Annotated in this window: 44 protein-coding genes, 1 tRNA gene and 7 pseudogenes (1 of these 52 running past the window's edge); 29 read left to right on the top strand and 23 right to left on the bottom strand. The window is 45.6% G+C overall.

The genetic code is table 11. The features are described 5' to 3' along the window. Positions 1 to 1350 (bottom strand): IS66-like element ISSbe3 family transposase gene (locus KT99_RS03170; protein ID WP_086017578.1). Its coding sequence is split into 2 segments (ribosomal slippage): positions 1 to 1158 and positions 1158 to 1350, totalling 1437 coding nucleotides; it reaches 86 nt to the left of the window's first position; the frame shifts between segments, so codons are not numbered across the junction. A gap of 541 nt (positions 1351 to 1891) precedes the next feature. Between KT99_RS03170 and KT99_RS03160 the strand changes: the two genes are divergently transcribed. Together KT99_RS03160 and KT99_RS03155 are read left to right on the top strand one after the other, a co-directional pair. Continuing rightward, positions 1892 to 2125 carry a ribbon-helix-helix domain-containing protein gene (locus KT99_RS03160; RefSeq protein WP_005496957.1) on the top strand — a complete coding sequence of 78 codons (234 nt, stop codon included), beginning with the start codon at positions 1892 to 1894 and terminating at the stop codon, positions 2123 to 2125. Beyond that, the gene (locus KT99_RS03155) at positions 2112 to 2375 is read left to right on the top strand and encodes a type II toxin-antitoxin system RelE family toxin (RefSeq protein WP_005496955.1); all 264 of its coding nucleotides are present in this window, start codon (positions 2112 to 2114) and stop codon (positions 2373 to 2375) included. Before KT99_RS03160 ends, KT99_RS03155 begins: the two co-directional genes overlap by 14 nt. An 801-nt stretch (positions 2376 to 3176) precedes the next feature. Here KT99_RS03155 and KT99_RS03150 read toward each other — a convergent pair. Together KT99_RS03150 and KT99_RS03145 are read right to left on the bottom strand one after the other, a co-directional pair. Next, positions 3177 to 5333: a S46 family peptidase gene (locus KT99_RS03150; RefSeq protein WP_005496954.1), complete on the bottom strand. Its 2157-nt coding sequence runs from the start codon at positions 5331 to 5333 to the stop codon at positions 3177 to 3179. A gap of 267 nt (positions 5334 to 5600) precedes the next feature. After that, entirely contained in the window at positions 5601 to 6800 is a 1200-nt protein-coding gene (locus KT99_RS03145; RefSeq protein ID WP_040571549.1) for an aromatic amino acid transport family protein, read from the bottom strand. Positions 6801 to 7309: 509 nt separating this feature from the next. Between KT99_RS03145 and KT99_RS03140 the strand changes: the two genes are divergently transcribed. Beyond that, positions 7310 to 7876 (top strand): TMEM165/GDT1 family protein, encoded by a 567-nt coding sequence (locus tag KT99_RS03140; protein ID WP_005496950.1) that lies wholly within the window; start codon positions 7310 to 7312, stop codon positions 7874 to 7876. Between the two features lie 68 nt (positions 7877 to 7944). On the opposite strand, the gene katB is transcribed toward KT99_RS03140, so the two are convergent. The 5 genes from katB to KT99_RS03115 form a co-directional block, all read right to left on the bottom strand. Continuing rightward, on the bottom strand, positions 7945 to 9411 hold the full coding sequence (gene katB, locus KT99_RS03135) for a catalase KatB (protein ID WP_005496948.1): 1467 nt from the start codon (positions 9409 to 9411) through the stop codon (positions 7945 to 7947). A 647-nt stretch (positions 9412 to 10058) separates the two neighbouring features. Further along, positions 10059 to 10307: a YgjV family protein gene (locus KT99_RS03130; protein ID WP_005496945.1), complete on the bottom strand. Its 249-nt coding sequence runs from the start codon at positions 10305 to 10307 to the stop codon at positions 10059 to 10061. Between the two features lie 72 nt (positions 10308 to 10379). Beyond that, entirely contained in the window at positions 10380 to 10817 is a 438-nt protein-coding gene (locus KT99_RS03125) for a PaaI family thioesterase (protein WP_040571548.1), read from the bottom strand. A gap of 313 nt (positions 10818 to 11130) precedes the next feature. Further along, the gene (gene exeM, locus KT99_RS03120) at positions 11131 to 13791 is read right to left on the bottom strand and encodes an extracellular exonuclease ExeM (RefSeq protein WP_005496940.1); all 2661 of its coding nucleotides are present in this window, start codon (positions 13789 to 13791) and stop codon (positions 11131 to 11133) included. 471 nt (positions 13792 to 14262) lie between these two features. Continuing rightward, positions 14263 to 14928: a helix-turn-helix transcriptional regulator gene (locus KT99_RS03115; RefSeq protein WP_005496938.1), complete on the bottom strand. Its 666-nt coding sequence runs from the start codon at positions 14926 to 14928 to the stop codon at positions 14263 to 14265. Between the two features lie 547 nt (positions 14929 to 15475). On the opposite strand from KT99_RS03115, the gene serA reads away from it, so the two are divergent. From serA to KT99_RS03085, 5 genes and pseudogenes are all read left to right on the top strand, one after another. Continuing rightward, positions 15476 to 16705 carry a phosphoglycerate dehydrogenase gene (serA, locus tag KT99_RS03110; RefSeq protein WP_005496933.1) on the top strand — a complete coding sequence of 410 codons (1230 nt, stop codon included), beginning with the start codon at positions 15476 to 15478 and terminating at the stop codon, positions 16703 to 16705. Between the two features lie 66 nt (positions 16706 to 16771). Continuing rightward, positions 16772 to 16936 (top strand): annotated as a pseudogene (locus KT99_RS03105) (phosphoglycerate dehydrogenase); the annotation flags it as partial. A 131-nt stretch (positions 16937 to 17067) separates the two neighbouring features. Beyond that, a complete protein-coding gene (gene ygfZ, locus KT99_RS03100) occupies positions 17068 to 18048 on the top strand; it encodes a tRNA-modifying protein YgfZ (protein WP_040571547.1) in 981 nt (326 codons plus the stop codon). Between the two features lie 312 nt (positions 18049 to 18360). Then, a complete protein-coding gene (locus KT99_RS03095; protein WP_005496928.1) occupies positions 18361 to 18720 on the top strand; it encodes a TraR/DksA C4-type zinc finger protein in 360 nt (119 codons plus the stop codon). Positions 18721 to 19136: 416 nt separating this feature from the next. Next, complete coding sequence (locus KT99_RS03085; protein WP_040571564.1) at positions 19137 to 19550, top strand: group II truncated hemoglobin; 414 nt, start codon at positions 19137 to 19139, stop codon at positions 19548 to 19550. Between the two features lie 68 nt (positions 19551 to 19618). On the opposite strand, the gene KT99_RS23185 is transcribed toward KT99_RS03085, so the two are convergent. Then, positions 19619 to 19753 carry a hypothetical protein gene (locus KT99_RS23185; protein WP_005496925.1) on the bottom strand — a complete coding sequence of 45 codons (135 nt, stop codon included), beginning with the start codon at positions 19751 to 19753 and terminating at the stop codon, positions 19619 to 19621. 243 nt (positions 19754 to 19996) lie between these two features. Here KT99_RS23185 and KT99_RS03080 point away from each other — a divergent pair, with 243 nt between their 5' ends. From KT99_RS03080 to KT99_RS03060, 5 genes and pseudogenes are all read left to right on the top strand, one after another. Further along, complete coding sequence (locus KT99_RS03080; protein WP_040571545.1) at positions 19997 to 20665, top strand: ABC transporter ATP-binding protein; 669 nt, start codon at positions 19997 to 19999, stop codon at positions 20663 to 20665. Continuing rightward, positions 20658 to 23168, top strand: a complete 2511-nt coding sequence (locus tag KT99_RS03075) for an FtsX-like permease family protein (protein WP_005496917.1) — start codon at positions 20658 to 20660, stop codon at positions 23166 to 23168. The genes KT99_RS03080 and KT99_RS03075 overlap by 8 nt, the downstream gene beginning before the upstream one ends. Further along, a complete protein-coding gene (locus tag KT99_RS03070; protein WP_005496915.1) occupies positions 23165 to 24313 on the top strand; it encodes a lipocalin-like domain-containing protein in 1149 nt (382 codons plus the stop codon). The genes KT99_RS03075 and KT99_RS03070 overlap by 4 nt, the downstream gene beginning before the upstream one ends. A 242-nt stretch (positions 24314 to 24555) precedes the next feature. Further along, positions 24556 to 24741, top strand: a pseudogene (locus KT99_RS03065) (chaperone NapD); the annotation flags it as partial. Positions 24742 to 24895: 154 nt separating this feature from the next. After that, positions 24896 to 25321 (top strand): nitrate reductase cytochrome c-type subunit, encoded by a 426-nt coding sequence (locus KT99_RS03060; RefSeq protein ID WP_005496911.1) that lies wholly within the window; start codon positions 24896 to 24898, stop codon positions 25319 to 25321. A gap of 107 nt (positions 25322 to 25428) precedes the next feature. Here KT99_RS03060 and KT99_RS03055 read toward each other — a convergent pair whose 3' ends face one another. Continuing rightward, positions 25429 to 26085 carry a Qnr family pentapeptide repeat protein gene (locus KT99_RS03055; protein WP_040571543.1) on the bottom strand — a complete coding sequence of 219 codons (657 nt, stop codon included), beginning with the start codon at positions 26083 to 26085 and terminating at the stop codon, positions 25429 to 25431. Positions 26086 to 26457: 372 nt separating this feature from the next. Here KT99_RS03055 and KT99_RS03050 point away from each other — a divergent pair, with 372 nt between their 5' ends. Next, complete coding sequence (locus KT99_RS03050; RefSeq protein ID WP_005496907.1) at positions 26458 to 26721, top strand: DUF5062 family protein; 264 nt, start codon at positions 26458 to 26460, stop codon at positions 26719 to 26721. A 477-nt stretch (positions 26722 to 27198) separates the two neighbouring features. Here KT99_RS03050 and KT99_RS03045 read toward each other — a convergent pair whose 3' ends face one another. Further along, the gene (locus KT99_RS03045; protein ID WP_040571542.1) at positions 27199 to 31755 is read right to left on the bottom strand and encodes an ATP-binding protein; all 4557 of its coding nucleotides are present in this window, start codon (positions 31753 to 31755) and stop codon (positions 27199 to 27201) included. Between the two features lie 119 nt (positions 31756 to 31874). Between KT99_RS03045 and KT99_RS03040 the strand changes: the two genes are divergently transcribed. The 7 genes and pseudogenes from KT99_RS03040 (at position 31875) to KT99_RS03015 (ending at position 38921) form a co-directional block, all read left to right on the top strand. Next, positions 31875 to 32786, top strand: a complete 912-nt coding sequence (locus KT99_RS03040; protein ID WP_005496903.1) for a LysR family transcriptional regulator — start codon at positions 31875 to 31877, stop codon at positions 32784 to 32786. A 418-nt stretch (positions 32787 to 33204) separates the two neighbouring features. Next, the gene (locus KT99_RS03035) at positions 33205 to 34371 is read left to right on the top strand and encodes a hypothetical protein (RefSeq protein ID WP_040571541.1); all 1167 of its coding nucleotides are present in this window, start codon (positions 33205 to 33207) and stop codon (positions 34369 to 34371) included. A 120-nt stretch (positions 34372 to 34491) separates the two neighbouring features. Continuing rightward, positions 34492 to 35040: a SprT family zinc-dependent metalloprotease gene (locus tag KT99_RS03030; RefSeq protein ID WP_005496899.1), complete on the top strand. Its 549-nt coding sequence runs from the start codon at positions 34492 to 34494 to the stop codon at positions 35038 to 35040. A 92-nt stretch (positions 35041 to 35132) separates the two neighbouring features. Further along, positions 35133 to 35213, top strand: a pseudogene (locus KT99_RS22550) (deoxyribonuclease); the annotation flags it as partial. A 421-nt stretch (positions 35214 to 35634) separates the two neighbouring features. Continuing rightward, a complete protein-coding gene (gene rsmE / locus KT99_RS03025; protein ID WP_005496897.1) occupies positions 35635 to 36363 on the top strand; it encodes a 16S rRNA (uracil(1498)-N(3))-methyltransferase in 729 nt (242 codons plus the stop codon). 108 nt (positions 36364 to 36471) lie between these two features. Next, positions 36472 to 37425 (top strand): glutathione synthase, encoded by a 954-nt coding sequence (gshB, locus tag KT99_RS03020; RefSeq protein ID WP_005496895.1) that lies wholly within the window; start codon positions 36472 to 36474, stop codon positions 37423 to 37425. 173 nt (positions 37426 to 37598) lie between these two features. Next, entirely contained in the window at positions 37599 to 38921 is a 1323-nt protein-coding gene (locus tag KT99_RS03015) for an alkaline phosphatase (RefSeq protein ID WP_040571562.1), read from the top strand. A 13-nt stretch (positions 38922 to 38934) separates the two neighbouring features. Here the strand turns inward: KT99_RS03015 and KT99_RS22545 are convergent. The 5 genes and pseudogenes from KT99_RS22545 to KT99_RS02990 form a co-directional block, all read right to left on the bottom strand. Next, positions 38935 to 40233, bottom strand: a pseudogene (locus tag KT99_RS22545) (putative bifunctional diguanylate cyclase/phosphodiesterase). A gap of 235 nt (positions 40234 to 40468) precedes the next feature. Further along, the gene (locus tag KT99_RS22540; RefSeq protein WP_232504234.1) at positions 40469 to 40819 is read right to left on the bottom strand and encodes a hypothetical protein; all 351 of its coding nucleotides are present in this window, start codon (positions 40817 to 40819) and stop codon (positions 40469 to 40471) included. 25 nt (positions 40820 to 40844) lie between these two features. Beyond that, entirely contained in the window at positions 40845 to 41405 is a 561-nt protein-coding gene (locus KT99_RS22535; RefSeq protein ID WP_040571540.1) for a hypothetical protein, read from the bottom strand. Positions 41406 to 41409: 4 nt separating this feature from the next. Beyond that, positions 41410 to 42579: a hypothetical protein gene (locus tag KT99_RS02995; RefSeq protein ID WP_005496883.1), complete on the bottom strand. Its 1170-nt coding sequence runs from the start codon at positions 42577 to 42579 to the stop codon at positions 41410 to 41412. After that, positions 42563 to 42991 (bottom strand): hypothetical protein, encoded by a 429-nt coding sequence (locus KT99_RS02990; protein WP_005496881.1) that lies wholly within the window; start codon positions 42989 to 42991, stop codon positions 42563 to 42565. Before KT99_RS02990 ends, KT99_RS02995 begins: the two co-directional genes overlap by 17 nt. A gap of 271 nt (positions 42992 to 43262) precedes the next feature. On the opposite strand from KT99_RS02990, the gene KT99_RS02985 reads away from it, so the two are divergent. The 3 genes from KT99_RS02985 (at position 43263) to KT99_RS02975 (ending at position 47543) form a co-directional block, all read left to right on the top strand. Beyond that, a complete protein-coding gene (locus KT99_RS02985) occupies positions 43263 to 44303 on the top strand; it encodes a methyltransferase (RefSeq protein WP_040571561.1) in 1041 nt (346 codons plus the stop codon). A gap of 217 nt (positions 44304 to 44520) precedes the next feature. Next, on the top strand, positions 44521 to 46191 hold the full coding sequence (locus KT99_RS02980) for a DUF342 domain-containing protein (protein WP_005496877.1): 1671 nt from the start codon (positions 44521 to 44523) through the stop codon (positions 46189 to 46191). 191 nt (positions 46192 to 46382) lie between these two features. Then, the gene (locus tag KT99_RS02975) at positions 46383 to 47543 is read left to right on the top strand and encodes a site-2 protease family protein (protein WP_005496873.1); all 1161 of its coding nucleotides are present in this window, start codon (positions 46383 to 46385) and stop codon (positions 47541 to 47543) included. Between the two features lie 309 nt (positions 47544 to 47852). Here KT99_RS02975 and KT99_RS20400 read toward each other — a convergent pair. Next, positions 47853 to 48640, bottom strand: a pseudogene (locus KT99_RS20400) (IS1595 family transposase). Positions 48641 to 49155: 515 nt separating this feature from the next. Here KT99_RS20400 and KT99_RS02955 point away from each other — a divergent pair. The 4 genes from KT99_RS02955 to KT99_RS02940 all read left to right on the top strand — a co-directional run bounded on the left by KT99_RS02955 (position 49156) and on the right by KT99_RS02940 (position 52575). Next, positions 49156 to 51177, top strand: coding sequence for an AAA family ATPase (locus KT99_RS02955; protein WP_005496865.1), 2022 nt, complete (start codon positions 49156 to 49158; stop codon positions 51175 to 51177). 34 nt (positions 51178 to 51211) lie between these two features. Continuing rightward, positions 51212 to 51652, top strand: coding sequence for a DUF6641 family protein (locus tag KT99_RS02950; RefSeq protein WP_005496863.1), 441 nt, complete (start codon positions 51212 to 51214; stop codon positions 51650 to 51652). A 62-nt stretch (positions 51653 to 51714) separates the two neighbouring features. Then, positions 51715 to 52131 (top strand): DUF2787 family protein, encoded by a 417-nt coding sequence (locus KT99_RS02945; protein WP_005496861.1) that lies wholly within the window; start codon positions 51715 to 51717, stop codon positions 52129 to 52131. A gap of 108 nt (positions 52132 to 52239) precedes the next feature. Then, positions 52240 to 52575 carry a hypothetical protein gene (locus tag KT99_RS02940; protein WP_005496859.1) on the top strand — a complete coding sequence of 112 codons (336 nt, stop codon included), beginning with the start codon at positions 52240 to 52242 and terminating at the stop codon, positions 52573 to 52575. Positions 52576 to 52592: 17 nt separating this feature from the next. Here KT99_RS02940 and KT99_RS02935 read toward each other — a convergent pair whose 3' ends face one another. Together KT99_RS02935 and KT99_RS02930 are read right to left on the bottom strand one after the other, a co-directional pair. After that, a complete protein-coding gene (locus KT99_RS02935) occupies positions 52593 to 53570 on the bottom strand; it encodes a restriction endonuclease (protein ID WP_005496857.1) in 978 nt (325 codons plus the stop codon). A 204-nt stretch (positions 53571 to 53774) separates the two neighbouring features. Then, positions 53775 to 53859: transfer RNA gene (locus tag KT99_RS02930), tRNA-Leu, on the bottom strand. 407 nt (positions 53860 to 54266) lie between these two features. On the opposite strand from KT99_RS02930, the gene KT99_RS20395 reads away from it, so the two are divergent. After that, entirely contained in the window at positions 54267 to 54395 is a 129-nt protein-coding gene (locus KT99_RS20395) for a DUF3149 domain-containing protein (RefSeq protein WP_005496855.1), read from the top strand. 125 nt (positions 54396 to 54520) lie between these two features. Here KT99_RS20395 and KT99_RS02925 read toward each other — a convergent pair whose 3' ends face one another. The 4 genes and pseudogenes from KT99_RS02925 to KT99_RS02915 all read right to left on the bottom strand — a co-directional run. After that, on the bottom strand, positions 54521 to 55132 hold the full coding sequence (locus KT99_RS02925) for a superinfection exclusion B family protein (protein ID WP_005496853.1): 612 nt from the start codon (positions 55130 to 55132) through the stop codon (positions 54521 to 54523). A 155-nt stretch (positions 55133 to 55287) separates the two neighbouring features. Next, positions 55288 to 56127, bottom strand: a complete 840-nt coding sequence (gene tcdA, locus KT99_RS02920; protein ID WP_005496852.1) for a tRNA cyclic N6-threonylcarbamoyladenosine(37) synthase TcdA — start codon at positions 56125 to 56127, stop codon at positions 55288 to 55290. A 205-nt stretch (positions 56128 to 56332) separates the two neighbouring features. Next, positions 56333 to 56610 (bottom strand): annotated as a pseudogene (locus tag KT99_RS20390) (IS1595 family transposase); the annotation flags it as partial. 401 nt (positions 56611 to 57011) lie between these two features. After that, positions 57012 to 57671, bottom strand: a pseudogene (locus KT99_RS02915) (IS1595 family transposase); the annotation flags it as partial.

The raw sequence follows: 57671 nt of genomic DNA, 5'->3' as shown, positions 1-57671 counted from the left end.
ATAACTTGCGCTTCTTGCACGTTTCAACGACTGAGAGGATCCGAGATCGAAACTTCTCACCCCTATCTGAACTGGTGCCATAGCAGATCTTGCGCATGATCACGCTGCCACGCAAACAACGCTCGGCTTCGTTATTGGTCAAAGGTGTCCCTGGGTGATTGAGAAAAACCCATAAACCTTGCTCATATTTGAGAATATGCCGGCATCGGCCTGAGTAGCGTGAAGCGGGCACATTTTCCCCGCACTCAAGCCAGCGCTTAATATTGCGCCTTAGTCGTTGCATTCGCCGACGCCACATTATTTCGTCAACGTCACCGGCTTCATATCTATGTTGAGTGCGAAATACGGACTTGAATAGCAATACCAGTCGATTGCCGATACTCGCGGTAAGCCCCTTACCTGAATAATCGGCCATTTGTTGTAAATTACGCTGCACATGGGCAAGGCAAAATTGATGCCGTTCGGGCTCAATCCAGTTGTAGCTGGGACATTGGTCACTCACGACAATCGCTTGGGTATGCTCGCCTAATATCGATTTGGCTGCATCCTTATTACGAAAATATTTCACCTGTTGGAATACGGCATCCTCACTCGATAACAACCAGACCCAGCGGGTATGCTCTTCACCATTACGATTGTGCGTCGTCTCGTCAACATGCACTAATGACGCTTTTTTTATGTGTTGATGCAGAGCTTGGTGTGTCGGCGTCAGCATACTACTGACTCGCCCTTGCGCTTCAGAAATCAGACCGATAGAGAAATGAGTCCCGTATTGGTCTTGCAGTAAACGTTGAATTTTACGTACGCTCAGGTGATACAAGCCACTGAGCACAGCCACGTAACTGAGCAATCGTGGCCCCATCTGACCATCGGGAGCCTCTTCAGGCAAGGCTCCTTTGCTCACGGTGTTGCACTGCTGACAACGCCCGTGAAATAACTGGTATTCAGTTATATCAAGTGCAGGTTTAGGTAATTCAAATACCTGATGACGATAGCTTGGAGTCGGGTTGGCAATGACCTCGCCACCACAATCAGAACAACATGAATCGGGTAAGCAAGCGACTTGCTCATCGGTTGCGCTGAGTTCCGCTAATGGTCTTTTATGCCCCGTATGTCCAGGTTGAGCGCCAACCTTATTTCCACTACGAGGCGTTTGAGCTTTTTTCGCTCAGCCTTATCCGCAGGGGAGTCAGAGGATGGTGATTTGGATGAGTTTCTAGAGCTCAATGCTAGGCGGTCTTCATATTCACGTAACTTTTCCCACAGTTCTTGAATGAGTAAGTTTGCTTTTTTTTCACCGAGTTCAGCAACCGTAGGCGGCTCTGTTGCGAATTGTTTTTTCTTTTTCATGAAGCTATTTTGACACGGCAAAGAGATCGTTCAATAGCGATATGACCAAACCTTATTGATCATCAATTGATCGTGTCAATAAGGGGCTGGTGAACGGTTACGATCCAATGGTCTAAGTCGACACATCCTTGGTAAGCGTTGGCTATGCCAACTCACCTTTAACGCCTCATATGATGTTCTTGTTCATCAGATCGCACTCTCAATGAGTAGGAAGGCTAGCGGCTTCCTTCAGACCAACCCTCACGGATAAGCCCTTGCCATTCGCTAGTAGTTAACGTTTAATAACAGCATGTTATTGAACGGTGACCTTCTTACAGAGGACTCTCACCTCATTAGTTCATGCCCATGCCGGGCGCACGCAAGGCGTTTAAACTAAACTAAACTAAACTAAAACAGTAGGTTAGGTTTAACTTCGCTTCGCTGCACATATAACCCACTATTTTAGTCCGCTTAATGCGGCGTTAGTTTGCTCCTCGGTGCTCTGTGACATCATAACGTTATAGTGCTATAATGTTGTTATTGAATCAATGGGGCTATTACCATGAGTAACTTATCTAAACGTTCGACTGTATATTTTGAACCTGACATACATCAAGCTTTAAAAATGCGCGCAGCGTCTGCGCACCTATCAGTTTCTGAGCTAATCGATGAAGCTGTTCGATTATTAATGCGTGAAGACCAAGAAGATTTGGCTGCGGTATCAGAAAGAGCCAACGAGCCAGAGATATCTTATGAAGATTTGCTAAACGATTTGAAGTCACATGGCAAAATATAAAATCACTTTTAAAAAGTCTGTAGCTAATGATTTACGAGTTATACCGAAAAGCGATATACAAAAGATTTTAAGTAAAATTGATTCTTTATCTGAGAATCCGCGCGGTGAAGGCTGTATAAAGTTATCAGCCAAAGAAAGCTATAGAGTTCGACAAGGTTTATATCGCATAATATATGAGATAAAAGATGGTCTTCTTGTTGTGAATGTCGTTAAAGTAGCCCACAGATCACATGTTTATAAGAGCAACTAATCGGGTAGCTGGAGGTATCTAGCCTCCAGCCCCACACCTCCCTGCATGCGGCTCCGCACACGACTGAATGGACTCAGGAACTTGTTGCCGAGGGCGGTTAATTTAGAACGCCTGGATAAAGGGGTTGAAGCGAATTAGGGATTGCGAATATACTAAGATACTTTTTCTAATCAATGTCAGGCTTATTCGACTCAATGATCTAAAACGTTTTTGTTCAAAGTGAGTTATTAGCCAAAAAACTAAAATCGAAGAGATAAACACTCAGGTGTAAACGCGGCTGTGACCTTCGACATCAGGGCGAGGTTTCACAGCGTGAAACTATCCGAGCGAGAGATAGGGATGTCGAACTGGCTCTTAAACATGGAAGTTGTTTGATGTCGTAGAGCCCACAGGGCCAATTTTGTTCCATACAAAATTTAGCATTGCCTCCATCCTTGGAGGTCAGATGTGCTTGAATGATATCCTATCTAAAGGCCAGTTCGGCATCCATGCCTCTCGTTCATAAGCACATGCCTATGCCATATTCACCATGTCACAGAACCTTCTCAAAGTAAGAGCGCACATTCCTCGCCGGACAGGCGTTAGATAACAATGCAATATTGGTATGCAGAATACTACCAAGTACTAAAACAGCCCAATGAACCCAACTCATAAAGATATTTTCAATTTGTTATCTGACAAATAAAAAAGCGGTCATCTAAGTGACCGCTTAACTTCAACATTTAACTCTCGATTCGAAGTGAGCACCTAGGTTCAAATTCCTAGGACCTAGGACCTAGGAACTCGTAGCTATTCACTAATTTAGTAAACGATCTCCATCTCGGCTAACAAGTTATCTGCATTATCCAGATACTTCATCACCCAGAGCATGTAACGACTATCGACCTGGATAGAACGGTTAGTCTCAGGATCGTAACCCCAATCACCGATAATACTCTCGTAAACACCATCGAATAACAGGCCCACAAGCTCGGCACGACCGTTTAAGGTCGGTGAACCTGAGTTACCACCAGTGGTATCTAGCGTCGACAGGAAGTTAACCGGCACAGAGTCGATAGACTTCATGTAGAAATCACCGTACTGCTTCTGCTTGATGAGTTCCAGCTGCTTAGATGGCGCACCGAATGGATTCGCGCCAGTGTCTTTCGCTAAAATACCTTCCAGACGCGTAAACGGCACAGCCTTCAAACCATCTTGAGGTGAGTAACCTTTCACATGGCCCACGGTCACGCGCAGGCTTGAGTTTGCATCGGCGTAAACCGGCTTACCCAGCTCGGTGTTGTAAGCGATAATGGCGTCCATATACTGAGGGCGCACCTTCATCAGCTTACCCGCCAGCTCCTTATCCTTCTTCTCGGTTTTCATGTCTGTGTCATACATGGCCACGGCAAACTGAATGAAAGGATCGTTCGAGGCGTTAAAGTCGGCAACCGACTTGTCTAACCAAGCCAGGCGCGTATCCATGTCGCCTAGTGTCGTCTTGGCATACATCTTATCCAGAGTCTTAGACAGCTTCTTCTCATCGAGCTTCTTGCCGATGCCAAATACCTTGTCCAGAGCCGCGATACGCTCACTACTCGGTAGTACGGCGTAGCGCTTAAGCATGTCAAACAACATTGCCTTATCGACACTGGCTGCATAACGACGATCGATACGCTCCATGCTCGACTTGAAACGGATCATGTCACGTTGCTGATAGCCAGGCTCACGCGCCATGTCATCCAGCTGTTTCTCATTTGCTAAGCGATACAACTTACGCGCCGTTGGCACCATAGTGGTGTAGCGAATATAGCCTAAGATAATATCTCTAGCTTGATTCTCTTGACCTTCGGCGATCAGCTTATCTAGCTCAGCCAGCGTCTTACCGTATTTTGCCTTACGCTTGCTATCTTTATTGATCCAGCTAGCCAGTTCAGACTCACGACCCTTACGATCATCGAGCATGGGAGACTTGCCATAAAATTCGATCATAGAGGTGAAATTCTTAGCATAGTTTGCCAGACCGGCGATCAGGCTTTCATACTTGATACGCTCATCACTGCCCTCGAGTGCTGTCTCCTTGATGATCTCGATGAAACGCTCACGCAACATCTTACCTTCAGGGTAGGCCCACTCGAACTGATTCTCGACTTCATTGGCCGTGCGGTAACGGTTAGTGCGGCCAGGGTAACCTGCCACCATAACGAAATCGCCATCACTCACGCCTTTAGCCGAAACCTTCAGGAAACTTTTTGGCTCATAAGGGACATTGTCTTTGCTGAAATCCGCAGGCTTACCGTCTTTAGACACATAGCCACGGTAGAAAGAGAAATCCCCCGTATGACGTGGCCACATCCAGTTATCGATATCGCCGCCATACTTGCCTACACTGGCTGCTGGGTTATACACCAGACGCACATCGCGGATCTCTAGTTGCTTAACCAGATAATATTCCAAACCACCATGGAAACTGTATACCTGGCAACGATAGCCATCCTCGGCCTCACAGTCGGCAACTAATGACTTTTCTCTCTGCTCAATGCCCTGATAGTAGGCGTTGCCAAGCTTGTTCTCTAAGCCTTTCTTAACCTTATCGGTCACATCTGTCACGGCTTCGGTCACATAGATACGTGAACCCGGTGTAGCCTCTAGCTCTTCTCCATAAGACTTGGCCAGGAAGCCATCTTTAAGCAGGTTCTTCTCCGGCGTCGAGTTATATTGAATCGAACCATAGGCACAATGATGGTTAGTGACCACCAGCCCCTTTGGTGAGACGAATGATGCCGTACAACCGCCTAGGCTAATGACGGCATTCATTGGAAATTCGGTTAATTTAGAGATAGATTCCACATCAATCTCTAATCCCTTAGCCTTTAATTCATCAGCCATTGCGGGCAGTTGGTATGGTTGCCACATACCTTCGTCGGCCTGTGCGCCAAAAGTGGCGGCGACAGCGACGGTGAGAAGCCATGTCTTCATTTTGTTAAGTCCATTTTTTAATTATTAGTGATAATTCTTATTCTGTTTTACTTGTGCTTGTTTATGTAGCATATAGCCATCTTGCTAAAACTCAGGCAATAAAAAAGCCGAGCCAAATATTACTATTCGGACCCGACTTTATCATATGCCACCGCCATTAAGACAGGCTTTGACTTATCCCCTTACTATTTCAAGTAAAACTCAACGCTATTTAAAAGGAAAAACTTAACTTAGCTTGCCATCAGCTTGGGCTTATAGCCCAACAACTTATAGTGCAACCAGTAACTGAGCGGTAATAATTACAGCGCCTAATACACCTGCAACACCCAGAGCCGCACTACCACCAGCGACCTGATAGCCTCCCAGATTCTGTTTACGCTGCTTCAGTGCCATGGCAATCGGCAGGAAGATGATCATGATCACCAAAGGAATAGCAGCAAAACCCAGCACCTGTATGAAACCCTCTGGATAATAAAGCGCACACAGCAGTGGCGGAATAAAGGTGATAAGCCAGGTCTTAGCCCGGCCCGCAATATCATCTCTAGCTCGTGTCAACTCAGCCACATAGTCAAACAGACTCATGGTCACACCCAGGAAGGAAGTGATCAGCGCCAAGTTAGCGAAGATATCGATACATTGCTTCAAAATCTCTGAATTTGCCAGACCTTGTAAAGCCATCACCAACACGGGTAATGATCCCTCGAAGCCATATACCCTGTCGCCGCCTAAGGTACCTAAAGTCACCATCAGCCAGAGCATATAGCTGACGAGCGGTATGGTGGAACCAATAATCAAAATTTTACGTAACGATACGGCATCGCCATCTAAGTAGCGCACTATGGTCGCGATACACACATGGAAACCAAACGAGGTGAATACGATAGGAATAGCTGCCAACCATAAGTTGTTCAATTCGCTGCCAGAAACAAGCTCACTACCTGTGCTGGTTAGCAGCGCAGACATATCCACGTCAGGGAGTAAGAAGGCCACCACGATCACTAAGAGTACCACCATGGATGTAAAGAGGACGCGGGAAACCTTATCGATCCATTTGACCCCAACGGCTATCAAGCCGCCGAAGATGACAGTGAATAACAACACAGCCACCTGATTATTCATGGTGATACCCAGAGGCTCGAAGCGAGTCTCGAGCAGAGACGAGCCGCCCATCAGATATACCATAGTCAAGGCAAACAGTAGGCTCATAAATGAGGCCCCCTGAATTAACTGACCGACTTTGCCTAAAATCTTGCCGGTAATGGCATGGACGTTATCACCGACTCTAGTGCGTAAGTTGATCTCTAACATCAGCAGAGATGTATAGATGGAGATCCCCCAGATCACAACGAGCAAGAGAAACGCAGGTAATGTACCCAAAGAAGCAGTCGCTAAAGGTAGGGCTAACATACCACCACCGATTGCAGTTCCCGCAACGATAGCGATGGAGCCGAGCATTTTTAAATTCACAAAATTGTCCTGTTAGATATATTTTTATTCTACATTTTTGGTAGTTCAGATTTAGAACAACTTTGAAGGAGAGCTCTTTCTCTAAAATGACTGCTAGGGACATTAACAGCTACAAACCTAGTGAGCAAGCCATCTATAACAGCTGTAAACAAGTTTGAACACTGGCTCAGTAAGTTTCCAACAAGGGGGAAACACTTACGTTACCTGAGATTTTTTCACTCAATATAATCATCAATTCTAGCACTCAGAGATTGCCACTCGACCCTCAAAATGTATAATGCTCGCCTCTACTTCAGGGGAGTAGCGAGCAATCTTTGTTGTCTGAATCGATTTACTTCGAGGCAAAGATTGAGTGAGTGTCAACATACTTGGCCACAACGCCATGGTGCTCACAACAATATGACGTGATGACTCATATTGTTTTGCAAGACCTGAGTGCAGTGACCGCCCATAAAAAAGGGGGGCCGGTTTTCTGTACTCAGATTGTTGCCCCCCTATAAGGAAGTCTCTTGGAAGCACTACTCGCCTCAACCTTCACGGTTGCTATCGCCGAAATCGGTGACAAAACTCAGCTGTTAGCCCTCATACTCGCCGCCAGATTTAGCCACATAAAGGGCAGTAAAACGGCAATTATTCTCGGTATTTTTCTGTCGACTCTGCTCAACCACTTTGGCGCCGCCTGGCTAGGTAATTGGGCCGTTGGCTTGATTAGCCCGGAACTGGCCCGCTACTTAGTCGCCGCTTCATTTTTTTCTATCGCTCTGTGGGTATTGATCCCCGACAAGGTCGATTGTGAAGAGAGTCGTTTCTACAAGATGGGGCCTTTCATTGCCACTTTCATTCTGTTTTTTATCGCCGAGATGGGCGACAAGACTCAAATTGCCACTGTGGTATTAGCGGCGAAATATGATGCTCTAGCTATAGTCGTCATGGGCACCACCTTAGGCATGCTTATCGCTAACGTCCCTGTGGTCATAGCCGGCAACTTCAGCGCAGAAAAATTACCCCTGACCCTGATCCATCGAGGATGCGCCGTATTGTTTGCACTACTCGGTGTAGCGACACTATTGTTTTAACAAGAAAAGTAAAAAGGCTCTAGTTCCTAGGAACTAGAGCCTTACCTTTTATCTATTAGCTTTTTTTATTACAAGCCCAACGTCTGCTTGATACGCTTACCGTAATCTGCATCCGCCTTGGTAAAATGCTCGACCATGGTCTGCTGCACATCCAGCGTCGTCTGACTCAAGCTACCACAGATAGTGGTGATCAACCTGGCCTTCTCATCTTCAGGGAAAATACGGTACAGGTTGCCAGCCTGAGCAAAGTCATCCTGATTATAACGGCTGTATCTATCGGCTTCACCATCGAGACGCAGTGCTGGCTCGGCAAAAGTACTCGGCTCGACTAACGCAGACTCTGTGCTGTTCGGCCCGTAGTTTGGACTCGCATCTCCACCGGTTTGGCTGCCGTTATAGGGACATTGAGTTCCCGCCATGGCACCGGCGCGTTGGTGGTGATTTGCCTTAGTAGCGTGCGGGCAATTCACCGGCAGCTGATTATAGTTAGTGCCTATTCTGTATCTTTGTGCATCAGCATAAGCAAACAAGCGAGCCTGCAACATCTTATCCGGTGATGCACCCACACCCGGTACTAAGTTACTCGGGGCTAATGCGACCTGCTCTACTTCGGCGAAGTAGTTCTCAGGCATGCGATTAAGCTCAAGTTCACCAATCTCAATCAGTGGATAATCGGCGTGTGGCCATACCTTAGTCAGATCGAATGGATTGATATGATAGGTGTTGGCATCGGCTTCTGGCATAATTTGCACCTTAACCGCCCAACGAGGGAAGTTACCGTCAGCAATTGCCGCGACCATGTCGCGTTGAGATGAGTCAGGATCAATCCCTTTAAGAATATCGGCCTGCTCTGGGGTCAAATTCGCTATGCCTTGCTTAGTCTTGAAATGGAACTTAACCCAGAAACGCTCGCCTTTATCATTCCACAGCGAATAGGTATGTGAACCATAGCCATTCATCTGACGATAGTTAGCCGGAATGCCGCGATCCGACATCAAGATTGTCACCTGATGCAGGGCTTCGGGATTCAATGCCCAAAAATCCCACATGGCTTGTGGATCTTTCAAATTAGTCTGCGGATTACGCTTCTGAGTATGAATAAAGTCCGGAAACTTGATGCCATCACGCAAGAAAAAAGTCGGGGTATTATTGCCCACTATGTCGTGATTACCACGGGCCGTATAGAAACGTAAACCGAAACCACGAGGATCGCGCTCAGCATCGGCCGATCCCATCTCGCCGCCCACGGTCGAGAAACGAATAAAGGTTTCAGTTTGTTTGCCGACACCATTGAAGTGATCGGCAATAGTATAATCGCTCATGTCTTTGGTCAGGGTAAAAGTACCGTAAACACCCGTGCCTTTGGCATGCACTATACGCTCAGGAATACGCTCTCGGTTAAAATGAGCAAGTTTTTCTAACAGATGAAAGTCTTGTAATAGTACCGGGCCGCGCTCACCTGCCGTCATTGAATTTTGATCGTCCGCAACAGGCGCGCCATTTTGGCTGGTTAAGTAGTTAGCTTCTTTAGTCATATTATTCTCCAATGCTTGTTATTCATTAATTTTCTAATTCAGTCGTACTGGTCGATTAGTTCAACCAGTCTTCGATAACATCAAATATTGTGGCCATAGTTATTGATCCATTTCGCTTTCGTTAAGCCGCTTAGCTCTAGAAACCTTCACATAAACCCTGTCGATGAATAAATATTAGTTCAAAAATGAAATGAATAAAAACGATTAAAATAGATTAACCTAATTCACTTTAAAGATTAGAGATATGAGAGATAACTCACAGATACCGACAAAGAAAGACATTATCACTATTGGAGGTTACGCCTTTTATTGGTATTAATGCTGATGTAAATCAACAAAATACACATAAATAGTTAAGCTCTAGTGAAAGGTGGTCTCGTAGAGAGATATGTTGAACAAGGTGATAAAACCAGAGGGTAAACGCTGGAGGGTGAACACTATTGCCATTAAAAACAGCAGGTTGAAATCAGCCATTTGGAAACAGATAGTTAAAACCAGAAAACGATAGATTTCATTAGAGATAATGAACATCTGTAATAAAACAAGAGCCAGCTAACGTCTGCAGTTAACTGGCTCCAATTATTCAGCGCAAGGCTTCTAATTAGCTCAGAGCTGTCTATTCAACTCAGCGAAGGCTAGAGGCTAGCTCAAGGCTGTTGGTTAATCGACTTTTCGGCTTTATAAATTTTGACTATATAATAAGCATCGATCAATACAATAAAGAAGTTGACCAAAGCCACAGGTATGGCATCGATGGCCAAACCATAAGCGACAAAAAGGCCAGCACCGATCAGGTTCCACCAGCGTAACTTTTTAATATTCGACATCATCAGCGAAATGGCTACCACCACTGAGGCTAAGTAGCCGACCCACTCCCAAATTGTTGCACTATCCATTTTACCTATTCCCCACAGCTAACAATCGATTCAAACCTAGATAACAAGTTTAGTGCATTAAAGCCTGTATCACTAACGCTTAACCACGGCTGCTGTCATGCGTGAGATGCAGCAAAGATCACCGCCGCTGTTATGGATAAGTATCTCCCATACTGAGCTTCGCTTACCTAAATGCACCGGCTTTGCCGTCGCAGTCAAGGTGCCATTTCTAGATGCTTTAAGATGATTGGCATTGATCTCTTGGCCGACACAGTAGTAATTCTCAAAATCTACGGCGAAGTTTGCCGCATAACTGGCAACCGTTTCCGCCAATGCCACATTGGCTCCGCCGTGGACGATTCCCAGTGGATTATGAACCTCAGGAGAGGCAGGCATAGTCGCCACCATATAATCATCCCCAATTTCGGTGATCTTGATGCCCATAGTTTGCATCAAGGTGCCCTTGCCATGCATGCCCGCATCCATTTTAGCGCAATCTTCCAGGCTCACCGGTCTAAACCAAATACTCATCACTACATCCATTCTTCTGATAATTAAGCCACAGTCTACTGGCTAGCGCTGTAAGTTTAAACAGATAAGAGGAGTAAAAAGCTAAGGCTGGCCTAGCTGTCATACCATTTCTATAGGTTAGATAGTGTAAAACCCTACAACTGAACGCAATGAAAATAGAGAAAAGAGACTCCCCCCATATAAAACCGACAAATACTGATAAATTGCTGGTATAGCACCAAATAGAACAAGAATGACTAGGATATGGCCAAGAAAAAAACCGCCTTTAATGAATTAAAGGCGGTTTATGATTAACAATGAGTCATCTCAATAATTAGTGTTTACGACGACGTAAACCAAGTAATGAAAGCATTGCCAAGCCTAAATATCCTAAAGAACCACCATCATCTTTCTTAGGTTCAGGAGTTGGTTCAGGTGTTGGAACTGGAGTCGGCGCTGGATAGCTTAACGCGACAATTACAGGGTCGTGATCTGAAGAGCTAAAGACATTCTCAGACTTAACCAAGTCACCCGTGTACTTGTTCGGATATTCAAACAAGCTGGATTCAACCGAGTTGATATGCCAGTCCTGAATATCGACCAGTCTAGCTGCAACGCTTGCGTTGCCTAAGGCATGGTCAAGGTTACCCAACTCACCGCCATAGCTATAACTGTAGGTTTCCGCCCCATGAGCCTGAGTATTGAGGTTGATAAGGCCGAAACCTTTCTCAATCACACTCCCCTCTTGCTCATAGACTTCGCCATTAATCGTAGTCCATGATGCGGTAACAACGTCGCGTGTCGACGTCGCGGCATCATAATCGGTTAACACGCGAACCGGATCTTCCATACCGTAGGCATTTAAATCACCAATAACCAGGATATCACCCTCGATATCTTTGATAGCTTCACCGATAACCTTGGCCGCAGATACACGGAACTCATTACACTTGCCTTGCAGATCGGCTGGATCTTTACTCTCAGAGAATTCCAACCAATCTTCCAGACAACCAGAACCTTTAGACTTAAGATGGTTAACGACAATAGTTAACTTCTCGTCATGGATCTGGAATGTCTGCGCCAGACTGTGTCGCTGATACTTGTCATAACCAGGGCTAATTTCAACATCGTCACCTTCTCCGCGGGTCGCGACCCCTTCGGCGGCGTGCTGCTCAGGTGTAGCAATAATGAATGCATCACCTGTTGGCTTCACCTTGTTAGGGCGGTAAAGAATACCGACGGCGATTGCATCACTACCGATAAACTGACCCTTGTACTTATCGGCATCGGCTGCTTCGATAAATTGATATGCATCGATGGCTGGCAGTTCTGCGTTAATCGAATTCAACAGATACTGAATTGAACTGGACTCGCTAAAGCCATTATTTTCAATTTCCATCAAACCAACGATATCCGCATTCATCTCTATGAGTGCATTAACAATTTTAGTACGCTGCAGCAGGTATTCATCAAGGGTGTGAGCACCACGGCCACAACCTCGGCTCGCATCGGCATCGGCCTGATCTGCACAGGTTGGGTTCAGTGGGCCACCAATTTCGCTGTCACTGGTAAACAGATTCAACACGTTAAAGCTGGCAACACGAATATCACCTTTAGTCGCTATCTCAGCCGTACCGACTCTGTCATTTTCGCGGATGAAGTCACCGGCGACAATCTCATTGGTCGCATATAAGCGATAGGCGTTATAGCTGTAGTTAACCATGCCTTCTATATTGTTGAGCTGATCGCCAATACGCATATAGCCGGTTTCAGCATTGAAGGTAGGGAAATAAGCAATATGCCCATTAGGTGCAGAGAGACCAGTTTCAATAACCAACTTATTCTTAGAGTTAGCCAGCGCTAATGCCGCCGCCTCTTCAGAACCTGCAGGGTGAACCTGAGTAGCCTTAAACAGAGGTGCCTTGTGAGACAGTGACATGGTATTTCCATGTCCATCATACCCATATGGGCTGGTGACTTTCATATCACTGCCGGAGTCGAGTTTAATCTTCATCCCTTCATGACGCTCTAATGCATCGGCTAAGGTTTCGCCATCATTGATAACAAGAGCTATCACAGCTGGAAGCTCTGCATCTCCGGTAATAACCAGTTTTTCAGGGTTACCGACGATTTCAGTCTGCTTATAGTTTTCTTTAACTTTACCTTCTAAACAAACTAGCTTACCCGGTACGATTTCTGCTGGTGCTACTGCGCCTAATGAAACAAAGATACCATCGGAAGTTGCAGTCGAACCATCACCGACTACCTCTTGAATAAAGAAGCCTTTCTTTTTATCCAAGCGAGCCGTCACCACACCTTTAACCAGTACGGCATCGGCAGAAAGAAAAGGATATGAAGACGATGTCAGAGGACTATATTGGCCATCACCCTGAATATCATAAATCGCGGTAATATCACCAATACAGGCATATGGCTCAACGGGCTCAACTTCACCACCGACAAAAATGCCGCTACGAGTACCTAAACCATTAAAAGTATCCTTGGCAAGTTCGCTCCACTGCGCCGCATCAAACACGGTTTTAGCCGCAGTCACATCGTCATTACGTTGAAATGTCTTATCGTATCCCCAGCCATTTGGCGTAGGAATAGTACCGATAACATCGACAATAGCACCGTCTTTCAAGAGGGCAACTGCGTCACCACCATTGAATTGAAGATTACCAGTCATCGAATCGACATTCGCGCCCAAAGTGATAGTGGCACTTGGGTGAGTAATGACCTTAACAGATTTGGAAGCGATCGACTGACCATCTAAGGCCACCAGGTCTAATGATGTTTCCGCACCATCTTTGAAGCGTACTAGCTTATAACCGTCCAGATCGACGGATATATCACCCGTATTGTACAGCTCGATAGCCTTATTATAACTGCCGCCTTCGACGTATTCACTAATAATTATATCGGCGCTCGCCATCATAGGCAGAGCCGCGGCGATCGCCAGTGCAAGCATTGACAGTTTTTTAACATTATCCATTCATTCAACCCCATTTTTATAATATTGCCGTTAACTTCTATTAACGTACCTAGGGATTCTTACAGAATTGGATGATAAAAAAAAGATATCTAAATCACATTAACGACTTATAAACACTTGTAAAACAAAGAAAAAATAAAGTGGATTTAACGAAAATAAGAACAAATGGCTCAAGATGGGTGTTAAGCATGTCAAAATCAAATGCTTAATCAAGAACAGGCATTAAAACCAAGGCCGAACACCAACTTATCAAGCTGTGACAATTTTTTACAAAATCTGCATAAAAGCCTCTAGGATAGAATGAAATTTATACAAGCCTAGTTAATTACTCTTAACATCTGGGTTTTGCAGGCATAAAAAAACGGCCATTGAGACCGTTTTAGCTTTTCCGTTAGTGACTATCTCTCAAAATATCTCTCAGCAATCAGCCATCTTTAGCTGAGCCTCAATAAATAATAGCTTATTAACTTACTAAGAACATAACTCGAAGTGACTCTGGTAGGTTTGCGCCCATCTTAATAACTCCACACGATTACGTGATTGTGTCTTCCTGAAAATAGAGGAGATATGTGCCTTCACCGTGTGTTCACTGATACAGAGTCGATGAGCGATCTCTTTATTTCTAGCACCACTGGATACGATCTGAATGATGGTGCGCTCTCTTTTCGTCAACATCTGCAGCATGGCTGCGTTATCTTGCGAATAATCCTTGGTGCGGTCTAAACGACTTACCAATTGACGGAACATCTTACTGATCAGAGCCCTGTCATACCAAAGCTCATCGGCCACCATCTTTCTTAAACCGGTCAACAAAAGATCCATACGCTGATCGGCATAGAGCAAACCACGAATCCCCAATAACAAGGCAGATTCTGGCTCAAGTTTCTCACGATTAACCTGATAGAGTGCGACGGGTACATGGGACACTAGGCGAGATGCCAATAACGGTATTCCTTTACTATCTAAGGCGGCTCCCTCCTGTTCTATCAAATAGAAGCAGTTATTGTCTCTCTCAGGCTCTAGCTCAGATACCTGCTTCACAATACGTGTCTTTAGCCCTATAGACTCGGCCAAAATAGCCAGGTGGCATGGTGCCGCGACTTGATGCAAGAACACCAACTCATAAATCTTACTCATTCACTTCTCTCCCTGAAAAGTTTACTTGCTCTCTGTAAGGGTATGGTCAATCTTCCCTATCAACCAGAATGATTACTATTTTGAATAGTGTTAGTAGATTCGAATAAATTCAACTGTAACACCATAGTAAAAAAGTATTAACTAAATGTAAACATGATGAAAAGTCTGTTTTTATCAACTTTAGTTATTAAAATCTTATATAGTTAGACTTTTAAAGCATAAAAAACCAGTAGACTTCATATAAGATAAAATAATTCACTAGTTAGCCGTTAAATTTAGCCAGCTGTGAATCATGAAACCTAGCAAGTGTAATTAGGCACATTATCGCCCCCACCAACGCCATGCCCATATCCGACTGGGTATCCCAAATAAGCTGTTTATTCAAAATAAAAACCTCATATACGGATAAACTCTATTGTTTTGATATAAAAATAATAACTTTAGCCATCCAGCCCTCCACTGTGCATAAAAAAATGCTACTTTGGTCGGACAATTGACTGTTTACACAAATAACATAATACCCATAACCGAAGAAGGTACTCAAATCATGGCGAAACATTCGCTGGACAAGGATAAGATCAAGATCCTGCTGTTGGAAGGCGTCCACCAATCTGCGGTTGATGTATTTAAGCGTGCAGGCTACAACAATATCGAATACCACAAAGCATCTCTCGGGGAAGAGGCCTTAGCCACAGCGATTAAAGATGCTCATTTTGTTGGCCTTCGCTCCCGCACCCAGATCACCGCAGCAGTGTTAAGCCAAGCCGAGAAACTTGTCGGTATCGGGTGTTTCTGTATTGGGACTAACCAAGTTAACTTAAATGTTGCTGAAAAACTGGGTGTCCCGGTTTTCAATGCGCCATTTTCAAATACTCGAAGTGTTGCCGAGTTAGTGCTTGGCGAAATTATTATGTTATTTCGTGGTATTCCACAGCGTAATGCCATGGCGCACAGAGGCCGATGGCTTAAGAGTGCCGTAGGCAGTTTCGAAGCCCGCGGTAAGACCTTAGGTGTGATTGGCTATGGTCATATTGGTACTCAACTCGGTATCTTGGCCGAGACGCTCGGTATGCGCGTGATTTTCTTCGATATTGAAGATAAGTTACCACTGGGTAATGCCCAGCAAATTCACTCGATGCAAGAATTAATGTCTGTCGCTGATGTAGTCAGCCTGCACGTACCTGAGACACCGCAGACCAAAGAGATGATAGGTGAAGCCGAGATTGCTTATATGAAGCAAGGTAGCATTTTAATCAACGCCTCTCGCGGCACCGTTGTCGACATTGACGCTCTCGCATCGGCCATCCGCAGTGAAAAACTCGCGGGCGCTGCTATCGATGTGTTCCCGGTTGAGCCTAAGTCTAACAATGACGAGTTCTTCAGCCCGTTACGCGGCATGGATAACGTCATCCTGACACCGCATGTGGGTGGCAGCACTCAGGAAGCCCAGGAAAATATCGGCATCGAAGTGGCAGGCAAGCTAGCGAAGTACTCAGATAATGGCTCAACCATGACTGCGGTCAACTTCCCGGAAGTGTCTCTGGCTCAGCATAAAGACACTTCTCGCTTACTGCATATCCACCACAACCGTCCCGGTATACTGATCAAGATTAACCAAGCGTTTGCAGAGAAAGGCATCAACATCGCCGCCCAGTACCTACAGACCACGGCTGAAATTGGTTATGTGGTGATGGAGGTCGATTCGAATCAAGCCGAAGAGGCACTAGAGCAGCTGAAGGCCATCGAAGGCACAATCAGAACTCGCTTACTGCACTAAGCACCAGTCTGAGACTAAAAATGAATAGCCCGCATAACGTTATCAATTATGTGGGCTATTTCATTTCAAGCTTTTCTAAAAAGTATCAACATCGCCTGTCAACATCAGTGCCTACAGACCACGGCTGAAATTGGTTATGTGGTGATGGAGGTCGATTCGAATCAAGCCGAAGAGGCACTAGAGCAGCTGAAGGCCATCGAAGGCACAATCAGAACTCGCTTACTGCACTAAACACCAGTCTGAGACTAAAAATGAATAGCCCGTATGATTTTACTCATTATGCGGGCTATTTCATTTCAAGCATTGGCAAATTAGAGTTACAATCAGCTCTTTCCAGCCCGTTTATTTCCTAGGATCATGATATGACTCTTTCAGTTTCTCAGCCCAGTTGGAACTTGAATGACCCAATTCCATCGCTATTCTTCTCTAACTTATCCCACTTGGGACTAATGAGCGTGACGGGTGAACAAGGCCGCAGCTTTATCCATGGACAAGTCACCACAGACATCAGCTCTCTAGAAAATGACCAATGGCGCTGGGGAGCCCACTGCGATCCCAAGGGCAAGATGCTGGCAAGCTTCAGAACCTTCGCCCTCGAAGATGCCCTGATCATGATGATGCCGTCAGATACCTTGGCCCTGGATCTAACACAACTCGCTAAATATGCGGTATTCAGCAAGGCCGATCTGGTCGATGTTACCGACAAATTCTTACTCTTAGGCGTCGCCGGTGAACAGGCACAAGCTTGGGTCAATGAGCGGTTTGGCCCAGCCGACAATACTAGCATAGACAAAGAAGTCACCGTGATTGCTGGTGGCCTGCTGCTTAAAGACAATGACCGTTTCATCATAGTGATGGACAAGGAAGCCGCTGCGCCCTTACTTACCTCTATTAATCAAGAAATAGTCGATGCCACCGCCTGGCAGGCTCTGGAGATCCAATCCGGTTATCCCAACCTGGCCGCCTCACATCAGAGCAAGTTTGTGCCTCAGATGTGCAACTTGCAGGGCATTAATGGCATCAGCTTCCAGAAAGGCTGTTACATGGGCCAGGAAACCATAGCCCGCATGAAGTATCGCGGTGGCAATAAACGCGCCCTGTATATCCTAAGCGGCACCAGTAGCGAAACTGTCAGTCTGGAAACCAGACTAGAGCTCGCCTTAGACGATGGTTTCAAGAAAACGGGTACCATCATCGAACTGGTTCAATCAGGCGATCAAGTCTTACTGACGGCCGTGCTACCTAATGACACGGCAGACAGCGCCAAGCTTAGAATCGCAGGAGATGAAACTTCATCGCTGACGATTAAGCCACTGCCGTATTCGCTTGAAGATGAAAGTTAAGACGAGGAAACTAGGAAACTAGGAAACTAGGAAACTAGGAAACTAGGAAACTAGGAAACTAGGAAACTAGGAAACGAGGAAACTAGGAAACTAGGAAACTAGGAAACTAGGAAACTAGGAAACTAGGAAACTAGGAAACTAGGAAACTAGGAAGAATATGCTGTAAGGCGCACTATAAAAATATGAGTGCGCCTTTTTTATTGTTCTTGTTTAGTCCTTGTTTACCCCTTGTCATCCCCTGCTATACCCACTTGTTTTACGAGAAGAAGTCAGATAATTTAGTCGGTTCTATCCCAAATCGGAGACTGACTCTTGAAACAAGCAGATCTCACCTCAACCGAGAAACAAGAGCTACTCACTAAGCTTAAACATGAACTTAGTGACCTAGAGCAGCAAATAGAATCAATCCACCAACGCAGCGCCCCGGTGCGACTCGACCAGCAAGCGGTTGGCCGAGTATCCCGCATAGACGCGATTCAGCAACAACAGATGGCACAAGCCGGTGAAGTGCTGATGCAACAGCACCTCCTGCGTATCAAGCAGATCTTGCTCGAACCCGAGGAGTATGGCTTCTGTCTCGAATGTGGTGAGAGTATTGGACTCGGTCGGCTCACGATACATGCTATCGCAGAGTTATGTATTCAATGTCAGTCGGAACTTGAGAACCTTTAGGTGGTAAAGGTTTATGGGGTAACTTTGAACGTTACTGGTGCCCATCAGCTTCGCTGTACTGGTCCAAACTTCGTTTGGAATCCCTTCTCCGTCGTAAGGCGCATACTCAAAATCAAGTTAGAAGGTACAGATAAAGTGATGGATTCCGGCCCAAAAGCATTGCCGGAAAGACAATATAAAAAATAAGACTTCAGCCAGCTGGTAGCCAAGGATTCAAGTTTGATATCCACGACTTTCATCCAATATTCCTCGGCTACAAGGCCACACACCTCCAAACAAAGTTTGAAAAAACTTCATACCTACTGGCGATGGCTTCTGCAACAAAGTACGATATTGCACTAAATAAAAAATCAGTGGAATTAGCTCTATAGCAAAAGGCAGTGGAGTTAACCCTACAGCAGATTTCGGCAGAAGTTATGAATTCAAGAAGTTGTGAATATGGGGTTGGTGACAACTCCTACCAAATGGCGGGTGGCTTAGCAGGTTTGACTCGCTTGGTTGATCAGTTTTACCAAAATATGGATGAGTTCTCCTCATCAAAGAAGATCCGGGATATGCACCCTAGTGACCTTACTGATCTCCGTCAGAAACTCGCGTACTTCCTTTCCGGCTGGCTTGGCGGCCCTAAGCTGTATTCTGAGCATTATGGCTCCATCGATATCCCGGCCGCTCATAAACATCTGTCGGTGGGCCATAGAGAAAGTGAAGCCTGGTTGTACTGCATGCAACAAGCCATAGAGAATCAGCCTTACCAAGCCGATTTCAAAGTTTATCTGATGCAGCAGCTAAGGGTTCCGGCAGAGAGAATAAGACAGGGATCAGGCAGCTGATAGTTATACCAATAGGTATTAAAGTTAAAAGTTCTTCGCCAAGGCTTCAGGGTACTGGCGCGGCCTCGCTAACAGCTCGCCACTAAGCCGTTATTAAACGGGGTGATATCTTGAGTCATGCCGTGTAATTGAAAATAACCATCTGGGTAAGGCGTCAATTGTGCCATGCCCTGAGGTGTGCCACGCTCCCCATAAAAATTCATCTCAGGCCATATTCCTGCACTAACACTACCGGGAATTTTAAATTATCCAACTCGACATGCTGAGCAAATTATAGCTTGTACCCCAAGATGTTACCTCTAAGCTAGGCTGATGATTAGTGCAGCTCTTGGCTCTGTAAAGGTCAGCGGATCCAGGTTGAAAATGATGTATGATTCGGTATGATCACTGACTATTGACTCATAGTTTTGACCCATAATGGAATTAGCCTTGGCGATTGGAGCCTTATGACAGAACAGATAGTGCAACTGCAAGGGATCAGCAAACAGTTTATCGATGGAGGAGTCAGTCACAAGGTCCTCGACCGACTCGACCTGCTGCTCACCCAAGGTGATACGATTGCGCTCACAGGTGCCAGCGGGAGTGGCAAGAGCACCTTGCTTAATCTGATCGCCGGATTTGAACGCCCCGATGCTGGCTCCCTTAGCCTGCTGAGCGAAAACACCACACCATGGAACGACAGTCACTGGAGTCATTTCAGGCAGGTTTATTTAGGCGTGGTCTTTCAACAATTTAATCTGCTGACCCCGCTTAATGTCGAAGATAACATTGCCTTCCCACTCAGGCTCAATGGCTTAGATTGGAACACTTGGTGCGATCATCTGGTCGATAGCTTAGGTCTGAGGCCATTACTCAAGCGTCATGTCGAAGCCTTATCCGGTGGTCAACAGCAGCGAGTCGCCATCGCCCGGGCTCTGGCCCATAAACCCAGACTCCTGTTAGCCGATGAGCCCACAGGCAACTTAGATCAGCTCGCCAGCTTAGAGGTGATGAAGCTCTTGTGTGAACTGGCAAGAGAGCAAGACACCGGCATAATTATGGTCACCCACAGCATGGAATGCGCCGAGTTTATGCGGCGGCGTTGGCATCTGGATAATGGCCAGATCCATGAGTAATACCAAACTCATTCGCATGACCCGGCTCTGCCTTGAGGTCTTCTTCGGCCATTATCGCCAAGCCCCTCTGCAGGCTGGCGCCATCAGTATCGGTATTATACTGGCTGTCACCTTGTTGATCGGGGTTCGCACCACCAATGAAAACGCCATTCAGAGCTACAGCTCTGCCACCGAGCTACTGAGCCAGCAAGCCAAATGGTCTGTCATTCCGCCACTTGGCAGTCAGCGTCTGGATGAAAACCTATACTTCGATATGCGCGCCGACGGTTTCAGCAATAGCCTGCCAGTCTTGCAAGGCGTGGCCAGCGACTCGAAAGGCAAACGTTGGCGCATTCAGGGCAGCGACCTTATGGCCGCCCTCACCTCTTTCCCTGGCTCCGCTTCTCAAGTAAATAGTCAAGCCAGAGCTAAAGCTGGCGGCGGGCTGTTCTCGTTAAATATTCCCATAGGAGATATCTTATCCGGCGCGCCCCTAGTACTGACCAGTAAATCATTGGCAGAACAGATCTCCCAAGACGGTGACTTAGTACTCGGGGGGGTGAAGATAACTGTCATAGCCTTAGATGATGCCAGCAATTTGGGATCGGATATCTTAATGGATATCTCTCTGGCTCAGCGCATACTCAAGCGGCCCAATGAACTCAGCTATATCGCCCTCTTCTCTGACGTAAGCAGTAATAAGAGTCATTTAGAGCGGCTTATTGGCAATCGAGGCATGTTAATTGAGAGTGATAATGGCGAGGGCCTCACCGCCCTCACCGAGAGCTTTCATCTTAACCTGACCGCCATGAGCCTGCTGGCCTTCGTGGTCGGCCTGTTTATCGCCTATAACGGGGTTCGCTATAGCTTACTCAAGAGACAGAGGTTACTGACACAACTTCAACAACAAGGCATAGCCAAGGCCCCCTTGATGTTGGCTCTGTGCATCGAGCTTCTGCTCTTGGTCATAGTCGGTTCTATCATAGGGTTTATGCTGGGATTGCAGCTCAGTCACTGGCTGCAACCTATGGTATCGGTCACATTGGAGCAGCTTTATGGCGCGAAGATATTTCCGGGTCACTGGCAATGGAGCTGGTTGTTTCAGGCCATAGGCCTGACTTTTCTCGCCGCTCTAGCAGCCTCAGCGTCATTATTCATTCAGCTAATCCGTCAGCCTCTGGCCGGGAATTCGGGTCACTTCACTCAGCAAAAAAGTGCCGATAAGATCTATCGATATCAATTATTCATTGCCATCACACTCGGATTAGTGGCATCAATATTACTGCCTTTTAGCCAAGACTATCGCTACACCATGATCCTGCTTGGCCTTGTAGTCATCGCCATTCCCTTAGCCCTGCCTTGGTCTCTGGCATTTATGGTCAACCAGCTGCTAAAGGTGACACCTAAGGGTTTATTACATTATCAGGTCGCCGAGACCAAGGAGCTAATCGCCCCCCTATCGCTGGCCATGATGGCCATGTTACTGGCGCTGACAGCCAATATATCCATGAACACCTTAGTGGGCAGCTTCGAGAGCACCTTGAAAAACTGGCTCGATGCCAGACTCCACGCCGAGCTCTATATCAGGCCTGCATCGAGTCAGATGGCCGAGGTTGAATCCTTTTTGAAAAAGCACAAAGATGTGGATGCCCTCTATAAACACTGGTACCTAAGCAGTAAACAAGACCAGCTGCCGATCAATATTGTCACTCGAGATAAACAGTCCTTAGCCGAGACTACCGTTTTTAAAGAGACGGTCGAAAATATGTGGCCAGCATTTTTTGCTAATAAACTCGTGCTGATCAGCGAGCCACTCGCCATCAAGTTAAATCTCGAACTAGGGGACGGCATTGACTTACAGGCTCTGCCAAATGATCACTTTACCGTGGGCGGTGTGTTCTACGATTACGGCAATCCCTACGGCGAGGTCATCATCTCCCCGGAGACTTGGCAAGCCAATGGATTTCCACAGGCACCCCTGAGCCTGGCCATAAACGTTGCCGGAGACACAGACAAATTCAAACAAGAGCTACAGCAGGCATTCTCTATACCCGATGCCATGATATTCAGCCAGGAAAAGATTAAACAGCAGGCGATCATCATGTTTAAGCGCACCTTCTCTATCACTCAGGTATTAAATAGCTTGACCCTACTCGTGGCGGCCATCGGCTTATTTAGCGCCTGCTTCATGCTGACCCAAGCGAGAATGGCCCCCATGGCCAGGCTCTACACCCTGGGGGTCAATCGCCGTCAGCTGACCACTCTCGTCTTCGGTCAGATGTTGATTATCGTGTTGTTTACCTGCCTGGTAGCCCTGCCAATGGGCGCTATTTTAGGTTATCTGCTGATCAATAAGATCACCCTACAAGCCTTCGGCTGGAGTATCGCCATGGAATGGGACTGGCTCGCCTATGGCCAAGTGGTCTTACTGGCACTGGTCTCCAGCTTGTTGGCCGTGGCTTTCCCTCTATATAGGCAAACCAAACGCCCGCTAATATCCAGCCTGCAGAGGGAAGTGATATGATGCCGAAACAAATACTGCTCGTGCTAACACTCTGCGCGCTGACGATCACCACGCTTACTGCCTGCTCTAAGCCATCGACGCTTACATCTACACCTAGCTCTATGGCAAGCCTGTTAGGCGATAATGCTGCTGGCTATACGGTCGTTGATAAACAGAGGAGAATAAGCTTTCCCGAAGATCATCTGTCTCACGATGATTTTCGTCAGGAGTGGTGGTACCTCACGGCGAATTTAGAGACTGATGAGGGTGAACAATTGGGGCTGCAATGGACTCAGTTTCGTGTCGCCCTGTCTCCAAAAAAATCGCCTGAGAAATCCTCTGAAAAATCAGCGTCACACACTAAGCTCACCGATTCAGGCTGGGCCAGCAAGCAAATTTTTATGACCCATGCGGCCATCACCACTGAAACTTCACACCTTGCCGAAGAGAGATGGTCGAGGCGCCATCCAAGACTGGCCGATGTCTCAACCGATCCCCTCACCATAAAGATAGATGACTGGCAGTGGACCGGTACAGGAGCAGACCTGTTTCCCGCCACACTTAAGGTCAATGCCGAAAAATTTAGCTATCAGTTAACGCTGGAAACGAGTGCGCCCTATCAGCTCCAGGGTGAGAATGGTTACAGCATTAAAAGCGCCGACGGTTCTGTGGCCTCCCATTATTACAGCCAACCTTTTATCCAGGTTTCAGGCACTGTGGCTATCGATGGAGTAGATCATAAGGTCAGCGGCGATGCCTGGCTAGACCGAGAGTGGAGCTCGCAGTTTCTCAACAAGACACAGGCTGGCTGGGACTGGTTCGCCCTTAGATTAGCAGGAGGGTCAACTTTGATGCTGTTCCAGCTGAGAGGACAGGACAAACCTAGCTTCTATAGCGGCCGCAGAATGTTTGCCGATGGCAGCGGCCGTAATATAGCCTCCAAAGATATCCAGCTACAAGTAGCAAATTGGCATGAAATAGACTCAGTTTCCTACCCTGTTGCGTGGAATATTTCGATACCCTCTGAAAATATTGATATTCGCACCGAGGCACTCAATCCAGATGCAAGAGTGCCCTTAAGTATCAGCTATTGGGAAGGGCCGGTCATTGTCTCGGGGAGCCATAGAGGTGAAGGCTATATGGAACTGACAGGATATGAGCATTGACTAAATTATCTCGGTTCGTCCAGCTTTGATAATTAAGGGCTTGCTCATGAATATGGCTACTTATTAAACTGGGAGTTAGATCACATCGAAAAAGATGATCTTGATCTATAAATAGATCCAATATCTCTTGTTAGGTATACCCACAATTATTTTATGGTCTAAACTCGCTGCATACTTTGACAGTTAGCTCTCCAAAACCCGTCCTCGCAGCTATCTGTCTCTAATTGAAGGTAAACGAGCCGATGAGTCAGGAGTACCATATTACCAGCCTAGTCGTGCATGCTGCACCTAAGGCCATTTCTCAGGTTGAATCTCAAATCTATGCACTCACTGGCACGGATATCCATGCCGTTACCGAGCAAGGTAAGTTTGTGATCACCTTAGAGGGTGAAACCCAGACATCTATTCTAGATAACGTCGAAACCATATAAGGCGTGCTTAATAGCAACCGGATCTACCACCAGATCGATAACGTAAAATCGAATAAGCATTAAGTTTAATTAAAAATTACCGTCAAATTCAACAATAGAGATTCATCGACCTACACAGAGGACGGGCGCTTGCTCGTCCCTAGGAGATAAAATGAAAAAATTACTTACTGCCGTCGCCATGTTATTTATGCTCAATGCATGCTCGGGACAACAAGCAAACACTCAAGCCGATCCGGTTAATATCACCTCTCTCGGGCAATCAGAGATCACTGAAGTGCGCGCCGCCGATGTAATACCAACTTACCCCAAGCGCGGTAAGTCCATCGAACGTACGTTTGTGCATCAGCCCCCCTTGATCCCCCATAAGGCGCAATACCCGATCAACCTCAAGAAAAACAGCTGTATGAACTGCCACAGCCCAGCGAAAGCTAAGCGCATGAAAGCGACTGAGATAGATGTATCTCACCTGCTTGCCGATAGTAAACTGAACAAGCACTACTACAACTGTACCCAGTGCCATGTTCCTCAAGCTGATAACAAGCAGCCGCTAGTCGATAATGATTTCTCGGCTAAATAGGCTAGAAGTTGCGAGTTGCGAGTTGCGAGTCATAAACTGTAAAGCATGAAGCTTAAAAGCAAAAACCATCTTTCGAGGTGGTTTTTTATTAACGTATTTCTAGCTGGCTAGTCAGGTCCAACAATCAATCCAAGAGGCTCGAGTAACTGTTCCTGCTGCCACATGCAGATTTTAACGCCGCTCAGATCCACCTTTCTCGGATCTAAACCATATAGTTCTGTATGAGAAAGATCGCACTCCCTTAGATTAAACTGACCCCAAGCGTCACTGGAAAACTCACCTCGACTCAAATCAGAGCCCTTAAACGAAGCTCCATACAGATTTGCGCCTGTCCATTTGTTTTCAAATAGATCGCACTTCTCAATACATTGCCGCTCAAAATTAGCGTAAGACAAGTTGCACCCCGTCATATATACAGAGCAAAAATACACTTGCCTGCTTATCTGATTAGCAAAACGTGTCTTGAGAAAGTTAGCCCCTTTCAAGTCGCAATTCCTAAATTCGGCGCCGAAGCAATTAGCACCTTTGAAATTAACCATAGATAACTGACAATCTTTAAAGCTCGCATCTTGTAAATTAGCGTACTCAAAACCACAACCACTCTCAGCACCTTGCTCTATAAAAGAACAATCGACAAAATGACTTTCACCGAGATCAGTATGGTTAAAATTACAGCTATAAAATTTACACTGCTCAAAATGTGAATCACTCATATCCTGATGACTAAAGTTGACCCCTTCGAACACCACATTTTTTCTATTCAATTAACGCCTCTGCTACATCAGACCAGTTACCAAAACCCAAGGCTAACACTCACAAGCCAAGAAACCAATAAAAATAAACACAGCAAAAACAATTAGTTACAAGCTGCCAGATTGAAGGCTTTAAGGCGTCAAACAGCTCTGTAGACCTTATTGAAATTTATCGAGTGTCAGCTGAGGCCAAGAAAAAAGTTTAACTCAACCTAAGAGCTTACAGGGAGTCGAGCATAGGAGATTGAAGACAAGATGATATACAGATTTAACCAGATAGAAGTTCCTAGGATCTATGAGTTGAAACGTGAAACCTCTCCTTGCTATATCATTCAATTCAGGTAATTTGATTAAAAGACCAATACACCTTTTGAGAGACCTCATATGAAGCAAGGTAAACATGACCCACAACTGCTAAAACTCGCCATGGAAATAGGCGTAGGCTATGCTAAGAAGCGTGGATTTGACGATTTCGGCAAAGGAATTTCACCAAAAGATAAAGTCGAATGCATCTATCGCTTGCTCGTTACCGATAAGCTCATTCAACCCCTAGCAGTCGATAAAGAAGACGGGCCAAATATGAAACACAAATTGGTTTTATGGATTAGTAGACAACTTCCCGAAGATCATGAACTGTTAAACGAGTAAGCACACTATCTCAACTCGTTTATCGATAGCATCTTAATCCCTAGCTAAGATATAGTCTCCGCGTCGCTCCTAGGACAAGAATCCGGCCTGTAGCATCTTCGATGGAACCTAGGCAGCAAAATATGACAGTCCTGACTAGGTCTTATCTCTTCAAACTTATTGGTGATGCTATTTAACGGAGAATTTAACGTCTTATAAACAATAAAAGACACAAGAACCGCTGTCACCACAGTTAATAATGCCAACATCCAGGCCTTACGGCGGCATCCTTGGCGTTATGATGAATAAATACCTCATTAGGCAATATCTTAAGCTGACCTAGAAACCGGCTCATTTCTCTCAACTTCTTCAAAATTCAAACTGCTGCGGATGATCATGGGCGCGGGCGTGAGCATAAAAAAATCCCCATCACATGTGACGGGGATCAATATTTTTAATTGCGATTAAAGCGCATGCATTGCAATGCGCGATAAAGCATTAGCTCTCGACAGGCGATACCACAAACAACAGGTCACCTTGAGACACTTGCTGACCATTGCTGTTAAGCACACGCTCGATACGATACTTCTTATCTTCAGGATACAGAACCGCATCAGGACGATTATAACCAGCCAAACTAAGCTGTGAAAACATCTTCATCGCTTCTGTAAGCGCTAAAGTCTGACCCACAGTAACTATGTCACCTTCTTTAACGAAATCAGCCTCACCAGGCGCTGGAGAGGTGTAGAAGATACCCGCGCCTTGTGCCATCACTTTCAGCTCGTTACTCTCACCGACGCGCAGTGAAGCTGTGTCGACGCCGACAGTTTCCGCAGCGGCTTCCATCTCGGCAATCAACTCAGGTACGTCTAGCTCGGCCATCAGGCGAGGCAAGTAGTTAGTGTCATATACGCCTTCGTTGAAGGTGCTATCTTTCAAGATGCGAGTCAGTAGTGGAATGTTAGTCGCAATCCCTTTAATGACTACATGGTCGGCGAGATAATCGTGCAGCTTGTTAATCACATCTTCACGACTCTCACCACGGCAGATGATCTGGGCGATCAAGCTATCATAGTAAGGTGAAACCTCTTTACCCGCCTCTGCGATAGAGATGATCTCTATGTCATCACGTTCAGGCATCACGTATTCGGTGATCATACCAGGATGAGGTAACAGCTGAAGCACACCATGGTTGTCCAATGCAGCCTTCTCGGCAGTGACACGAACTTCGATGGCGTAACCCTTGTCTTGTGGCTCCAGAGATTCGATCGAGCGACCCGCGGCAATATCGAAACCTGCACTCACAATATCGATGCCTGATGTTGCCTCGGTAACCGGATGCTCAACCTGAAGACGAGTGTTCATCTCCATAAAGTAGACTTCGTTAGTGTCTAAGTTATAGATGAATTCAACCGTGCCTGCGCCCATGTAATCTGTTGCATTACCAAGATCGAGAGTATATTGAAGTACCTTATCTTTCAGCTCAGGCGGCAACATGGTCGAACCCGACTCTTCGACAACCTTCTGGTTGTTACGCTGAACGGAACAGTCGCGGATACCCAATACCTTAGTATTGCCAAACTTATCACGCAGAAGCTGTACTTCGATATGACGCAGTGAAGTGACATACTTCTCTAGATAAAGGTCGCCATTACCAAATGCCGCAGCCGCTTCGGTAGCAGTCTGTTGGAACAGGCTGATCATGTCTCCTTGACGCTCAACGACCTGAATACCTTTACCGCCACCACCTTGTACCGCCTTAAGCAGAACCGGATAGCCGATTTCATTTGCTACGTTTACCGCTTGCTCTGCATTGCTCAAGATACCGTGACTACCTGGAACGACGGGAACACCATTGTCCTGGGACGTCTTAATCGCATTAGACTTGTTACCCATGGTCGTCATGCTGTGAACACTCGGTCCGACGAAGTTAACGCCGTTATTGACACAAAGCGCGGCAAATTGAGGGCTTTCAGATAGGAAACCTATACCCGGATGCAGGGCATCGACATTTTCATATTCGGCCACTTTAAGCACAGAATATGCGTTGAGGTAACTCTCATCTGAGGTGTTACCACCGATACAAACAAGTTTGTCGTTGCCTGTAAGCATATCGGCAGGCACAGAGGTCATGTCCGGATCCGATGCCACTAAAACAACATCGATGCCGTTATCATGGGCCTTACGAATTAGCTTAACCGCAGTACAACCACGAGCATGAATCAATAGCTTCTTGATAGGCTTCATGAGTTCACGAGGGTCGTCCTGAACTATCTCTTCATCGGCAGCCATCATCTCAGGCACTAAAGTTGAAAGCGCATTAGCAATCACATCTTCAATCTGAGCCGTTGGCTTAGGCATCAGAGGGTCGATACTGCTCAGCTGGTCGTCGATGGTGTCGCTGAATGGGTTAGTCACCAAGGCATTCATCGCACCCGGCACTTTCGACAAGTAGTTCGACAGAGTCGCTGTAGACGGCAAGTACGCCGGCACGACCATCTGACCCGCGAACGGCATGTTAGTACCCGATAGGTAATAGGTTTGCACTAACGGATGAGTCACAAAACTCGCCTGTGCTCCACCGGTACAGTCACCAAAACCAAACATAAGTACAGGTAGCTCGTTATCACGAATGAAGCGAGTAATACGGTCGTTGACCACCGCCATAGAGAAGAGTGCAGCCGCGCCTTCTTTGGTCTGCATACCACTTGAACTGATGAAACAGATGACAGGAAGCTTACGTTTAGCACACTCAATCAATAGTGCACTGAACTTCTCGGCGCTGGCCATATCAAAAGCCCCCGCCTGGAAGGCAATGTTTGAAACGGCAACACCGACACGCATCTGTTGACCGTTACGCTCGAAATCCGCCATGCCGGTGATGAGACCACAAGGACGAATGCCTTTATCCAGCGCATCTTCGATGGAAAGACGGAACCCTGGGAAGTTAAGTGAGTTGGCCGACATCTTATCGCCATTGATCTCATCGAAACCGGTGAAGAACTTAGCGATAACGCTCTCCCAACCCATCTTACCGGCACGCTTATCATCACGTAGTACCTTCTGGATCAAGAGGTCCTGATAGCCCATGGTGAGACGGTTCCAGAAATCTTTGCGGCGACCGATACGCACAGGGTTGATTGCACCTGTGTATTCACCACTTTCTTCTTCACTATCGAAATACTCAGGTAATAGGCGTTCGAAGAAGTAAGTCAAGATAACGAACAGGCTGTCGTTTAGCTGAGGGAAACCAACACTCTTCCACTGTTCAGTCTTAGTCAGTAGCTCTGCTCGATTCGACTGACTCATAAAATACTTGAGCCACTTGTAAAATTTACTCTTATCCTTGGCCGTATCTTGAGTCGACAATGCACGGTCAATTGAGCTGTGTAGCAGGTTATCAACCGATGCACGTGACAAACTTTTAGACATCATGGCTTCTTTAGCGATAGAGGCTAAGTTGCCAACGACATTGTCATAAAGCGCGTTGAAGATAAGGATGTTGTGACACTGCCAGATAAAGTCTTCGCGGAGTTCGTCGTGAACAACTACATCCAGCACAGTGAGCTTATTAACCTCAGGCCAATCTGCCTGAGTCACTTCAGATGGCAGAGTCTCCAAATACTGAATCAAGCCTTTGAAGTTATTCTCGGCATTGCCTTTCCAACGGTGAAACAGAGACCAACTGATATTGAAGATAAGCGCCTTACGGGCTTTCTTATAGTTCTCTTTCGGCTCACCTAAGATCAAACGAGTCAGCATATTACGTTCGGTAGAAACCTCATCACGTTTAGCGGTGAAGTTAACCCAGAGCTTGTTTAGCTCTTCATCATAAACCAGCTTATCCGGGTTAGATAGCCAAGACTGGAACACGCGGTCCTGCTCTTGCTGAATACGCGCGAGTAGGTCACCTTCAGGCACACTCACCTTAGACAGGCGACCATATTGCTCCTGAGAGATCGAATGGATACGATTACGTAGCGTCAGGTAACGCAGGTAACGGTATGCGCAACCGAACAGGTTCAGGTGCATAGTTGGGTTGTTTGCTACCGCAAGCTCGGCGTGATGCTCTAATGCCTGGAGGCTCTTGGACGGATTCAGGAAACGCGCCAAACTGCGATCATAATGCTCACGCAAGTCTTTCGATTCTCTCACAAACTGCACGGCGGCATTTTCAACGGCTTCGATACTGCTGATGATAGCGCGGCGAAGGTTATGTTGACGCTCATCTTTATCCGTCGGAGAAAAATCGATGATGCCGTCGATACAACCTGAGGTATATAGCTCTTCAGGTGCAACACCCACAGATTTAGCACATTCTTGCCAAGACAAATTGTACTTACGGGCGATGCTCTGCAGACCCTGAGGTTGAATGGTGTTGAAGATACCATCACGCAGTGACAATAAGATGTTAGCCGAAGCGAGGGGGATAGCACCACCGGAATAACCGGCACCGATCACGATACCTATGGTAGGCACATCGACGTTAACACTCTCGGCAATCGCCTTAGAGATACTGTGAGCCTGATTCTGACTGTTAGCCACCTCCCCCGCATCGGCACCTGGAGTATCGATTAGATAGATGATAGGCATAGACAGTTCTGCAAACTTGCGAATGGCCTTACATGCAGCCAAGTGATGCTCTGGCATCCAGGCGCCGTTATTAGTGGTTCGTTCCTGCGCAATAAAACCGATACGACGAGTGCGAATGCCGAAGTTCAATTCGATCTCGGCACTATAAAAAGGCCCCTGATGGGTTTCGGCAATAAGTTTGCCTTTAAGATCGGCAATCACACGCTTAGCACCGGCGCGATTTTTATCTAATGTGGGTTGAATCACCTTAGTGACGTAACCGTCTACATCGAGTTGCTCTAACTCTTTTAAATTAGCTTGAATAGTATCTTCACCCAAGAGACCCTTGATCTCTTCGGCTAGGCTCTGTTTACTGTGTTCAGGAAACAGTGAAAAGTCTTGTGCCAGATGTTCTGCTTTCAGAAAAAGCGGGTCGGCAGATTGAGCCTGAGTCTTGTTTGTGGGCTGATTATTGCTGGTCATCATTGATCCTCTGCTTAGCCTCTAAAATTTTTAGCGAGTAAATATAACTTTGTTAAGGTGTCAAATGCCATTAAACTAGGATAGACACTTTGTTCCATATTTGAGACAGTGATAAAAACATGCCCGATCTTAACGGTATGATGCTGTTTGCGGCGGTAGTGAGAGCCAAAGGCTTCTCTCAAGCGGCCCGCGAAACAGGCATACCAAAATCAACCATAAGTCGTAAGGTTGCTCGATTAGAAGAGCAGTTAGGCGTACGTTTACTGCAGCGAGATACTCGAAACTTGAGTCTCACTCAGGTAGGTGCGCTCTTTTATCAGCATTGCATCAGCATTCGTGACGAAATAGAGGCAGCCAAGGCCACCATAGAAAACACCAATAACCATGTTTCCGGATCCCTGCGCATCGCGATTCCCGTCTCATTCAGTCAAGAACTTATCGCCAACCTATGTAGCAGCTTTATGCGTCTCTACCCGAATGTAGAGCTGGATGTCCAGTTTACCGACAGCGAAGTGAGTCTGGTAGGCGAAGGCTATGATATTGCAATCAAGTATGGCCCACTGCAATCTTCCGACTTGGTCGCCCGCCTTTTGTTCGAACGTAAGCCTATTTTAGTCGCCAGCCCAGGTTACCTGAAGGCCAATGGCACTCCGGCCACACCACAAGAATTAGCCAATCATCATGGTATCTTACTGGGTACCTCACGCTCTGCGCCCATCTGGCCCCTGGGAAAAGGCAACAGAAAAACCATGGTCAGCTTCAAACGTAAAGTCCGGGTCAACAGCGCCGTGATGGTAAAAAAACTGGTTCAGGATGATTTTGGCATCGCCATGTTATCTAACTCGGTATGCAAAAATGAGCTGGCCAGCGGCTCCCTGGTGCCAATCCTGCAAGAATGGCCCATCGAGGCATTTAAAATCTATGGTGTTTACTCTAGCCGACGACAACTCGCCACCAACATCAGTGTATTCTTAGACTTCTTCACCAAACGCTTCAGCAATCAGGAATCACTGCAATCCTTGATGATGTAAGTTTAAAAGCAGCTATAAGCTCAAGATAGAGCATAGCAAGCGGTAAGTTATAAGCCAGAGACAGAGCAGAGAAAGCGGTAAGTAAAAGCTAAGTGTTCACCAAGATTCAGGTCAGCAGCTAGCTGCTTATACAGGTTTAGAACGGCGAGTGAAACTTGAAGAAATCTATTTTACTTAAAACTTACAACTTAAAACTTATCGCTTATGACTTATGCCTTTAAAGTGACAAGTCCACATCATAAAACCCAACAAATGAGATACTTTATTTGCTCTCGCTTGTCGTGCATACTCATACCCACAGATATCAAGCCTTGACTATAGTAAATTCAAATTGATAACCCGCTAAAATTGATAAATAATCATCAAAAATAAAATCAATTCTACATTACTCTTTATTTCACAGAAGAAGGAGCAAGCCATGACGAAATCCTGTTTAGCAGTTGCAGGACTCCTCACTGGTGCAATGTTCAGCACAATAGCTATCGCTAGCCTGGATATAGAAGAGGCTCGCGTCTCCACCGCGACCCAAGCCATGCCTGAAGTCGTCGAACGCTATCAAGCCTTAGTCGATGGCTTAGATAAGCAGTACCGTCAGCAAACCGATGAGTTGCTGATGACGCAGATGGTTGCCCGGCAGGGAGAGCGCCTATGGCAGCAAGCAGTCAGAGATGTGCAATCGGGAGGGCAAGATGACCGCCCTCTGTACTGGGGGCGCCTGGCCATGAAGACCTTGCTCAAACAACAAGCCCCTTCGTTCCGGATCGCTCCCTGGCAGCGCAATATCAATCTGAGTGCAGTAGAAAAGTCTTCCAGAGGCTTCAGTAACATTAGCTTTGCAGCCGATACTCAGGTCAAAATTTTGCTGACCGGATTCGATCCCTTCTTCCTCGACCGAAATATCGATCAGAGCAATCCTTCAGGCTTAGCGGCACTGGCACTCGATGGCTATCAATTTTCGGTGAATGGCAAGCAAGCACAAATACAGACGGTGATGATCCCGGTACGCTTCGCCGACTTCGATCAAGGTATGATCGAATCTCTGCTCACGCCTTATTACCGCGAAAATAGCCTGGATATGATTATTACTCTCAGCATGGGCAGAGACGATTTCGATCTCGAGCGCTTCCCTGGGCGTAATCGCAGCGCGGCGGCAACGGATAACTTAAATGTATTAACCGGCGGCAACAATGAAAAGCCGATAGCGCCTATGTTTAATGGTAAGACGCTTAACGGTCCCGAGTTTGTCGAGTTTTCTCTCCCGGTTGCAGCCATGCAATCGGTTCAGGGAGATGCGGCGAAATGGAAGGTAAACGATAACCACAGTGTCACCACACTGGCTAGAGGCAAGTTTAACGCTACCTCCTTATCCGAGTTGCAAGCTGCTACCTCAGTTGAAGGTTCAGGTGGTGGTTATCTATCGAATGAGATCTCATACCGCACCGTCTTATTGCAGCAGAAATTTAACAGCAAAATTCCTGTCGGTCATATCCATACCCCGAGAGTGAAGGGCTATGATGCTAAGACTGAAACCGACATAGTAGAGCAGATAAGAGCCATGGTAATTGCCGGAGCAAAAAGCTTATAATCATTAAGCGATATTGATTGGGAGCTAAGTAAATCTTATCACTCTCATAGGAAACTAAAGGTGCTCAATGATAACTTGAGTGCCTTTTTTAATGGCGAGCGTTAGGTACTTTTCAATACTATGTTTAAACTGTTCAAGACAAAAAACAGCACCAAATCTTATAAAACGGACGATGCAAATTATGAATTTGATGACGAACGCCACCAGCAGATTGCTGAGCAGGTAGTAGACTGTTACCGACAAGCAGAGGCCTATCTGCAACGGACTTTTCCATGTCCTGAAATCCAGTTTACACTCAAGGGTAAGAGTGCGGGCACGGCGCATCTGCAACTCAACCTACTCAGATTCAACTCTAGTTTACTCGCTGAAAACCATCAGGCCTTTATCGATCAGGTTGTGCCACATGAGATCTGCCATCTGCTAGCTTATCAGTTATATGGCAAGGTCAAGCCCCATGGCAAGGAATGGCAAGCCCTGATGATTGAGGTTTATCAACTAGAGCCAGCCACGACTCATACTCTAAATACAGAATCAGTATCAGGAAAAACATTCGATTATTTATGCGATTGCGGTAGTATCCCGCTGAGTATTCGACGTCATAATAAGGTGCTCCGCGGTGAGACTCAGTATCGTTGCAGATGCTGTAAACAGCAGCTTAAAAGAGCCTAATACCTTATAAATTTCTTATAGCTAGGGTATTACTCCTACCAAGCTCTTGCTTCTATTCCCATTCATCCCGTAAAATTCCGCAAAAGAGCAGACATGGCTTAAAGATCGCCACAAGCCAATTAAAACTGTTCAAAGCATGGGATAAAACTCATCCAGTTGATGCTATCGAGTGTAATATCATTCCGAGTAAGTATCTGAGCATTCAGCGGGAGTTCAAAGCACTGTAGGCAAGGCGAATCTTTGAAGCTAATAGTTATTCTCGGCAACCAGCTCCTGCGTTGCTCTACCTCCTGCATCCATGCAGTCGTATATCGAGAACATTCAACCTAGCATAAAGGGCTTTGAAACCCGCACTGCGTGAGGCTCTCAGTGTTTCCACTTTTGTGTTACATTGACTCAAAAGGGAATAACCATTTCCTCATCAATGCGCCTTGAATTGAAAAAACTGAGAGTCTCTGAACTGACCAGATACTTATATGGAATGGTATAAAAGAGACGAAGCGATCGCCCGGACACAGGGAAACCATAACCCTTTTGTCAAACAAAGATGCGACTCACCTGCTATAAACACCCAGATTGCGGAGCAAGAAATAGATGAGAATCCCAAGAATATATCAAGACTCACCGTTGGTAATCGGTGACAGCTTGGCGCTCCATGATGAGGCAGCTTCGCACATAGGTAGAGTGCTGCGAATGACCCCAGGCGAACAAATCAGCCTATTTAATGGTAGCGACCATGACTATTTGGCTGAGATCATCTCTGCCAGTAAGAAAAATATCTCCGTTAAGGTCTTATCTTCGAACACTAACGCCAGTGAGTCACCGCTGCATATTCATCTGGGACAGGTGATCTCCCGTGGCGACCGTATGGACTTTACCATTCAAAAATCGGTAGAGTTAGGCGTCAACACCATCACACCTCTGTTTTCGGAGCGTTGTGGTGTAAAACTCTCCGGTGACAGATTAGAGAAAAAGAGACAACAGTGGCAGAAGATTGTCGTCGCTGCCTGTGAGCAATCAGGACGCAGTCGGGTTCCAGAAATCAGGCCAGCCATGTCATTAGAGGCCTGGTGCGGTGAACCAACTGACTCGCTTAAATTAAATCTACACCCCAGAGCTGCACACGGCATCGGAGGCTTGCCTCTAGAGGTCGCTAAAGTCAGACTCTTAATCGGCCCCGAAGGCGGGCTCTCAGACACTGAAATATTGCAGACTGAGCAAGATGAATTTACCGATATTTTATTGGGCCCAAGAGTGCTCAGAACAGAAACTGCAGCACTAACGGCAATCAGTGCCCTACAACTCAAATTTGGTGACTTGTAGGTTCTAGCAAAATAATTTGTGCAAAAGTTAAAGCCTAAACCTGTTACATAAGCAGATTACAGAATTCAATTGTCCCATCGGCAGATGGCGAAAGAAGGAAGAGAATAGATGATCAAGCTCGGCATAGTGATGGACCCAATCAGCGACATTAACATCAACAAAGACTCTAGTTTTGCCATGTTACTCGCGGCCCAAAGCCGTGGATACCAGCTTTTCTACATGGAGATGCGAGATCTGGCCATGGTCAATGGTAAGGCAATGGCCAATATGCGCGCCTTAACCGTCAAACAAGACCCTGACAACTGGTTCGAGCTAGGAGAAGCGATCGACACTCCCATGTCAGATCTTGATGTGGTGTTAATGCGTAAAGACCCACCATTCGATACTGAGTTTATCTACGCGACTTACATGCTCGAGCGAGCCGAAGAGGAAGGTACGCTGATCGTCAACAAGCCCCAGAGCCTTCGTGACGCCAATGAGAAACTATTTACAGCCTGGTTCTCCGAGTTTACCCCAGACACCATAGTGACCAGAGATGAGACCCGTATCCGTAACTTCTATCAGGAAAAAGGCGATATTATACTCAAGCCCCTTGATGGCATGGGCGGTAGTTCCATCTTCAGAGTCAAGAAAGATGATCCTAACTTAGGCGTGATCATCGAAACACTGACCGATAACGGCCAGCAATATGCCATGATCCAAGCCTTTATTCCCGACATCACCTCGGGTGATAAACGTATCTTGGTCATCGATGGTGAACCCGTGCCTTACTCCCTGGCTCGTATCCCGAAAAAAGGCGAGACACGCGGCAACTTAGCCGCCGGCGGTCGTGGTGTAGCTCAACCTTTATCTGAGAGTGACTGGCATATTGCACGCAGCATAGGACCTGAACTGAAGAAACGCGGACTCATCTTCGTCGGTCTGGATGTGATTGGCGATAAGCTTACCGAGATCAACGTCACTAGCCCGACATGTATCAAAGAGATTGAAGCAGCTTATGATGTGGACATTACTGGTATGCTCATGGACGCAATCGAAGCACGAATTAAAGCACGGATTTAAGCCGGTTATATGATGTGGACATTACCGCTATGCTCATGGACGCAATCGAAGCACGAATTAAAGCACGGATTTAAGCCGGTTATATGATGTGGACATTACCGTTATGCTCATGGACGCAATCGAAGCACGAATTAAAACAAGCTAGGATGTTGATAATGGGCGTGACGAAAAAAATGAAGTTCTTCAAACGATGTATCTTGGCAGGTGTGGCACTGTTAGGCAGCATGGGCGTCACAGCTCAGGCAGAGACTCAGATGCAAACCATGTTAGGCGACGCACCAAGCGTCCCTAAAAATATTGTGATCATGATCGGTGACGGTATGGGCCCAGCCTATACCAGTGCCTATCGATACTATAAAGACAACCCAGATACTCAAGAGATAGAACAGACGGTATTCGACCGACTACTAGTAGGAACATCGAGCACTTATCCGGCTAGGGTGAGTGGTTACGTCACAGATTCGGCAGCCTCGGCAACGGCATTAGCCACTGGGACTAAAACCTATAATGGCGCCATCTCTGTCGATACCAATAAACAGCCTATTGCCACCATAATGGAAAAAGCCAAAGCCCTGGGACTCTCCACCGGAGTGGCGGTGACATCACAGATCAACCATGCTACTCCGGCAGCATTTCTCAGCCATAATGAAAGCCGTAGCAATTACGATGAGTTAGCTCATAGCTACCTTAAAACCGATGCCGATGTGATGTTAGGTGGCGGTCAGAAGTATTTCCCTGCCAGTCTAATAAAAAAATTCGAGGCTAAGGGTTATCAGTATATATCGGACTTTAACCAGCTCGATTCGGTCAAACAAGGCAAGGTCATAGGCCTATTTGCCGATGTGCAACTCCCATGGGCCATCGATGATAGTGACAGTAATAAACTGAGCAAGATGACAACGAAGGCCTTAGCGTTATTATCGCAAAATGACCTAGGCTTCGTGCTGCTGGTCGAAGGCAGCTTGATAGACTGGGCAGGACACAATAATGATATAGCCACGGCGATGGGAGAGATGGAAGAGTTCGCTAACGCCATCGAAGTCGTAGAACAGTACATCAGGAAAAATAACGATACTCTGATGGTGGTAACGGCAGATCATAATACCGGCGGCTTAAGCATAGGTGCCAACGGCGAGTATAGCTGGGACACGAGTATCATCAGAGGCGTACAAGCCAGCCCGGACGTTATCGCCAGCGATGCCCTCGCCAATGGTGACTGGCGAGCTCGAGTCACATTAAATTTAGGTTTCGAGCCTAATGATGATGAACTGTCTCAGTTATCTCGAGCGAGAATGCAGGGTAAAGAGGTGATGAGCACAAGTATCAAACAGCTTATAGATAGCCGCTCAAACACAGGCTGGACGACGGTCGGTCACACAGGCGTCGACGTACAAGTATTCGCAATGGGCCCCGCGGCCAGTCTATTTTCTGGTTATCAGGACAACACAGATATCGCGACTAAGCTAATCAGTTTACTGCCTAAAAAGAAATTATAAGAGAAACCAAGCGTTAACTCCCCAGCTTAGCGAGCTGGGGCTGTGATTCTACCGGCCACACCCCATGACCCTTTATCTCATGGAGTATTCTGAACGCCTTCCTCTCTTCTAAAGGTTTCGAGAACAGATAACCCTGAGCCAATTCACATCTGGCAGCAGCGAGAAAGTCACACTGTTCCTGGGTTTCTATGCCTTCGGCTACTACGGTTCTGCCCATATTGTGGGCCAGATCTATGACCGTGGTGACGATATGAGAATCGACGCTATTATCGAGTACACCTGAGGTAAAGCAACGGTCGATTTTCAGTACATCGAAGGGGAGCTGCTTAAGCTAACTTAGGGAGGAATAACCGGTTCCGAAATCATCTATGGCAATCCGTACCCCCAGACGCTTCAATGACTTCATCGCCGACAAGGCGAGGTCCACCTGCTCAATCACACTCTCTTCAGTGACCTCTAACAGCAGACTCTGAGGCGGAATATTGTATTTTGACAAGATACGTTGTACCAGAGGGATCAGACCAGGATCCATATAGTGTTTCGCTGACAAATTGACCGCAAGATAGAGATCGTCCCAGCCCTGCTCAATCAGCCGAGATAAGATGGCTCCTCCCTCTTCGAGTACGTAATTTCCCACTCGTATGATGGCTTCACTATCCTCAATATCGGGTATAAAATCACCCGGCATGATCAAGCCCCTCTCCGGGTGATGCCAGCGGATTAACGCCTCGAATCCTTTCACCTTGCCATCGGGGAGTGACATTATCGGCTGCAGGGAGAGTGACAACTGCTTCTCTTCGATTGCAGCACCGATATCTTGCTCTATCATCAACTTGTTATTCGCCCTTTGTAGCATCTCCGGGGTAAACACCCGGTAATTACTACGCCCCGCATCTTTCGCCTGGTACATGGCCAGATCGGCGTATTTAATCAGCTCTTCGGCCTTGACATTATTACTATCACAGTAAGCGACGCCGATACTCGTGGTCACGATCAGCTTATGGCGTCCTAACACGACAGGCTGTTGCAGGGAGGCAAATATCTTATGAATAACCTTACGGACATCCTCTTCCGAGCGAATCCCCCTGAGCAGAATAAGAAACTCATCTCCTCCTTGCCTGAACACTGTATCCATAGCACGGACGCTATGGTTCAACCTCTTGGCCACGATCTTTAATAGCTCATCTCCCTGACTATGGCCTAATGTATCGTTAATTCATTTAAACTCATCAAGATCGAGAAACATCAAGGCTATCTTATCGTGAATGCGCCCGACACAGGCGATAGTCTTCTGCAGTTCATGATTGAGCATGGCCTTATTAGGTAAACCGGTCAGAGTGTCTAACATGGCGAGTCGCTCTAATTCACAAGTATATTCGTCAACTTCCAACTCAAGATTTTGCATCCGCTCGGCGAGGTTTAGCGTCGCAATATTGATCAAGTCCACTTCATCGACGATAAATGAAGAGGTCTTAGGTGACAAGGCTTTGAACGTGTCAAAATCATGTTCAGCGAGCATAGGAAGTAGAGTGGCGTGACGGCTCAAGCTAACCACAGGCGCCCAGGCAGCCAATATGACCAAAGCTCCGGACAAAACTAAACAGCAGAGTACCCAACATACTCTCCTGAAACTCATTGAGCAGAGACTGCCAATCACTGATATTGTTGATCACCAATATCGCCGGCGGAGACTCCCCCTTAGCCAAGGGAAAAATCCACAGAGCAGAAAGTTCCCCTCCCACCTGATAGACGCCTCCTCTGCTCTCTATCTGTTCCCAGCTAAATTGAGCTGCAGCTTGTTCTAGCTGAATTAAACTGGTGTGTTTATTACTAATACTATAGACCTCTCTGCCCCAATATTTTTGCCCCTCCCCCACATCAGAAGAAGGGGCTAGCACAGCGAGTTCAAATATTTCATTAATCCTAAACCGAGCCAAAATATCCGTCAGGCCCCGTCTCCATAAATAAAAAGTGTGGTTCACCCTGTAACAAGTTAGGCACTAAGACCTGAATGACACACTCTTGTAAGCATACGATGCGCCAATGTGGCTCCAACATAACCGCAACCGATTTAAACCAGTCCATCTCAGCACTGTCGATTAACTTACCGGCATGAGCGCGCACCTGGCCAGATAGCGACATCAGACTCAGCCGATCAAGCTCCCAGTAGAGCTGTAGATCGGGCCAACGAAGCGCTAACATGGCTTGGTAGCCCGAAGGAGTTTGCTGAGCATCATTGACCAGCAATGCTATTTGTTGCGCTGCAGACAAGGAGTGGTCGACGCTCAAGGAGATAGAAGTCTGCAGATTCTGAGCTAATTTATCTCGCTGAGATTCCAGCAGATAATTCTGCTGGTTGATGAGCTGTCGATATGCGAAACCACCTAAAATCCCTCCTAAGATGGTGAGTATGATCAGTACCGCTACTAACAGTTTCCATTTTAGACTAATAAATATTGTCCGACCTTCAGGCAGCATAGTCATAGCATCACCACTGGAATCGATAAGAGATCTGCAGTGCAAACATGGACCAATGCTGCGACTGCGTGGATGGATCTGGTGCCACTATCGGGGTCACCCAAGATGCACCTTCGACCCAATGATATTCTGCGGCCAACAACCAATCATTATTCAAAAACCAGCGAGCGCCGAAGGTCCAGTCATCTGTGTAAGCGAAATAAGCCGGGAGACCCGTAACAGCCTCATACTCCTTGCCATCGGTATCATCTTTATCATCTATATGTTTATCGAATCGGACAAAAAGTTCTACTTCATGGGGAAGATAGGCTCTGAGATCTAGATAATAGCCTATGCCAGAGTCGACTAATTCATCGGCCATAGGAGGAAATGCCAGGCCATTAATCAGTCTATCTCCGGTCATGTATTCGGCGGTGAACTCAAAATTCATATATCTAAATTGTCCCGAGAACACCCATTTTTTTAGCCTTATATCACCGGGATAATAATCCTCCATAGATGGGAGGTAGCTGACTTCGGCGTCAAAATAGGTAAGACCTAATCTCAGGTAGTCATTTTGAAACTCTATATCTGTGGAGTAATAACGCTCAGAGTCGAAGCTACCTAACTTCGCACTGCCCATCACATTTCTATCTAAGTCTTCGGTGACGTCAACCTTACCTACAGAAACATGCCAATCTACAGCTCCATCCCAGATTTGATGCATACCAAACAAATCTACCCCCTCGATATGCAGCTGGGCATCACGAAAGTAATCGCTATAGATAGATTGAGGCAGCATGATACTCGGTCTGGTAAAAGGAACGTTTCTGGTACTGGAATAGAATCCCGTTTCATTCTTAAATAGCCCGCCACGAATACCTAGCATACCTTCTGCCACTTGATGGCTGTATTCGATAAATAGATAATCGAAATTAACATCACCTTCGGCGAGGCTGCCCCACTGCCTGTAACTGAGTGCACTGGCTATACGAATGTGTTCGATAGGCTTCCATGACACAGCGAATGCGGCTTCGGTGATATTGAAGCTAGTGTCACCCTCTCCGACCACGAGCTGAGTGTCGTCAGCAGCAATATAACCTTGGCCGACAAAACCATTGAATTGCCATTCCGAGGACCAAGAATAAAAGGGTGCAAGAAGCAGTACTAAGCTGAAAAAACGACTAGGGACTCGTTTCATACAAACTCCTAGTCACTCTGTTGCCACCACTGAGTACGGGATCTGCGACATAACCTATCGAACCAGGCGTTCTCGCAATTTGTGCCTGCATCTCGGCTTCATTTTTTAAGATGATCGGCCGCTCTCCAGTACCAGAATAAACTAAGCGGTCCCATCTCCGCTGTAACATATATGGCATCATATCCAGCGGCTTAAAACAAAATTCTTTATGGACTTCAGAGCCAGGAGTAAGAATTAATACTTGTATTTTTTGACCGTCGGGCCAATAGACTTTTTGCATCGAAAAAATCAGGCGTAACTCTGAAGCAGGCAAGGGGAAATCGATGGCTGAATCATTCACTATGACCTGAGCTGCGGTCGAATGAGCACAAAAGAGATACAGCACAAACATCCATGTGGCCAAGAGGCGCATTAACCCATCTCCTTACAATCCTTTATCCACACATAAGCTATTGATAAGCCATGCAGCTGTATCAGCAAGTCAAGCAGATACTAATACCTCACGTATCTACAGCCTAGGCAAAGAATACTTATGCCGCTTGAAATTTATTGCGTAAGAAGCAGAAACATTCAATAACCTATAACCTTACCCGACTCAATATCTGTATATATCAGACTAAAACTGCTAGAGATGTTTAAATTTGAGATATAATAAGCGCTCAAATTTCCTAACTGTGGTCGTCGTGTTAACTAATCCATCTCAAGTCATTCTCAGAAATAGCAATTTATTCGAAAATCAAAATGTATTAGTAATCAATTATGAAGACGATCTGCTTCCTAAACATCTGTTAGAGCATGCCAATAAGGTCACCGCACTGGCATTGGACTTCCATCACCACCTACAGATGGAGCGTGAGACCAGTCAAGAACTGTCACTATTTTTCAGCCATTGCCTTCCCAATGAAGAGCTGTTTGATACGGCGATCATTTATTACCCTAAGGCGAAAGCGCTGGCCGCCTACCTCATCAACTTAGCTGGGCAACACTTGAAACCAGGTGGACAGCTAGTCGTAGTGGGTGAAAATAAAAGCGGAATTCGCTCTCTGGTCAAACAGATCCCCAGCTATTTTGATAAACCTTTTAAACGAGACAATGCTCGCCACTGTTTGCTTTATATCTGTGAGCTTATCGAGCAGGCACCCAGAATAAGACTCGATGATTGGGTCAGTCAATACCAGCTAGAGACCCCTCAGGGCGAAATTACTGTGTGTAATTTAGTTGGGGTGTTCAGCGAGAAAAGATTAGATGAAGGCACTAAATTATTGCTATCGAATCTGCCAAAGATGAAAGGTAGAGTATTAGATTTTGGCTGTGGCGCCGGCGTCATTACTGCCGCCCTACTCAAGGAACAACCCAAATTACAAATCGAATGTGTCGACATCAATGCCATGGCGCTAGCTTCATGTGAGCTCACATTAACAGCCAATAACTTTATCGCCACAACTTACCCATCAGACGGCTTAGACCAAACCCAAGATAAGTTTGATGGCATCATCTCTAATCCACCATTCCATGATGGACTCAAGAGCACGAGCGAGATAGCCAAAAAATTTGTAAGCGATAGTATGAAAAAGCTCAGAAGAGGCGGTGTGTGGCACATAGTAGCCAATCGACATCTAGCATACAGCGACACCATCGAGGCTAATTTTGGCCAGGTCAACGTGATAGCCGAAAACAATAAGTATAAGATTTACACCAATAAATTCAATAAACAAACACGATAAGCACAAGTTAACATCGATTCTATGTTAGGGCCGGAGAACACACTTCTGGCCCTTTTATTGCTCAAAATCAATTTAATATTGATCTTATTAGACTCCATTCATTTTTCAGTCAGTTAGGGCTTCTTAGCCGAAACTTTATACTGTTATACTCCGACAGCAGTAAAACAAGATAAAAACATAAAAACATAAAAATAATAATGACTCATTGGAATTGACTATGCTATCTCCTGAACTGATTGAACTAAGTGTTGATAACAGTTTTGCCGAATTTAAAGTGACACCGAATACACATGGTCCACTCACCGAAGAGGCCATCTTCACCCTCTTAACGCTCCCCGGTTTCGATTGTTTTTTCCCCCTTGAGCCTAACATTCAACAGGCCGTGATCCAGGTCAATCAAGTCTGTGGCCAAGATGACGGTCAATTCGAACAATTTTTTCAGATTGCCGAGCGTCGCGATGGATTAATCGAAGTAGAGATAAGTGACGATAAGATGAGTGCAGAGATGCAACTCACAGCAGCCTGGGGGGGGGAGGAAGTCACCATCCAGGATATCTTGAAGTCACTTAAAACCAATAAGGTCGGCATGGGGCTGAGCAAAGTTAAGATTCAGACGCTATTGAAACAACTAACACGACTTCAACCGGGTAAGACTTGCCGTAGTGTCATCGCCACAGGTAAGCCCAGTGTCAACGGCACCAACGCCAGACTCGAACGTAGAGTTCCCCTAGCCAGAGAGCGCTTACTGCAGCCCCAAGAGAGAAAAGATGGCACAGTAGATATGCGTAATTTAGGCGCCGTTATCATGGTGAAGCCAAAAGATCTCTTGATGGTAAAACACCCAGCAACACCAGGGACTAAAGGCTATGACATACATGGTGCAGTACTCTCCCCCGTCCCCGGCAAAGATCTCAAACTCGCCGAAGGAGAAGGAACCGCGCTTGATCCTGCAAATTTGAATCACTTGATCGCAACGGTTGCAGGCCAACCCGTTGAGACTAAGACAAGCATGAAAGTCGATGATGTACTCAATATCAAAAATGTCGATGTCGGCTATGGCAACGTCGACTTTAAAGGCAGCGTAATGATCACTGGAGATGTACACGAGGGCATGGTGGTCAAAAGCTCAGGAGACATTACCGTTATGGGGTTTGTCGATTCATCGACCTTAATTGCCGAAGGCGATGTGATTGTCAGTAAGGGGATCATAGGCAGACAGCTCAAAGAAAATGAGCTGTCAACTAAGATCACCGCTAAGGGCCAGATTTGCGCGCAATTCATCCAATATTCAAATCTCGATGCTCAGGGTGAGATACTGGTCACTAAACAGCTACTGCACAGTTATACCAAGACCAGACAGAAGCTCACAGTCAGCGATGCCAATGGCCGAAGAGGCGATCTCATCGGCGGAATAGTTAAAGCCGACAAGGGACTTAAAGCCATTATCATAGGCGCTACTGCCGGCACTAAAACGGAAGTGTTTTGTGCCATGCAACAAGGCGACTTGAAGGCAAGCCTCAAAGAGCTAGATCAAGGTATTAAGGCTATGGTTGTGGCCAAATTAGCGATCACAGCTCGGATCAGGAAATTGCCCCCAAAGAGCGAATGGCAAGGTGATGCCATGATGGTGGAACAAGTCAATATGATGCTGGATGAAAAGCAACGCATCACCAATGAACTCGCAAGGGAAGAGATTGAATATGAGGTCATCAAACAGGAAATTGATAGCTATTACCAAGACAACCGCATAGAAGCTCATAAATACATTTTTGCCAATGTCGAGATTCATATAGGTAAAGCCTTTAGCCGAACTCAGAGAGAATACAGTACCTGTATGGTATTCAATCAAGATCAAGAGATAGTCTTCGATTATAACAATCGCGGCTAATGGCTTAGTCTTAATGCATGAGGCTTAATGGTTCTGGTTTGATCAGTCTGGTTTAAAGACTAAAAAATAGAGGCAAGAGCAGTCATATTGTCTGCTCTTCCTCCCCCATGCTCTCGTCACCTCACATCATTAAAATCCACTTATCCCCTCTCGCTTCCCACCAGTTTCCCATGCATAATCCCTCCGGATTAATGACCAAGAAAGCTAAGAGAATATTTGTGGAATTATTAAGAATTGATTGTTTAGGCAAGGAACTGAGATTAGAAGGCTCTATGGCGGGTTGGCAACAACTTTTTTGGGGGGAGACCTTAGTCTCGGTCAAACAGGCATCAGTGGATAATGAGGGGCTAAAAACTCATGAGTTTGAACTCGCCGCACAAGTCAATCCGGTCAACAGCGACCCGGATACCAGTATTGAACAAGCAGTAGCCAGCCAGGCTATAAAGATAAGTCTTGAGATCAATCTTACCTGGCGGCCATTTAACTTAGATTATCGCTTGATAAAAGATGAGCAGGTCATCAATAGCGGCACTAGAAACACCAAAGATATCGAGCGGCAAGTACCGGTCAAGCCTATCGAAGCGAAACGAAAAGTCAGTCTAGTCGGCCTGGCTTCCTTGGGGTTCAAGCTGCTTAAGAGCGTCAAAGTCATCAAGGTAGTGTTAGCCGGCGCCAGTGTTGCCGCATATTCCTGGTTATTCTCCTTCCAATTTGCTTTAGCCTTAATTGCCTGTTTGGTATTTCATGAATATGGCCATATCAGAGCCATGAAACATTTCGGCATGAAAACCAAGGGCATCTACCTGATCCCATTCATGGGTGGGCTGGCGCTGAGCGACGAGAAGATCAATACCCGTTGGCAAGACGTGGTGATATCTATCATGGGACCCACATTCGGCTTACTCATGTCCATCATGGCTTTGATAGCCTACTGGTTGACTGGTAACGAAATTTTCGCCGGTCTGGCCGCATTTAATGCACTATTAAACCTATTTAATCTATTACCCATACTGCCACTAGACGGTGGACACATATTAAAGAGCATCAGCTTTTCGATGAACAGCGTCTTGGGTCTGGGCGCATGTGTCGCCGGGGCTGCCGTTGGCGTTTACTTGAGCTACGCCTTAGGCCTGGCACTATTGGGATTCCTGCTTCTCATCGGCAGTTTAGAGATAGTATTCGAGTGGAAGACACGCCACCAGAGTCACTTGTTACCTCTGGACAGGTATGGACAGATATTCTCAACCATATGGTATTTTCTCACCGTGGGAGCACTTATAGCCATCATCTGGTATCTGGCAGGATCGGGAGATGACATGCTGGGATTACCTTTGAAAATATTGCAGAACTAGATTAAATTCTGCTATTCAAAAGGGAGGCCTAGCCTCCTTTTTTATTGCCATAAATAAATGATTACACTAAAATTCAGGCATAAAAAAACCTGCACAATGGCAGGTTCTTCCTTTTCCCTAATAAAAGGGATTGGTACGGAGGACGGACTAAAGTTAACAGCGTAAGAAATTGTTAATCAAAATATTTTTACTACAACACCAAGCTTAATGGTACATACTGTGGTACATCAAATTGAAGTCATACTTGAAGTGGCATAGTTAATTTGGTCACCCAATTAGAGGTGTTATCATGCACCTCTAAAATTTTGGCTATGTTCCATAATATTGTTGTCCCCCATACGCGGCTTTCAATATCTGCAGATTATCTAGTTTTGCGTTACTTTCCTTAAACCAAGCCAGATAATGTGACAAATACTTTGTGGCAACCCCCTTCATTTGCCCATTAACCCAACTCTTAAAGTGAGCGATTGCACCATTTACAGTCTGGATATGGTAAATCTTATCTATCACTCTTACTTTATTATTTATCAATCGCTTATGATCGCAGTTCTTTTGCTTTGCTATCGCTACATATGCCCAAGAGCCATCACTGCAAAGTACCGAATCTGCTGCAATGTTTTTAGACAAATTAGCCGCTATTTCTGCAGTCGTATCAGCAGATAAAATAGGGGTGATCATGTGTTTACTGCGATCTATGGATAATAGGATAGCGATCTGGCCTTCTTTAGTTCGTTTATCAATATCGCCGCCTCTCTCAGTGTTAACTTGAGCTGCATACAGCGAGTATAGTCAGCCCAAAGGTGGCATTTATGTAGCCTAGCTAACGGTGTCTTAGTCTTGTTATTGAAGGTCTTGTAACAGGTATTACATCGGTATCTTTGTATTGCTCCAGCCTTCCCCCATTTTTTGAACTGAGGAGAGTGGCAATGTGGGCACTGGGATAACGCATCGAAAAGTGGTTGAATGAGCTCATCGGTGGGGATTTTAGCGTTTAATGCCTGAATTGACTGGTGAACGACTTCTCTTTGAGCCGGTGTCATCGATAAAAATGTTTTTGTTATCTGGTTAAGCTTACTCACAAATAATTTTGTTTTCATTTTCTTTAACCTCAATCAATTACGCTCAATGATAAGGGTAGACAACATTTCGCTACAACAGCGCCTAACGATTACTGAAAAAATTATAGGTAAACTCGCAGAACTCAAGATAAAAAACTTTAACGACCTCGATGATATCGCCCGACAAATCAAAGCAGCGAATGAGCAGGAAGTGACCATTATTGACGTAAATAGTAGACACAGAAAGGAGATCGCCGAATTAAAGCGCAAAATTTCCGAGTTAGCACCAACAAAGGCAACACATACTAAGGCGAACAAGAGCAAAAATAAACCCCTGACTCAATCAAAATTACGAGCCAGAAGTAAGTTTTTCAATAGATCAAAAGAAAGCTGCAATAAGTGATAGTTAATACCATCTTTTATATAAAACTAGGTACCAAACTTTTATTAAAAACAACCCTGCCAACGTCCGTCAGATACTGCCCCTAAAAATACCCGAAATTGCCTGATACCATGGAGTTAGCTGCTAATCAGCACATTCAAAGGTATCTACTATGAACAAACAACCGCCCACCAGCGCACTACAATCACGAGCCAGTCAATATGCGTTAAGTGCTCTCGACTCTGGCTACGTCAATCCTCAGGATTTGATCGGTATTCATTGCGGCATCATTAAATCCATTAGCGGTCAGCCCACCGCGCTGTCAAGGAGTCCTGCCAAAAGCCTTACGTTGTTGAAACGTCACTTTAAATCGATAGCCAACTGCCACCAGCACGATGCCATTAACCATAACAGCCAAGTGTTTGCCGAGGCATTAAACCTGCCACCTAGAGCTTGGAAGTTCATTAGCCTAATCGCTGTGCTTGAAGCGAACACCGGACTGGCTGAATTTGTTCGGCAGATCATGCCCCACGATTCCTCAGCCGCGAACATGTTAGCTGCTATGGCAGGGCTAGATGAAAACAGCTTAGACTCGATCATGGTTGCTTTAAATCAGACGGGAATCTTTGAGCCCTGTTGTATCAATATGTTGGACTTTATCACCTTGCCAAGGGCGTTGGTCGACAGGCTGGTGGGCAGTAAAGTCGATTGCTATACCGAACTGATAGAGCCGATAATGCATTTTAAAGGCCCTTCGGTTTTAAAACTAAAGGACTTTGCTTACCTTGAACCTGATACCTTATACCGCTTCCTTAATGTCACGGTCAACGAGTCTGCCATTGGAATTAATGTCTTATTCTATGGTGCGCCCGGCACTGGCAAAACACAACTTTCGATGGTACTGGCTGATATATTAGGGGCGTCACTCATTGCGATTAAGTCCTTAGGCGACAATATTAACGAACGCGAACCTGCCTTTGGTTCAAGAACATCTAGCTCCAACCTTAGGCTGCAATACCACCAGCTAATCCAACACCTAATCTCGCCACATGACAAAAACCTGTTGTTGGTTGATGAATGCGAGAATATTTTTGAGCAAGGTATATCGGCAAGGGGCAACGGTAAGGACACTTTGCACAGCCTACTAGAAACCAATGCCATACCAACCATCTGGATAACGAATCATATTGACCTTGTGCCAGAAAGTTGTATCAGGCGGTTTAGCTATGTACTCAATGTTACGGTGCCTGATAACAGAATATTAGAGCAGTTGATGGATAAGGAGTTTAAAGGCCTTAGGGTGTCTCGTTCGTTTAAAGCACGGTTGGCAACACAGGCTAACTTGGTGCCTGCCCATATCAGTAATGCCAGCATGGTGGCGCATTGCATAACGGCCACCACCAAGGCGGCTGAGCACACTATCGAGAACTTAATCACCGCCACATTAGAGGCCAGTGGCCATGAAACGACAACCGCCACCTACAGGCCACAACTGCCCTTTTCTGTCGATTATTTAAATATCAAAGGAGGCAATCAGGCCATCGGTCAATTGCAACATGCTATCGAGCACCAAAGCGATATACGCACCTTATTACTTGGATTTTCTGGCACAGGGAAAACAGCGGTAGTCCATCATTTAGCCAAAGTCACCAATCGAGGGCTAACCACCATCAGGTGCTCCGATGTACTGGATAAATATATCGGTGAGAGTGAGAAGAACCTTGCCCGTATCTTCAAAGAGGCCACGGCCAACAACCACATATTATTCTTCGACGAAATTGACAGTTTGTTACTCGACAGGACTGGCTTACGCAACAGTTGGGAGATCCAACAAGTGAATGAATTACTGACACAATTGGAGGCTTTTAATCAACCATTCTTTGCAGCAACGAATTATGCGACTCGCCTAGATAAAGCTGTAATGCGTCGCTTCGACTTTAAGTTGTCATTCGAATATCTCACAGCTAATCAAGTGCAGCGGCTCTACAAAAGCGTTACGGCTCGCTCTACGCTGACACACGCTGTCAGCTCAGCACTGAACAAGCTACAGAATTTAACCCCAGGCGAATTCGCTATTTTGGCACGCCGCCAACGCATCAGCAGCACCAAGTTATCGGATGAGGAATGCTTGGACATTTTAAGTACCGAGAACAACCGCAAAATTACCACCAAAGCTATTGGCTTTATTCAGTAACTCCAACTAACCACCCAACCTAAAGGTAAATATCATGGCTAAATCATTATTGAGTTCGCTCAAGGTCATCGCACGTCCAGAAAGTACCAAGTCTAATCCACTGGTATCACGCCGAGAAAAGCTATTGGCTAAGCTCGACCAACAACGAAAAATGGCACTTTGTTATGTTAACGACGAAGAGTATACAGCCTACCGTGAGAAGTGGACTAAAGATCCAGAAACGGGTGAACGCACCAAGGTACGAGTACCGAAGAAGATCAGCCCTTGGTACTACAAGCGCAACAACTGTTATTTCTTGGAAGTACGTTATGCCAATAAACCCCTAGAGTTATCAAAAGGCATGCACGCTATTGAAGTGGGAGAAAGAACCAACCTAATGCCAACCATCGACACCGTTATTGAAGCCGTCATTGCTGGCGAACTCGATGCTGTACTAACGTCCAATGCCAAACCAGTCAAGCCCGCCAAGAAATAGCAGCAGCCTCCACCAACCTGTCGCCCAGTTAGCTCTGGGCAGACCAACTTTAAGGAACAACCATGTCCATCAAGATTAATATCGACAACTTATGCCTACCTGTTAGCCAAACACTCGCCACCTACATCGTACAGTTAATTACCGACCACGATAACAACCAAGCGATTACCATCAACTTTAGAGACCCCACCTACTCTGCCGATGCTGGTGGTTTTCATCCTGTGGAAATCCGCCTTGAAAAAGACCATAGCCAATGGAATTTTAGCTACATCACCGACTTTTGTTATGTAGGCAGCGGCTACATGGCCGATCTAGCCAAAGACCTAGATTTTGACTTTGGCTGTGGCGTGTTTCAAAACCTAGTTGGGACATATCCGCTTGAACAAGCCAGAGATATCTATCAGATGTGGGAGCGGAACTTCTTATCCTATTGCATTGATATAAATGTATTTAAAATTGAGATTGGTGCCGAAGATTAACTATTAATAGGCGGTTGTTAATCAATGCATTACATCAATATTACTTAATGGCATTGTTTGTAACAGATAAGCTTTCGATAACTAAACCTCACTCTAAAAGATAATAATATGCATCAGTACCAACAAGAATTTAACGCAAGCTTCGAGCTTGGTTTCGCGCTAAATGATTACCCATTCTTAGTCGATAAAAGTTGGCATAACGACACAAGCCCTAGCTTTTATTTTAAAAGAAACGAGCAGTATCTGGTGCTCTGGGTGGATTACGTTGATCCAGATGATAGAGAAAGTAGCACCGCAAGGTATGTCGTTGTGGAGGCCTATAACGAAGGTGATTCTAAGGTTCCAGAGATATATTGCGGAAGTGCTGAAGTTGTTTTTGAGTCGGATTTAATATCGGAACTGGGTGATTTTTTACGTTCTTTTAAGGGCAGCTATGCAACCTAACTGCCCGGCAAGTAACATTAAGCTATTATTTGCGGTAGCAACCCAACACCCAATTGCTCCTTTGTCGCTGGCAATAAATCATTTACCCGGCTGTAGATCCAATCTACTAGGGCGCCACCTTCCATTATCGAAATGTTCTCTTGCTTAGCTATTTCTTTCGTGTCCTCCGATACACAACCTGTAGTTATAAGCCATTTATCAATATGCTCATCCTCTTCAATCGCCGCAAGTTGCTTTATTCCCCAGTCACTGGTGATACCACTGTGGTGCTTAGCTTGGATGTAAACTCTGTTGTTAGAAACAGGGTCAATCCGACTCGCAATTATATCAACGTCAGAGATATCGGACGTGCTGTTCTTCGCTGCAATCGAAGCGGTATACCCTTCAATTTCCATCAATTCCTTGATCAGCTCTTCCAAACCATAGCCACCACTTTTCAAGGTTGTTGCCCCAGTCCGAAGGTTACTTAACAGCTGCTCCTTAAATACGCTAACTGCCAAATCTCTTTTCTGCTGAAACAGACTGTCGAAACAGACTTTGTTGTTTTCTAGCAGTTGGTCAACGTATGTGGTTATTTCTTCCTCAAACTCATTGAGTGAAATCACAGTCATCCGAATCTTTAACCGGCTTTCCAATCCTTGAGTGAGCTTGGCTCGAGGAATGGTAATGGCTTCCCCTTGCTCGTCCGTAAAGTAATTCACCACCACACGGTTTGAGCCATACCCACCTTCATGTTGATAACCCTTTTCACCCGTAGCAACCCCGATGACAATAGCTCGGTGTACAGGTACCACCACGATATCGCCCTCTTTAATATGGAAAAACCTAGACATCTGGTTCCGCCTACGACCTGTATCGATACCTTGTCCTGTAACGTGTTCCATTAAATTGCTAAAGGTTACAAACGACGAGAAATCGATATATTCCCAACCATACCCAGCAAAATTCTGGGCTACAAGTTCGTGGGGACTACGCACTAGCACAATATTTGTCATTGACTTTCCTGCTTGTTAGTTCATATCGGTTACAATAAGTAACCATAACAGAACTAGTTACATTTGATCCTGTTAAATCAAATGCATACGGAAAACTTCTTAATGCATTGGGTATTGTGATTACTGCTAACGGAGAATATATGTGGAGGATTTCAGACATAAAAAAACCGACATGAGAGTCGGTTGATTTGTTTTGCAAAGAAATGGTACCGGTAGGCGGACTTGAACCGCCACACCCGAAGGCAACGGATTTTGAATCCGTCGTGTATACCAATTTCACCATACCGGCATTTCTTTTACAAAATAGATTTCACAAATTTCTTTGCAAAACTTTGCAAGCATTTTACTGCTTCTTACATAAGCTAATATCTTTCAATATTAATGCCTTAACGAGATAAAACTTTTAGACACGTTGATTTTTGAATCCGTCGTGTCTACCAATTCCACCACACCGGCTTAATCAAATAGACTAACCAAGGTAGCTAAGACCTCAGTAAGTGACGGCATTATACCTTTGAGACGACTAATGGCAAGTCTTTAACAGCAGAAAATAACTGACCGAACAATTTTCACTCTTATCTTATACTCCACATAATGATTCGCAGCGATTATTGATCGAGATCAGCAAGCTGACATTAAAACCAGATTAGGTTAGGGATAGGCAATAAATATAAATTTTTGAAAGAGGATTTCACTATGGCTTTCTGGTTAGATTTGATGTTTGGTAACGCTATCGGACTGATGTCAATGACCGTTATTTTTTGCACCATAGGCATCATGGTATACCTGATGTGGATGTTTATTCAAAAGTCTAAGCCGGAATAAGCAAAAAAACGATTTCGATGGGGTAGCCTTAAACAGGTGCTTTCCCCCAGGCAGTGGGGGGCATATTGCCCCCTATTTTTTACACTAAATGCAGAATATTTCGAAATCTATGTCTGACTAGCTATTTAGGCGGCGTGTTTTCTTGGGCCTGTGACATTATTAGCAAAAGTTGGCCTAGCTTTAATCAGATTTAGCATCTCTGCCTGACTTGGCTCTCCAACCGGCAATCTTAGTACTTGTCGATTCAGATAAATTCTCGCACGCATCGAAATCTTATAATCAGCCGTAGAGCCCTGTATTGCATAATTCTTTTGATTACCTAACAGCTCGATGATGTTCGTCGTTAGTAGGCTTTTAACCGCGGGTTCATTTTGCGGTAGAGTCAAGACAGTCTCACCCTGAAGAAAAAACTCACGTAAAAGAGCGCGTTCAGTCGGATCCAAGAGCCGCACCTTCTCCTCGATGATTTCAATAGTCCGCTTTGCTTTTAAGGCACCGATGGCCTCATCTAAGAAGTAACTCACCACTTGAGTAATCAAATAAGCGATACCTATGATAAAACCTAAGCCAATGAAAGAAGAGTTAGCACTGACCACAGCTTCTAAGTTCACTGCCGTCAAAATACCTACAGGTACGAATAACAAGACCCCGCTCACGATAGCTAACCAAAGCATAGAGCTGAAAATCAGCTGTTTAGGAACCGATGGTTTAAAAGTCTGTGTTTTTATTTTCTGCATGAGGATACCTAGTGTCAAAAACCTGTGCTTAAGCAAATTAAAGCAAAATTAATGCCACAAATTTATTAATAATATTGATTGCCAATATTTAGATATTGATCAATGTTTGCAGTAATAACCCATGTTCAGAAACAAAGAGAGGGGTTATGAAGCGACTATTTGTTAGCCTTACTCGCCAGCTTTATCAGCACTCTACTGGCGGCGACAAAACCAAATGTTCCGGTGACAACCGTCACGGCGCCGAAGCCTGAGGCGCAGTCCATACGCATGCTGCCGTCGACATTCGCCTTGCTGTTACAGACACTACCGTCAGCCTGAGGGTACACCAATTGCTCAGTAGAGAACACGGCTTCGATACTGAATCTACGCTGTAAATTTTTAGAAAAATTATACTCACGTCTCAATAAATTACGCACTTTAGCGAGCAGCGGGTCTTGATATGTCTTAGCAAGATCTGATATTTGAACCTGCGCCGGGTCAACTTGTCCGCCCGCACCGCCCACAGTCACTAAAGGCAACTTCTGTCGCTTGCACCAAGCTATCATCGCCGCTTTAGGTTTCACTGCATCGATACAATCGACAACATAATCTAACACACCAGTTTGATCTTCTTTGGCGTACTTCTTACCAATAAAATATTCACCTAGATTGTCTGTAGTGATGAAATCCTCTACCTGATTCACCTTGCACTCAGGGTTAATCTGCAGAATACGTTGCGCCATGACTTCAACCTTAGACTCGCCTATGGTCTGCTTCAAGGTATGGATTTGACGATTGGTATTGGTTACGCAAATATCATCAAGATCGATGAGAGTAATTTCACCTATACCACTCCTGGCCAAAGACTCAGCAACCCAAGTGCCAACACCACCTATGCCTACAACAGCAACATGGGATTGAGAAAATAGCGTTAATGCCTTTTGACCATATAGACGACCAATACCGGCAAATCGATTAAGATACGCTTCTGAATGCACTTGATTTTCCAACGACATCTCCAAACAAAAAATAAATGGTAACTTGCAGAATGAGGCTACGTAATTCCCCCAATCCCACTCAGATAGTATAGTGTTGAAAGTAGAGTATTCGCGGCATAAGGGTATGAGCCGGCAGATATTATCTCATTTGATAAATAAAGACTAAAAACTCCTGTCTTATTTCCAGCGAAGTTTTGAAAGTAAGGCGTAAATCAGGCTAGATAATTCGATACTGCATACAGTGAGCATACTCTGCCCCAATGTGGCTCTTATGCAGCCTAGCTAGCGGAATTTTAGTCTTATTATTAAACGTTTTACTACCGCTATTGCGCAATATCCTTGTATTCCACCGGCTCTCTCCCATTGGTTGAGCTGACTTGAAGAGCAATGTGGACACTGTGATTTCGCATCAAAAAGTGATTGAATCAGTTCATCTATATGAATTTAGGTATCTAATGCTTGAATTGACTGGTGAACTACCTCTCTCTGGGCTGGAGTCATAGAGATAAGTGCTTTTATTATCTGGTTAAGTTTACTCACAAATAATATTTATTTCATTTCCTTTACCCTCAATCAATTAACTTTACTCATTAAGTATAAACAACATTGACCTACAACAGCGCCATTATTAAGCATCATAGAAAGCCTGCCCTCCCCAGCAAGTTAAACACACGTAATAATCTTGTGAAATCATGTAAAAACCATGTAAAACAATATCCTGAACAGCACATAACTCACCAAAAGTGACCGATACCACATAGGTTACTTTCTTATTTATGACAAACTCGGCTCGACATATACAAAGTTTCAGCCCTAACTTATAAAGCCAAAGATAAAGATAATTTGAAACATATCGCATACATTAAGGGGTGGTGATATTGTTACATGCTTATGTACCTCACTCAGTACGAATGTACAGGCGCATGAATTATTGCCAGATTTAACCGCCTATTAGGGATTTCTTTTTCCATTTTTCTTCGGTTAAACCGATAACAGAACTCACTAAGGTATTCTTGAAGGTATTTTCCCGAAACTCCATGAAATGTGCCGAGTAAAAAGGCTTTTAAGTTACCTATTGCAATATGAACCCAAGGCAACCATTCATCGACCAACTCACTCGGTGTAACCCTAGCTTCATGCTGTTGAGTGTTATCTATGATATTCAAAGCGGCTAGTCCGTCAGTATGAACTTCTTGCTGTGCATTTAAGTGCCTAGCAACAAAATCGTTAACGGCTTCACGACAAATACTGTCGACGGCCTGCATAGCGATAAATCCCGCGCGTTTCACTTTGCTTTCAACAGCAATTAACACAGGCGTTTACCCTGCGGCTCCACGTCCGCGTTTACCTTTTCTCTTTCCCCCAACGAAGGCATCATCAATTTCAATGAGACCTGAAAGCCTATATAGACTGTCTCTATGACCCATTGCCGTTCTCAACTTGCTCAATATTAAGCGTGCCGTTCGCCAATTAACCTCAATGAGTTTACTGAGCCTCAATGCTGAAATGCTGCCTTTATCTGAGCCGAGAAAGTAGATGGCCCAAAACCACTCGCTAAGGAA

It is taken from the genome of Shewanella benthica KT99 (genome assembly GCF_000172075.1).
GTDB classification, from domain to species: Bacteria; Pseudomonadota; Gammaproteobacteria; order Enterobacterales; family Shewanellaceae; genus Shewanella; species Shewanella benthica_A.
The sequence above is the reverse complement of the archived record's forward strand: the minus strand, read 5'-3'. Positions and strand labels throughout refer to the sequence as shown.

What these genes read in the sequence shown, in the direction of transcription:
- KT99_RS03160 (WP_005496957.1), top strand. Translation starts at nt 1,892, where the DNA reads ATGAGTAACTTATCTAAACGTTCGACTGTATATTTTGAACCTGACATA.
- tcdA (WP_005496852.1), bottom strand. Translation starts at nt 56,127, where the DNA reads ATGTCGTTGGAAAATCAAGTGCATTCAGAAGCGTATCTTAATCGATTT.
- exeM (WP_005496940.1), bottom strand. Translation starts at nt 13,791, where the DNA reads ATGGATAATGTTAAAAAACTGTCAATGCTTGCACTGGCGATCGCCGCG.
- KT99_RS03015 (WP_040571562.1), top strand. Translation starts at nt 37,599, where the DNA reads ATGAAGTTCTTCAAACGATGTATCTTGGCAGGTGTGGCACTGTTAGGC.
- KT99_RS03080 (WP_040571545.1), top strand. Translation starts at nt 19,997, where the DNA reads ATGACAGAACAGATAGTGCAACTGCAAGGGATCAGCAAACAGTTTATC.
- KT99_RS03155 (WP_005496955.1), top strand. Translation starts at nt 2,112, where the DNA reads ATGGCAAAATATAAAATCACTTTTAAAAAGTCTGTAGCTAATGATTTA.
- KT99_RS20395 (WP_005496855.1), top strand. Translation starts at nt 54,267, where the DNA reads ATGGCTTTCTGGTTAGATTTGATGTTTGGTAACGCTATCGGACTGATG.
- KT99_RS03030 (WP_005496899.1), top strand. Translation starts at nt 34,492, where the DNA reads ATGTTTAAACTGTTCAAGACAAAAAACAGCACCAAATCTTATAAAACG.
- katB (WP_005496948.1), bottom strand. Translation starts at nt 9,411, where the DNA reads ATGACTAAAGAAGCTAACTACTTAACCAGCCAAAATGGCGCGCCTGTT.
- KT99_RS02975 (WP_005496873.1), top strand. Translation starts at nt 46,383, where the DNA reads ATGACCAAGAAAGCTAAGAGAATATTTGTGGAATTATTAAGAATTGAT.
- KT99_RS03070 (WP_005496915.1), top strand. Translation starts at nt 23,165, where the DNA reads ATGATGCCGAAACAAATACTGCTCGTGCTAACACTCTGCGCGCTGACG.
- KT99_RS03130 (WP_005496945.1), bottom strand. Translation starts at nt 10,307, where the DNA reads ATGGATAGTGCAACAATTTGGGAGTGGGTCGGCTACTTAGCCTCAGTG.
- KT99_RS02945 (WP_005496861.1), top strand. Translation starts at nt 51,715, where the DNA reads ATGTCCATCAAGATTAATATCGACAACTTATGCCTACCTGTTAGCCAA.
- KT99_RS23185 (WP_005496925.1), bottom strand. Translation starts at nt 19,753, where the DNA reads ATGAATTTTTATGGGGAGCGTGGCACACCTCAGGGCATGGCACAATTG.
- KT99_RS02950 (WP_005496863.1), top strand. Translation starts at nt 51,212, where the DNA reads ATGGCTAAATCATTATTGAGTTCGCTCAAGGTCATCGCACGTCCAGAA.
- KT99_RS03060 (WP_005496911.1), top strand. Translation starts at nt 24,896, where the DNA reads ATGAAAAAATTACTTACTGCCGTCGCCATGTTATTTATGCTCAATGCA.
- KT99_RS03075 (WP_005496917.1), top strand. Translation starts at nt 20,658, where the DNA reads ATGAGTAATACCAAACTCATTCGCATGACCCGGCTCTGCCTTGAGGTC.
- ygfZ (WP_040571547.1), top strand. Translation starts at nt 17,068, where the DNA reads ATGACTCTTTCAGTTTCTCAGCCCAGTTGGAACTTGAATGACCCAATT.
- rsmE (WP_005496897.1), top strand. Translation starts at nt 35,635, where the DNA reads ATGAGAATCCCAAGAATATATCAAGACTCACCGTTGGTAATCGGTGAC.
- KT99_RS02990 (WP_005496881.1), bottom strand. Translation starts at nt 42,991, where the DNA reads ATGCGCCTCTTGGCCACATGGATGTTTGTGCTGTATCTCTTTTGTGCT.
- KT99_RS03050 (WP_005496907.1), top strand. Translation starts at nt 26,458, where the DNA reads ATGAAGCAAGGTAAACATGACCCACAACTGCTAAAACTCGCCATGGAA.
- KT99_RS22535 (WP_040571540.1), bottom strand. Translation starts at nt 41,405, where the DNA reads ATGACTATGCTGCCTGAAGGTCGGACAATATTTATTAGTCTAAAATGG.
- KT99_RS02980 (WP_005496877.1), top strand. Translation starts at nt 44,521, where the DNA reads ATGCTATCTCCTGAACTGATTGAACTAAGTGTTGATAACAGTTTTGCC.
- KT99_RS03085 (WP_040571564.1), top strand. Translation starts at nt 19,137, where the DNA reads ATGAATTCAAGAAGTTGTGAATATGGGGTTGGTGACAACTCCTACCAA.
- serA (WP_005496933.1), top strand. Translation starts at nt 15,476, where the DNA reads ATGGCGAAACATTCGCTGGACAAGGATAAGATCAAGATCCTGCTGTTG.
- KT99_RS02925 (WP_005496853.1), bottom strand. Translation starts at nt 55,132, where the DNA reads ATGCAGAAAATAAAAACACAGACTTTTAAACCATCGGTTCCTAAACAG.
- KT99_RS03115 (WP_005496938.1), bottom strand. Translation starts at nt 14,928, where the DNA reads ATGAGTAAGATTTATGAGTTGGTGTTCTTGCATCAAGTCGCGGCACCA.
- KT99_RS02995 (WP_005496883.1), bottom strand. Translation starts at nt 42,579, where the DNA reads ATGAAACGAGTCCCTAGTCGTTTTTTCAGCTTAGTACTGCTTCTTGCA.
- KT99_RS03040 (WP_005496903.1), top strand. Translation starts at nt 31,875, where the DNA reads ATGCCCGATCTTAACGGTATGATGCTGTTTGCGGCGGTAGTGAGAGCC.
- KT99_RS02935 (WP_005496857.1), bottom strand. Translation starts at nt 53,570, where the DNA reads ATGACAAATATTGTGCTAGTGCGTAGTCCCCACGAACTTGTAGCCCAG.
- KT99_RS03150 (WP_005496954.1), bottom strand. Translation starts at nt 5,333, where the DNA reads ATGAAGACATGGCTTCTCACCGTCGCTGTCGCCGCCACTTTTGGCGCA.
- KT99_RS03035 (WP_040571541.1), top strand. Translation starts at nt 33,205, where the DNA reads ATGACGAAATCCTGTTTAGCAGTTGCAGGACTCCTCACTGGTGCAATG.
- KT99_RS02940 (WP_005496859.1), top strand. Translation starts at nt 52,240, where the DNA reads ATGCATCAGTACCAACAAGAATTTAACGCAAGCTTCGAGCTTGGTTTC.
- gshB (WP_005496895.1), top strand. Translation starts at nt 36,472, where the DNA reads ATGATCAAGCTCGGCATAGTGATGGACCCAATCAGCGACATTAACATC.
- KT99_RS02955 (WP_005496865.1), top strand. Translation starts at nt 49,156, where the DNA reads ATGAACAAACAACCGCCCACCAGCGCACTACAATCACGAGCCAGTCAA.
- KT99_RS03045 (WP_040571542.1), bottom strand. Translation starts at nt 31,755, where the DNA reads ATGACCAGCAATAATCAGCCCACAAACAAGACTCAGGCTCAATCTGCC.
- KT99_RS03125 (WP_040571548.1), bottom strand. Translation starts at nt 10,817, where the DNA reads ATGAGTATTTGGTTTAGACCGGTGAGCCTGGAAGATTGCGCTAAAATG.